The 57671-nt window shown below is 60.4% G+C and carries 48 protein-coding genes and 1 riboswitch (1 of these 49 only partly in view); of the genes, 31 read left to right on the forward strand and 17 right to left on the reverse strand.

Going from position 1 to position 57671, the window contains the following annotated elements:
• The 4 genes from JNB85_RS17195 to JNB85_RS17210 form a co-directional block, all read left to right on the forward strand.
• Positions 1–202 carry the 3' portion of an RNA-binding S4 domain-containing protein gene (locus tag JNB85_RS17195; RefSeq protein ID WP_220335553.1) on the forward strand. It extends 203 nt beyond the left edge of the window, so 202 of the gene's 405 nt are visible here — the last part of the coding sequence; the start codon falls outside the window, past its left edge; the stop codon is at positions 200–202.
• Positions 203–397: 195 nt separating this feature from the next.
• Positions 398–736, forward strand: coding sequence for a ferredoxin FdxA (gene fdxA / locus JNB85_RS17200; RefSeq protein ID WP_183749818.1), 339 nt, complete (start codon positions 398–400; stop codon positions 734–736).
• A gap of 398 nt (positions 737–1134) precedes the next feature.
• Entirely contained in the window at positions 1135–1707 is a 573-nt protein-coding gene (locus tag JNB85_RS17205; RefSeq protein ID WP_113299540.1) for a CarD family transcriptional regulator, read from the forward strand.
• 376 nt (positions 1708–2083) lie between these two features.
• Positions 2084–2947 carry an RNA polymerase factor sigma-32 gene (locus JNB85_RS17210; protein WP_007825441.1) on the forward strand — a complete coding sequence of 288 codons (864 nt, stop codon included), beginning with the start codon at positions 2084–2086 and terminating at the stop codon, positions 2945–2947.
• 50 nt (positions 2948–2997) lie between these two features.
• Here JNB85_RS17210 and JNB85_RS17215 read toward each other — a convergent pair whose 3' ends face one another.
• Together JNB85_RS17215 and JNB85_RS17220 are read right to left on the reverse strand one after the other, a co-directional pair.
• Positions 2998–4542, reverse strand: a complete 1545-nt coding sequence (locus JNB85_RS17215) for a M48 family metalloprotease (RefSeq protein ID WP_220335554.1) — start codon at positions 4540–4542, stop codon at positions 2998–3000.
• 379 nt (positions 4543–4921) lie between these two features.
• Positions 4922–6463 carry an MDR family MFS transporter gene (locus JNB85_RS17220; RefSeq protein ID WP_220335555.1) on the reverse strand — a complete coding sequence of 514 codons (1542 nt, stop codon included), beginning with the start codon at positions 6461–6463 and terminating at the stop codon, positions 4922–4924.
• A 116-nt stretch (positions 6464–6579) separates the two neighbouring features.
• Between JNB85_RS17220 and JNB85_RS17225 the strand changes: the two genes are divergently transcribed.
• From JNB85_RS17225 to JNB85_RS17250, 6 genes are all read left to right on the forward strand, one after another.
• Positions 6580–7104 carry a MarR family winged helix-turn-helix transcriptional regulator gene (locus JNB85_RS17225; protein ID WP_220335556.1) on the forward strand — a complete coding sequence of 175 codons (525 nt, stop codon included), beginning with the start codon at positions 6580–6582 and terminating at the stop codon, positions 7102–7104.
• Positions 7105–7196: 92 nt separating this feature from the next.
• Positions 7197–7871 (forward strand): OmpW/AlkL family protein, encoded by a 675-nt coding sequence (locus JNB85_RS17230; protein WP_220335557.1) that lies wholly within the window; start codon positions 7197–7199, stop codon positions 7869–7871.
• A gap of 123 nt (positions 7872–7994) precedes the next feature.
• Positions 7995–8651: a thiamine diphosphokinase gene (locus tag JNB85_RS17235; RefSeq protein WP_223216523.1), complete on the forward strand. Its 657-nt coding sequence runs from the start codon at positions 7995–7997 to the stop codon at positions 8649–8651.
• A 3-nt stretch (positions 8652–8654) separates the two neighbouring features.
• A complete protein-coding gene (locus JNB85_RS17240; RefSeq protein ID WP_220335559.1) occupies positions 8655–10478 on the forward strand; it encodes an ABC-F family ATP-binding cassette domain-containing protein in 1824 nt (607 codons plus the stop codon).
• Between the two features lie 105 nt (positions 10479–10583).
• Entirely contained in the window at positions 10584–10982 is a 399-nt protein-coding gene (locus tag JNB85_RS17245; protein WP_220335560.1) for a VOC family protein, read from the forward strand.
• A 163-nt stretch (positions 10983–11145) separates the two neighbouring features.
• On the forward strand, positions 11146–11775 hold the full coding sequence (locus JNB85_RS17250) for a hypothetical protein (protein WP_220335561.1): 630 nt from the start codon (positions 11146–11148) through the stop codon (positions 11773–11775).
• 41 nt (positions 11776–11816) lie between these two features.
• Here the strand turns inward: JNB85_RS17250 and JNB85_RS17255 are convergent, their stop codons facing one another.
• Positions 11817–13673: an ABC transporter ATP-binding protein/permease gene (locus tag JNB85_RS17255; protein ID WP_220335562.1), complete on the reverse strand. Its 1857-nt coding sequence runs from the start codon at positions 13671–13673 to the stop codon at positions 11817–11819.
• A 144-nt stretch (positions 13674–13817) separates the two neighbouring features.
• Positions 13818–13895: riboswitch (SAM riboswitch) on the forward strand.
• Positions 13896–13942: 47 nt separating this feature from the next.
• On the opposite strand from JNB85_RS17255, the gene metA reads away from it, so the two are divergent.
• The 6 genes from metA to JNB85_RS17285 all read left to right on the forward strand — a co-directional run bounded on the left by metA (position 13943) and on the right by JNB85_RS17285 (position 19838).
• Complete coding sequence (metA, locus tag JNB85_RS17260; RefSeq protein WP_220335563.1) at positions 13943–14866, forward strand: homoserine O-acetyltransferase MetA; 924 nt, start codon at positions 13943–13945, stop codon at positions 14864–14866.
• Between the two features lie 139 nt (positions 14867–15005).
• The gene (locus JNB85_RS17265) at positions 15006–16028 is read left to right on the forward strand and encodes an aldose epimerase family protein (protein ID WP_220335564.1); all 1023 of its coding nucleotides are present in this window, start codon (positions 15006–15008) and stop codon (positions 16026–16028) included.
• A gap of 115 nt (positions 16029–16143) precedes the next feature.
• Entirely contained in the window at positions 16144–16917 is a 774-nt protein-coding gene (locus JNB85_RS17270) for a GntR family transcriptional regulator (RefSeq protein WP_220335565.1), read from the forward strand.
• On the forward strand, positions 16914–17945 hold the full coding sequence (locus tag JNB85_RS17275; RefSeq protein ID WP_220335566.1) for an SIS domain-containing protein: 1032 nt from the start codon (positions 16914–16916) through the stop codon (positions 17943–17945). The genes JNB85_RS17270 and JNB85_RS17275 overlap by 4 nt, the downstream gene beginning before the upstream one ends.
• Positions 17945–19096 carry an N-acetylglucosamine-6-phosphate deacetylase gene (gene nagA, locus JNB85_RS17280; protein ID WP_220335567.1) on the forward strand — a complete coding sequence of 384 codons (1152 nt, stop codon included), beginning with the start codon at positions 17945–17947 and terminating at the stop codon, positions 19094–19096. Before JNB85_RS17275 ends, nagA begins: the two co-directional genes overlap by 1 nt.
• 13 nt (positions 19097–19109) lie before the next feature.
• Positions 19110–19838, forward strand: coding sequence for an SIS domain-containing protein (locus tag JNB85_RS17285; RefSeq protein ID WP_220335568.1), 729 nt, complete (start codon positions 19110–19112; stop codon positions 19836–19838).
• A 109-nt stretch (positions 19839–19947) separates the two neighbouring features.
• Here JNB85_RS17285 and efp read toward each other — a convergent pair whose 3' ends face one another.
• Positions 19948–20517: an elongation factor P gene (gene efp / locus JNB85_RS17290; RefSeq protein WP_220335569.1), complete on the reverse strand. Its 570-nt coding sequence runs from the start codon at positions 20515–20517 to the stop codon at positions 19948–19950.
• A 150-nt stretch (positions 20518–20667) separates the two neighbouring features.
• Here efp and epmA point away from each other — a divergent pair, with 150 nt between their 5' ends.
• The 9 genes from epmA to JNB85_RS17335 all read left to right on the forward strand — a co-directional run bounded on the left by epmA (position 20668) and on the right by JNB85_RS17335 (position 33472).
• Entirely contained in the window at positions 20668–21732 is a 1065-nt protein-coding gene (gene epmA / locus JNB85_RS17295) for an EF-P lysine aminoacylase EpmA (RefSeq protein WP_220335570.1), read from the forward strand.
• Entirely contained in the window at positions 21729–22781 is a 1053-nt protein-coding gene (locus tag JNB85_RS17300) for a lysine-2,3-aminomutase-like protein (protein ID WP_220335571.1), read from the forward strand. The genes epmA and JNB85_RS17300 overlap by 4 nt, the downstream gene beginning before the upstream one ends.
• A gap of 264 nt (positions 22782–23045) precedes the next feature.
• Positions 23046–23297, forward strand: coding sequence for an acyl carrier protein (locus JNB85_RS17305; protein WP_220335572.1), 252 nt, complete (start codon positions 23046–23048; stop codon positions 23295–23297).
• A complete protein-coding gene (locus tag JNB85_RS17310) occupies positions 23297–24478 on the forward strand; it encodes an acyl-CoA dehydrogenase family protein (RefSeq protein ID WP_220335573.1) in 1182 nt (393 codons plus the stop codon). Before JNB85_RS17305 ends, JNB85_RS17310 begins: the two co-directional genes overlap by 1 nt.
• A gap of 4 nt (positions 24479–24482) precedes the next feature.
• Positions 24483–25391: an amino acid--[acyl-carrier-protein] ligase gene (locus tag JNB85_RS17315; RefSeq protein ID WP_220335574.1), complete on the forward strand. Its 909-nt coding sequence runs from the start codon at positions 24483–24485 to the stop codon at positions 25389–25391.
• Between the two features lie 8 nt (positions 25392–25399).
• Positions 25400–26362, forward strand: a complete 963-nt coding sequence (locus JNB85_RS17320) for a DUF1839 family protein (protein WP_222858698.1) — start codon at positions 25400–25402, stop codon at positions 26360–26362.
• 16 nt (positions 26363–26378) lie between these two features.
• On the forward strand, positions 26379–28853 hold the full coding sequence (locus JNB85_RS17325) for a glycosyl hydrolase 2 galactose-binding domain-containing protein (protein WP_220335576.1): 2475 nt from the start codon (positions 26379–26381) through the stop codon (positions 28851–28853).
• 39 nt (positions 28854–28892) lie between these two features.
• Complete coding sequence (locus tag JNB85_RS17330; protein WP_220335782.1) at positions 28893–30071, forward strand: glycosyltransferase family 4 protein; 1179 nt, start codon at positions 28893–28895, stop codon at positions 30069–30071.
• Positions 30072–30160: 89 nt separating this feature from the next.
• Positions 30161–33472, forward strand: a complete 3312-nt coding sequence (locus JNB85_RS17335; RefSeq protein ID WP_220335577.1) for an oligosaccharide flippase family protein — start codon at positions 30161–30163, stop codon at positions 33470–33472.
• 15 nt (positions 33473–33487) lie between these two features.
• Here JNB85_RS17335 and JNB85_RS17340 read toward each other — a convergent pair whose 3' ends face one another.
• From JNB85_RS17340 to JNB85_RS17350, 3 genes are all read right to left on the reverse strand, one after another.
• Positions 33488–34642, reverse strand: a complete 1155-nt coding sequence (locus JNB85_RS17340; RefSeq protein ID WP_420852277.1) for a glycosyltransferase family 4 protein — start codon at positions 34640–34642, stop codon at positions 33488–33490.
• A gap of 114 nt (positions 34643–34756) precedes the next feature.
• On the reverse strand, positions 34757–34993 hold the full coding sequence (locus tag JNB85_RS17345) for an Lrp/AsnC ligand binding domain-containing protein (protein ID WP_007825394.1): 237 nt from the start codon (positions 34991–34993) through the stop codon (positions 34757–34759).
• 68 nt (positions 34994–35061) lie between these two features.
• Positions 35062–35970, reverse strand: coding sequence for a LysR family transcriptional regulator (locus JNB85_RS17350; RefSeq protein ID WP_220335579.1), 909 nt, complete (start codon positions 35968–35970; stop codon positions 35062–35064).
• Positions 35971–36071: 101 nt separating this feature from the next.
• Between JNB85_RS17350 and hglS the strand changes: the two genes are divergently transcribed.
• The 6 genes from hglS (at position 36072) to JNB85_RS17380 (ending at position 44392) form a co-directional block, all read left to right on the forward strand.
• Positions 36072–37478 (forward strand): 2-oxoadipate dioxygenase/decarboxylase HglS, encoded by a 1407-nt coding sequence (gene hglS, locus JNB85_RS17355; RefSeq protein ID WP_220335580.1) that lies wholly within the window; start codon positions 36072–36074, stop codon positions 37476–37478.
• Positions 37479–37547: 69 nt separating this feature from the next.
• Positions 37548–38831 (forward strand): NAD(P)/FAD-dependent oxidoreductase, encoded by a 1284-nt coding sequence (locus tag JNB85_RS17360; protein ID WP_220335581.1) that lies wholly within the window; start codon positions 37548–37550, stop codon positions 38829–38831.
• A 25-nt stretch (positions 38832–38856) separates the two neighbouring features.
• Positions 38857–40395 carry an L-piperidine-6-carboxylate dehydrogenase gene (gene amaB, locus JNB85_RS17365; protein ID WP_220335582.1) on the forward strand — a complete coding sequence of 513 codons (1539 nt, stop codon included), beginning with the start codon at positions 38857–38859 and terminating at the stop codon, positions 40393–40395.
• 206 nt (positions 40396–40601) lie between these two features.
• Positions 40602–41627, forward strand: coding sequence for an iron ABC transporter substrate-binding protein (locus JNB85_RS17370; RefSeq protein WP_220335583.1), 1026 nt, complete (start codon positions 40602–40604; stop codon positions 41625–41627).
• 63 nt (positions 41628–41690) lie between these two features.
• On the forward strand, positions 41691–43358 hold the full coding sequence (locus JNB85_RS17375; RefSeq protein ID WP_220335584.1) for an ABC transporter permease: 1668 nt from the start codon (positions 41691–41693) through the stop codon (positions 43356–43358).
• Positions 43355–44392, forward strand: coding sequence for an ABC transporter ATP-binding protein (locus JNB85_RS17380; protein ID WP_220335585.1), 1038 nt, complete (start codon positions 43355–43357; stop codon positions 44390–44392). The genes JNB85_RS17375 and JNB85_RS17380 overlap by 4 nt, the downstream gene beginning before the upstream one ends.
• Positions 44393–44394: 2 nt before the next feature.
• On the opposite strand, the gene JNB85_RS17385 is transcribed toward JNB85_RS17380, so the two are convergent.
• The 10 genes from JNB85_RS17385 to JNB85_RS17430 all read right to left on the reverse strand — a co-directional run bounded on the left by JNB85_RS17385 (position 44395) and on the right by JNB85_RS17430 (position 57422).
• On the reverse strand, positions 44395–45726 hold the full coding sequence (locus JNB85_RS17385) for a glucoamylase family protein (protein WP_220335586.1): 1332 nt from the start codon (positions 45724–45726) through the stop codon (positions 44395–44397).
• 256 nt (positions 45727–45982) lie between these two features.
• The gene (locus tag JNB85_RS17390) at positions 45983–47821 is read right to left on the reverse strand and encodes an ABC transporter ATP-binding protein (protein ID WP_220335587.1); all 1839 of its coding nucleotides are present in this window, start codon (positions 47819–47821) and stop codon (positions 45983–45985) included.
• Positions 47822–47860: 39 nt separating this feature from the next.
• A complete protein-coding gene (locus JNB85_RS17395; protein WP_220335588.1) occupies positions 47861–48616 on the reverse strand; it encodes a DUF1028 domain-containing protein in 756 nt (251 codons plus the stop codon).
• Positions 48617–48618: 2 nt separating this feature from the next.
• The gene (locus JNB85_RS17400) at positions 48619–50403 is read right to left on the reverse strand and encodes a gamma-glutamyltransferase family protein (RefSeq protein WP_220335589.1); all 1785 of its coding nucleotides are present in this window, start codon (positions 50401–50403) and stop codon (positions 48619–48621) included.
• 21 nt (positions 50404–50424) lie between these two features.
• Entirely contained in the window at positions 50425–51309 is an 885-nt protein-coding gene (locus tag JNB85_RS17405) for an ABC transporter permease (protein WP_220335590.1), read from the reverse strand.
• Entirely contained in the window at positions 51306–52253 is a 948-nt protein-coding gene (locus JNB85_RS17410; RefSeq protein ID WP_220335591.1) for an ABC transporter permease, read from the reverse strand. Before JNB85_RS17410 ends, JNB85_RS17405 begins: the two co-directional genes overlap by 4 nt.
• Positions 52254–52316: 63 nt before the next feature.
• Positions 52317–53825 (reverse strand): ABC transporter substrate-binding protein, encoded by a 1509-nt coding sequence (locus JNB85_RS17415; RefSeq protein WP_220335592.1) that lies wholly within the window; start codon positions 53823–53825, stop codon positions 52317–52319.
• 78 nt (positions 53826–53903) lie between these two features.
• Entirely contained in the window at positions 53904–54629 is a 726-nt protein-coding gene (locus JNB85_RS17420) for a FadR/GntR family transcriptional regulator (RefSeq protein ID WP_220335783.1), read from the reverse strand.
• Between the two features lie 208 nt (positions 54630–54837).
• A complete protein-coding gene (locus JNB85_RS17425) occupies positions 54838–56280 on the reverse strand; it encodes a M81 family metallopeptidase (protein WP_220335593.1) in 1443 nt (480 codons plus the stop codon).
• 8 nt (positions 56281–56288) lie between these two features.
• A complete protein-coding gene (locus JNB85_RS17430; protein ID WP_220335594.1) occupies positions 56289–57422 on the reverse strand; it encodes an ROK family transcriptional regulator in 1134 nt (377 codons plus the stop codon).
• Between the last annotated feature and the right edge of the window lie 249 nt (positions 57423–57671).

Consider the following 57671-nt stretch of genomic DNA (forward strand, 5'->3'; position numbering starts at 1 on the left):
CGTCATTCTCGTCGTCCGGCTGCCCGGCGAGCGGCGTGGGCCCTATGACGAGGCGAAGCTGCTCTATGAGGATCTGTCGCCGCCAGCCGATGAGGCAAAACGCCTCACCCCCTATGAGCAGGCTATCCGGGGTCAGGGCTCCGGAAGACCGACGAAAAAGGAACGGCGCGCAATCGACAGGCTCATGTCGGACGAGGATTAGAAAACTCTTCCCGCCGGCAGCTTTTCGAAGATCGTTTGTCCTTGAAATCCTGCCGTAAAGCCGATACGTCACACACAACCTGCCGGGTAGCGTGCTTGCCTCCCAAGCCTGTCTACGCTTTCTCTCCGGCTTAGGGGACAGGCGCGACGTTCCAGGTTGCCCGGCCCCGCCCGCATGGAAATCCTGGAGTTCTTCATGACCTATGTCGTGACCGACAATTGCATCCGCTGCAAATATACCGACTGTGTCGAAGTCTGCCCCGTCGACTGTTTCTATGAGGGCGAGAATTTCCTCGTCATTCATCCCGATGAGTGCATCGACTGCGGCGTTTGCGAGCCGGAATGTCCGGCCGAGGCGATCAAACCCGATACCGAGCCGGGTCTCGACAAGTGGCTGAAGATCAACGCCGAATATGCAGGCATCTGGCCGAACATCACAGTCAAGAAAGAGCCGATGGCCGGGGCAAAGGAATTGGACGGCGAGACGGGGAAATTCGAAAAATACTTCTCGGAAAAGCCCGGCAGCGGCGACTGAAATTCGGGCATGCAACGCTGTTGAAGCCGCGTTCAGCGACAGGTTAAACGTTTCAAATTGAGCGTGAGTCACATGGGGGCTATGTGTTGCCCACATGACTCACGTTAAGCAAATTATTGATTTCCTCATATTTTTGTGATAGGTTCACCACACTGTTCCATTTGTGGCATGACGCATGCCCGAAACCATCACGAAAGTAGAACAAATCCCGTACCGCGGTTTCCGTGACTTATCAATAAGTTGAGCTGTCGGATCCCAAGATCGCGCGCGGGGATATCTTTTGCTTCTGTCTGGTGGAACCAGAGTGAAGTCACCCGACGGATTTAACCGTCTCATCCGGGCCTGACTGACCCGGCTCCGGCCGCCGCCGGAAGCGTAACAGGGAGTTTTTGATTAGAATGACCATCCAGCAGAAAAAACCTTCTACCGCACGCCACGGCTTCAAGACTGGTGAATCGATCGTGTACCCCGCACACGGTGTCGGTACCATCACGGCTATCGAAGAGCAAGAAGTCGCCGGCATGAAGCTTGAACTTTTCGTCATCGATTTCGAAAAGGACAAGATGCGTCTGAAGGTTCCGGTGGCGAAGGCTATGAGCATCGGCATGCGCAAGCTTTCCGAGACCGACTTCGTTGAACGCGCCCTCAAGGTCGTGCAGGGCAAAGCCCGCGTCAAGCGCACCATGTGGTCCCGTCGCGCCCAGGAATATGATGCCAAGATCAATTCCGGCGACCTGATTTCCATCGCAGAAGTCGTTCGTGATCTTTACCGTGCGGAGAACCAGCCGGAGCAATCCTACTCCGAACGCCAGCTTTATGAAGCTGCGCTCGACCGCATGGCCCGCGAAATTGCTGCTGTCAACAAGATGTCTGAAACCGAAGCCGTTCGCCTCGTAGAAACCAACCTCAACAAGGGTCCGAAGCGCGGCAAGGCAATCGAGGAAGATGACTCGCAGGATGAAGCCGCTTAATAGCGCGTTGTTTATACTGATAAAAAACCCGGCCTTCGTGCCGGGTTTTTTATTGGAACTTTTTCGCCGTTACGACGTTGATAGGCAGTAATGTGGATTCTAGCCGGCGCTCACAGAGCTCGGTTTGACTTCGCCGAAGCTGTCAAATTTGATGAGGAGCGGATCATGTTTTCCAGAATTTGCCGTTCGGGCAATCTCAAGGAACAGATCCAGCTCTGCCGTCTTGCCGGCACACGATGAGAAATAGGGCCTCCTCCTGAAAAGTCCAGGAGGGGGCCTTCATGCATTCAAGATCCAGTTTGCTCCGGCGCAGTGGTGTCCGGAAACGGTGTTTGCTTGTTCATTTTCAGGGACGTGGCCCATTTAGGAGAGCAATATGAAGAACATGTCTGCAGATCGGCGCATGATCAAAATAGCAATGGCGGCTCCCTATCTAGCCCGTGAAGAAGAGCATAATCTGGCCATTCGCTGGAAGGATCATGAAGACCGAGGCGCCCGCAATCAGATCGCTATGGCGCATATGCGCCTCGTCATTTCCATGGCAGGCAAGTTCCGTAATTTCGGCCTGCCGATGAGCGATCTCGTACAGGAAGGTTATGTCGGGCTTCTGGAAGCCGCGGCTCGGTTCGAACCGGCGCGCGATGTGCGCTTTTCCACCTATGCAAGCTGGTGGATCCGCGCCTCGATCCAAGACTATATCCTGCGGAACTGGTCGATCGTACGCGGCGGTACGAGTTCGGCCCAGAAGGCACTATTCTTCAATCTGCGGCGCCTGCGCGCCAAGCTTGCAAAGGGCGATACGCAGTTAACACTGCAATCCATTCATCAGGAAATCGCCGCTGCCCTCGGTGTCAGCCTTGCCGACGTGCAGACCATGGATGCGCGCCTTTCCGGCAACGACGCCTCATTGCAGGCGCCCTCCGTCTCGGGTGATGCCGACAGTGCGGAAAAGATGGATTTCCTCGTCAGCGACGAACCGCTGCCGGATGAGCAAGTCTCCAACATGATCGACGGGGAGCGGCGCCGCGTCTGGCTTGCGTCTGCCCTCAAGCATCTCAACGAACGCGAGATGAAGATTATCAGCGCGCGGCGCCTCGCCGAAGACGGAGCGACGCTCGAAGAGCTCGGCGCCGACCTCGGCATTTCGAAAGAGCGCGTGCGCCAGATCGAAAGCCGGGCGATGGAAAAGCTTCGTACGGCGCTCGTCAGCGCTGATCCGCATATGGCAGCTTATGCCTGAGAGGAATTATCCAGCAGCACAGACTGGCCCGGCCTAAGCCGGGCCTTTTTTTACTCGGAAATAATCTTCACGCGGTCGCCGGGAGAAACGGCAGCACCCGTCGGCAAGGCGTTGATAAGCTTAAAGAGATCCAGCTTGCGATCGGTGCCCATCATGCGGGAGGCGAGCGTGGTGATGTTGTCGCCAGGGCGGACAATGACCACCCGCACACGCAACGGCTTCAGCGAAGCCGCTTCATCCGGCGTCATACGGCGGAAGCTTGCGCGCAGAACGTTTGCCGTCGGCTCCAGCGACGGGCTGCCTTTCGGCACCGCTGTCAGGAAGCGGAAGATCTGATTGTTGTTTCTGATGACCGTGACGTCGAAATCCCAGCGGTCGGCGGTAGCGCGCGCGGTCGCAGCCTCCATGCCATTGACGTTGATTGGCTGGATGGTCGCCGGATCGAGGCCGGTAACCCAGCCGCTGGAAATGTAGTTCGTGAGGCTTTGGTTTTGGTTATCGGCCACGCCATCGAAGCGGACGGCGATATCGTTCGGGCCGGTTGCCATGACGGCTTCGACCTTGTTGTCGATGCTGAAGTCGGGCGGCACGTCGAAGCGTATGCCGAGGCCGCCATGCAGGAAGGTCTGGCCGCGCACATAGCCCTCTTCCGGACTGTCGCCGTAGAGAAGGCCATCGATGCCATCGAGATAGTAGTCACGGCCCTTGTCGCCGACTGCGCCTTCCTGGCCGAAAGCGCGAGCGTGGCTGCGAGCAAGCTCGATGCGCTGAGCAGAATTCGGATGGCTCGACAGGAAGTCCAGGCTCTGGTCAGCCTCGGGATCGACCGACATGAAGCGGCTATAGGCAGCCATGGAATCAAGGAAACGGGCGGCGGCATAAGGATCATAGCCGGCTTCGCCGAGCATGCGCACGCCGATGACGTCGGCCTGCAGTTCCTGCTGCCGGGAGAAGGCGGCAAGACGCAGCTTACCGCGGGCAAGTGCTTGTTTGCCGGCTATATCGCTAGACAGCACTTCGGCGACGACGCGGCTGGCAATGACTTCCGCCTCTTCGCGCTTCTGCCGCTCGATGCCATGGTTTGCGGTGACGTGACCCATCTCGTGCGACAGCACGGCCGCAACTTCCGAGGCATCGTTGGCGAGCGCCAGCAGGCCGCGGGTGACATAGAGATAACCGCCCGGCAGTGCGAAGGCGTTGATGGCGGGCGAATTCAGGATGGTGATGCGGTAGGACTGGCTCGGATTTTCCGATACGGCTGTCAGCGCGCCGGCGATGCGGGCGACGAGGCGTTCGGTCTTGGCATCCTTGTATTCGCCGCCATAGCTTGCGACGATGCGCGGATGCTCACGGGCGCCCATGGCGGCGCGCGGGTCGTTCTTCTGTACTTCATCGACAATTTGCGGATTAGACGAAGGGCCGACGGTCGGCTGATAGGATTGTTGGATCAACGACTCGCAGCCGTTGAGCGCGACGGCGCAGGCCGACAGCAACAGGAGACGGCGCACCCAGCGGCGCGGCGCAAAAAAGGCATCACTGGAAAGCGCGGGCGATTTCCACGTCGTCATGCTGTCCAGTCTGTCTCTCCGCATCATTTTAAGTCGCCGGTCTGCCGCATCGTCGGGCCGGCCGTTGCCAGGAAAATTCAATAGGCTTCCGCCTCGGTTCTCGCGCTGCACAATCGGCCGATCCACGTCTTTGCTGTAGCCGATTTCCGCATGGGTTGCATAGCGAGACTCCATCTAAATGTGGCGCCGTTGCATTTCGGCAATGCCTCGCCTGTCGAGGCACTTTTCGCTCCGATGAAATTATGGCGAAAGTTCCATCGCAGGTACAGATTCCGACGGCACTGCGGAAAAAATCGGTCAGTACGGCGAGCGACGCGGGCAACTATGACGTCTGCGCGAAGAATACAATTAATGGTAGTGATATCGAGCGGCTTACATTAAGGAGGCGCAGGCCTCGCACCCGTACTTACTCCGCGGCCTCTGCGGCGACGTTGGTCTGGCCGGTCTTCTGTTCGCCCGCGCGGGGGAGCTGCACCGGCTTCAGCATGATGGCGGCGACCAGACCGATCAAAGCAATGCCGCAGGAAGTCAGGAACAGCGGCGAGAAGGCGGAGGCGTAAGCATTGGCCACCGCCTGGCGGCTGGCTTCGGGAAGTGCTGCCATCATTTTGGGCGTCAACTCCTCGATATTGGACACCCCCGGGATGGAGGAGCCGAGCCTGCCGAGCTGCGACGCAATGATCGCACCGTAGATGGAGATGGCAATCGAGGCGCCGCCCATACGCGACAGCGTAACCGAGCCGGTCGCGGCACCCACATCGCGGGCCGGTGCGGCGTTCTGAACGCCGATGACCGGAACCTGCTGGGCAAGGCCGATACCGATGCCGTGCAGCAGCATGATCGCGCCGATGAAGGCTATCGGTGTGCCGGCATGAACCTGCGAGATCAGTGCAAAAGCGATGGCGCTGCAAGTGAGGCTGGCGATGGCGAACGGCTTGTAGCGGCCGGTTTTCGAAATGATGCGGCCGGCATTCAGAGAGCCGCAGACGAGACCGCCTGTCAGCAGAATGAAGAGCAGACCGGCGCCCGACGGCGAAAGACCTGTCGTCGTCTGCAGGAAGAGCGCGAGATAATTGACCATGCCGATGGCGATCGCGCCGCTCATGATCGAGATCACAAGCAGCAGGCTGAAGGTGGAATTGCGGAAAAGCGGCAGCGGCACGATCGGCTCCGGTGCGCGACGCTCGACGATTACCCAGGCGATGGCGCAAACGACGCCGAAGGCGACGATTCCAATGCTTTGCGGCGAGATCAGCTCACCGAAAAGTTCGCTGCTGTCGGTTGCAAGCACGATGCTGGTTGTCGTCAGCGCCAGCAAGAATGCGCCGGCATAGTCGATCTTCGGCTGGCGATGCGGCTTGCGGTACGGCAGCATGAAGGCGAGGCCGGTAAGTACGATGAAACCGATCGGCACATTGACGAGGAAGATCGAGCGCCAGCCGAAGAGATCGCTCATCGTGCCGCCGAGTACCGGACCGATGGCGCCGGAGGCCATGAGGACGAGGCTGGAATAACTTTGATAGCGAGCTCGTTCGCGCGGCTCGAAGAGGTCGGCGTTGACGGCGAAGATCGAAACCATGATGCCGCCGCCGCCGAAGCCCTGCAGTACACGGGCGGCAATCAGCGTGTTCATGGAGACCGCAAGACCGCAGACGGTGGAACCGACCGTGAAAATCGCGATCGCCGTCATCATCACATATTTGCGGCCGAAGAGATCGCCGAGCTTGCCGTAAAGAGGCATAACGGCGCTCAGCGCCAACAGATAGGCAGAGCCGACCCAGCCGAAGCGATCCAGATGGCCGAACTCGCCGACAATGGTCGGCAGCGCGGTGGACACGATCTGATTATCCAGCGTCGCCATGAACATGGCCGTCATCAGGAAGAAGAAGAGGATAAGCCGCCGACGGGGATCCGTCACGAGCGGTGCGGGGGCAAGTTGCATATCCATGCGATGGCCATTTCTGTTATACGGGCGATTTATGTGCTGATGTCATGTATTTGTCAATGGCACATTACTGACGTTGGCATATTTTATTTTAAACTCCGGTCTGTTATGGTTTCGTCATGAACGAGACCTTGACCGAGACAAGAACGACCGAGCTTGATGATCCCTCGGACAGTGTGCCGCGCATCGGCCGCACGATGACGCGCATGCGAATGATGACAGGACGCCGGTTGATCGGCCGCCTGGCGATCCAGAGCGTGGCGCCGGATCTGGAACTCTCGCATCTCGACGTACTCGATGCCGTGCGCCGCGCGCAGGAAAACGGCGAGGTAACGGTCGGCGCCATTGCCGAGATGCTTCGAATCGACCCGTCGAGGGCAAGCCGCGTCGTGTCGGATATGGTGGGCCGCAACGTCCTGCGCCGTGAGGCTTCGCAGGCGGATGCGCGGCGCATCGTCGTCGTCATGACTTCGCTCGGGAAGAATCTGCTGGCAGAAATCCGGGCCCAGAAGCTCGCCTTCGTTTCCGAGGTCGTGCGGGACTGGCCACAGGAGGAGATCGACACTTTCTCGCGGCTGTTCGAGAAATTCATCGGCGGCTACGAGGCGATCTTCCTTTCCCGCGACAAGGACACGCCGGGCTAAGAAAATAGTCCGAGCGTTTGATCTCGCTCAAGCCGACCCGCCTAAGGCAAGCCTAAGTCTCTCCTCGTTCGACGACATCAGGAGAGATTCACATGAAACATCATCCGCTTCGGTTGAGGGGTATTTTTGCCGCTATCGTTTTCGCATCCTTCGGGCATGCGGCGCTTTCGGCCGATCTGGCGCCTTCGGCAGGCTCGCCAATGGCCACGCAAAGCCCATGGCAAGTACGCCTTCGTGCGCTTGGCGTGATCACGCGCGACAACGGTTCGGTCGACGGTATTTCCGGATCCGGTCTTTCCTATTCGGACACGGTGATTCCGGAAGCTGACATCTCCTATTTCTTCACCGACAATATTTCCGCGGAACTCATTCTCGGCACGACCTATGCCAATGTGCATGGCGAAGGCTCGATTGCCGGCCTTGGCGAAATCGGCAAGACATGGCTGCTACCCCCGACGCTGACGCTGCAGTATCATTTCACCGATTTCGGCGCCTTCCAGCCCTATCTCGGTGCCGGTGTGAACTATACAGTCTTCTACAATCAGTCCGGCAAGAGCGCCGACAGCCTCGATGTGAAGAATACATTCGGTGTCGCGCTGCAGGCCGGTTTCGACTACATGTTCGATGAGCATTGGGGTGCGAACTTGGATGTGAAGAAGATCTTCCTGCGTCCGGATTTCGATGCGACGGTCGGCGGTGCCGATGTCAGCGGCAAGGCGAAACTGGATCCCTGGCTGGTCGGTGCCGGTGTCACCTATCGCTTCTAAAGCATTTGATTGACGCAATTTCCGCCGCAAACCGCCGTACAGTTTTGCGGGAATTTGCTTTGAGGGAAAGGCGCCGGATCTGCGGCGCCTCTTCCCCTTCACCCCTCGTTTGCGCTATGGGCAATGCCCATGAGCCAATCCACCTTCACCATCCTGCTCGGCGGGGCACTCAGCCTGACGGATCGTCTGCGCGACGCCGTGCGGGAGAGCCGGTTCATCGCGGCTGATGGCGGCATGCGGCATGCGGCAGCACTTGGCGTGGTGCCGGAATTATGGGTTGGTGATTTCGACTCCACACCGCCCGATCTCGACGGTGCTTTTCCTGACGTGCCGCGCCAACCCTACCCAGCCGCAAAGGCTGCAACGGATGGTGAAATTGCCGTTGCCGAGGCGATCGAGCGTGGTGCGAAGCGCCTGATCCTTGCGGGTGCACTGGGCGGTGAACGGTCCGACCACGCGCTTCAACATCTGCTCTATGCCGTGGAGCTGGCGGAAGAAGGCTTCGACATACTCCTGACCTCGGGCAGTGAGGAGGCGGTGCCCTTGCTCCCTGGCTCGCTGGAGGTCGATCTTCCGCCGGGCAGTCTGTTTTCCGTGCCGGGCTTCAGCGAGTTGCGGGGCCTGTTCATCGAAAATGCCCGCTATCCGCTCGCCGACTTCCATTTGCCCTTCGGCTCGTCGCGCACCATTTCCAATGTGGCGGAAGGCGCCGTGCGCTTCTCGCTTGCCAGCGGCAGGGCCATCGTGTTCGCGCGGCCCTATGATCTTTCCGGAGTCTGATACTTGGCGCCACCCATTCTGAAACTCGACGACATCTTTCTGAGCTTCGGCGGCACGCCGCTCCTGGCAGGCGCTGCCCTGCAGGTCGAGCCCGGCGATAAGATCTGTCTTGTCGGCCGCAACGGCTCGGGCAAATCAACGCTTCTGAAGATCGCAGCCGGCCTCGTCGACGCGCAGTCGGGTGAGGTCTTCCGCCATCCAGCGTCCACGGTGCGCTATCTGGAGCAGGCGCCGGATTTTGCCGGCTTCGAGACCGTGCAGACCTATGCCGAAGCCGGGCTCGGACCGGGCGACGATCCCTATCGCGTCACTTACTTGCTCTCCCATCTCGGGCTCACCGGCGAAGAGAATCCGAATAACCTGTCCGGCGGGGAGGCGCGCCGCGCGGCACTTGCGCGCGTGCTGGCGCCGGAGCCTGACATATTACTGCTCGACGAGCCGACCAACCATCTCGACCTTCCGACGATCGAATGGCTGGAAGGCGAATTGCAGAAGACGCGCAGCGCGCTGGTGTTGATCTCGCACGACCGCCGCTTCCTCGAAAAGGTCTCGACGGCGACGGTCTGGCTCGACAGAGGCACGTCGCGCCGGCTCGACAAGGGCTTTGCGTTTTTCGAAGCGTGGCGCGATCAGGTGCTGGAGGCGGAAGAACTGGAGCAGCATAAGCTCGGCAAAGCGATCGAGCGTGAGGAGCACTGGCTGCGCTACGGCGTGACCGCGCGGCGCAAACGTAACATGCGCCGCCTCGGCGAGCTGCAGACGATGCGTTCGCAGTATCGTGGCCACAAAGGGCCGCAGGGAACCGTGCAGGCAAGCGCTTCCGATGCGCAGGAATCCGGCAAGCTGGTGATCGAGGCCAATAAAATTACCAAGAGCTATGACGACCGGCCGATCGTCGCGCCGTTCTCGATCCGTGTGCATCGTGGCGATTGCATCGGTCTCGTCGGCCCGAACGGCGCCGGTAAGACGACGCTCCTGAAGATGCTGACCGGCCAGCTTGCGCCCGACAGCGGAACGGTCAAACTCGGCACCAATCTTGATATCGCGACGCTCGACCAGAAGCGCGAGGATCTGAATCCCGAGGATACGCTCGCCAACTATCTGACGGATGGACGCGGTGAGAATCTCCTGGTCAATGGCGAGCAGCGGCATGTGACCGGATACATGAAGGAATTCCTGTTCCAGCCCGAGCAGGCGCGCACGCCGATCAAGAATCTCTCCGGTGGCGAACGTGCCCGGCTGATGCTGGCGCGCATCCTGTCGCGGCCGACGAACCTGCTCATTCTCGACGAACCGACCAACGATCTCGACATCGAGACGCTTGATCTCCTGCAAGAGATCGTCACCGGCTTTGCCGGCACCGTCATCCTCGTCAGCCACGATCGCGACTTCCTGGACCGGACGGTGACCTCCACGATCGCGCCGGCCAATCCGGAAACGCCCGATGGACGCTGGATCGAATATGCCGGCGGCTATTCCGACATGCTGGCTCAGCGCAAGGGCGCGGCCGAGGAGCGCCGCAGGGCCGAGAAGGCGGCGGAAAAGCCTAAGACGCCTGAGGCTGCGGCTGCCACTGCTTCCGCCTCGAAGGGCAAGCTCTCCTACAAGCAGAAATTCGCACTCGAAAACCTGCCGAAGGAAATGGCCAAGGCGGAAGCGGAGATCGGCAAGCGTGAGGAGAAGATGGCTGATCCGAACCTCTTCACTAGGGACCCTGCGAGCTTCAACCGGCTTGCATCCGAGATGGAAAAGCTGCGCGAAAGCCTGACGAAAATGGAAGAGGAATGGCTGGAACTAGAAATGCTGCGTGAGGAGCTGGAAGGCTGATCCGATAAAAAATCTTCCATTTGTCGGATCGGATGGTCTTTCTCCGTCCTTGGGCCGAACGTGATCAGCGGCATGGTGGCCGCTACGCCTTTGGAGAAGATTTTCATGCGCATGATTTTCGTAAACCTGCCCGTCAAAGACCTCGTCAAATCGAAGGAATTCTTCTCGGCGCTTGGCTTTTCCTACAATCCCGCCTTCACCAACGACGATGCCGCCTGCCTGATCGTCGAGGAAAATATCTGCGTGATGCTGCTATCCCACAGCCACTTCCAGCAGTTCATCGAGGGCGATATCGCCGATACGACGAAGGGCAAGGAAGTGCTGACCTGCCTTTCGGCCGGCAGCCGCGCCGAAGTGGACGACTATCTGAAGAAGGCGCTGGCAGCTGGCGGCAAACCCTGGAAGCCGACCCTCGATATGGGGCCGATGTATGGATGCAGCTTCCAGGACCTCGACGGCCATGTCTGGGAAATCATGTACATGGACATGTCTGCTGCCGGTTGAGCCAATTTCTGAAGGTCGTTCGCCGACTCCGGCGCTCGAAATCGGATTGTCGGGGTCCGTTTTTCTCACTTTTCCTTGATTCGCCCGTGCCGCGTCCTGCGGCTTAGAGTGCCGCTCCGGCAGCGCGGGATCGTGCCGATCAATGGCGATAAGGAAGAGTCACATGCCTCGCAAATCCCATATCGGAATCTTCATGGCGCTTACCGCCAGCAGCTTCGTCGTGCTCGGCCTTTCGCAGGCGGCGTGTGCGCAGGAAAACCAGCGCGTGCGGGTGCGTGGAACGATCGAGAGCCTCAATGGCGACACGCTAATCGTCAAGACCCGCGAGGGCAGCGATGCGACGGTGGCGCTCAAGTCCGGCTGGAAGGTCGCCGGTACCAGGAGTGCTTCCGTCGATGATATCAAGGCCGGCGATTTCGTCGGTGTCGCCTCCTTACCGAAAGGCACAGGTCCCGATGGCGCGATCGAGGTGCTGATCTTCACGGCCACAATGAAGGGCACCGGCGAAGGCAGCCGTCCATGGGACCTGCAGCCGAACAGTTCGATGACGAATGCGACCGTCAGCAATGCGGTCAAGGCTGTCGACGGCCACACGATCACGCTCACTTATCAGGGCAAGGAAAAGACCATCTCGATTGCAGAGGGTACGCCGATCGTCACTTTTGCGCCGGCAACGAAGGACGATCTGAAGCCGGGTGCCGGCGTGATCGTCATGGCGGAAAAGGCAGCCGACGGCAGCATCTCGGCCGCGCAGGTCGCCGTCGGCATCAACGGCGTGATGCCGCCGATGTAAGCTCTTCTGGAAAAATTCCAGTCGAACCGCTGTCCACTTTCTTATACCGGGATTGATCGGAGCGCCGGGGCAGGCGCTGCCGCCGCGCTCGACCCTGCAACGAATGCTACCGGTTCTTCTTCGGATTTTGAAGGCAGTGCCTGCAGATGAAGTATGCGCGGATGCAGTGCCTCTAAATAAGTCTCCGACCGGCCGATATAGATCATCGTGGTATCCGGCAGCGTCGCAAGCAGCTTCGTCATCGTGTGCTGCCATTCCGGCTCCATGCCTTCGAGCACTTCGTCGAAGACGACCCAGCGCGGCTTGACGAGGAGCAGGCGGGCAAAACCGATTGCCTTCTGTTCATCGGCATCGAGAAGCTTGTCCCAGCGCGCGCGGCTATCGAGGCGGCCGACCAGCGAATGCAAGCCGGCAGCCTCGAGCGCGGCTTCGACGGCCGCCGTGTCATAGGCTTCGGGTTTTTCGGGGAATGCAATCGCCTCGCGCAGCGTCCCGCCCGGCACATAGGCAACCTGGGGGATGAACAGCATGTCGTCAATCGGCGGCAGCCCTATTGTGCCTTTGCCGCAAGGCCAGAGGCCGGCCATGGCCTGAAAGAGCAGGCGGCGATTGACGCTATGATCGCCGTTGATCATGACTTTTTCGCCGACCCTGATCGTCACATCCGTTTCGCGCATCCGGAAGCCGCCGCAATCGTCGATATCCTCGCCGAGCTTCGCGGCGACTACGATATCCTTCAGCGTCAGCCTGTCGGGCGCAGCTTCTTCGTAGAGGATTGCATCCTTCAGATCGAAGCCATCATCCATCTCCTGAAGCGCCTGGCGGAAATCGGTGACGCGCATCAGCGTGGCGCGCCATTCGGCAATCGGGCCGAAGTTGGCGACGTACCAGCGCAACGCCGTATTGACCTGGTTGAAGGCCCCAACCGACATCATCAGCTGCCCGAACGTGAGGCCGCCGGAGAAGTAAGCGGGGGCCGCAACAATGATCGGGATAACGATGACCAGCCAGCCATAGCCCGCCGAGACCCAGGTCAGGTTGGTATTCGCCATGGCAAGCCGCTTGATGACCGTAAGGACATTGCTAATATCGCCGTTGATGCGCTTGCGCTCGTTCTCTTCGCCGCGCGCCACTGTTATCGCCGGCATGTTCTCGTTGGCATGCATCAGCGCAAACCGCAGTTCGGCTTCCTTCGAAAACCGGTCGGCATTGAGCTTGACAAGCTTACGGCCAACGACCTGGCTCAATAGCGAGGCCGATGCGGCGTAGAAGATCGCCGCCCAGACCATGTAGCCGGGGATGGTGAAACTGTGGCCGCTGATATGAAAGATGAAGCCGCTCGAAAGCTCCCACAAGACGCCGATGAAACTGACGAGCAGAATGGTCGATTGCAGGAGGCCGAGAGCGAGGTTGGTGGTGCTTTCGGCAAGATTGCGGGAATCCTCATGCAGGCGCTGATCGGGATTCACGCCCAGAATGCCGATGGTGGAGAGCTTGAGGGCACGCTTGCGCTCCAGCCACTGATCGACGAGATCGCGGGACAGGCCTTCGCGCATGTAAAGGGCCGTCATCTGGTTCAGCCATGCCTGCAGCACGTTGAGCAGCAACAGCGCGCCGGCAATCATCGCGAAGACTTCGAGCTGCCGGAAGAATTCGCCTAGGTCACGACGCTCGAGGGAATCGTAGAAGGGGGCGTTCCATTCGTTCAGGATCACCTGTCCGTAGGCGGTCGCCAGAATGATGACGACAAGCAGAATCGCAAGCCCCACGACCTTGCCGCGGACCTGCGAATTCCAAAATGCGGAGAACATCACTCCAAGCCGATATGTCAGGCTGAGATCATATCCCACCCGCTCCTGGCTCTGGATGCCCTTCCCCCCGTTGACGTCATTTTTCATTACTTTTTCCAAACTCGCCCATCACCATTAATAACATGGGGGCGTTACTGGTCCATCAACAGATTCCACCACCCATAAAGAAAGCGTGATGGCTTGTGCAGCTGTCTTTATTGACAGTTGATTCGCGGCGCGACTGGCGCTATCTAAGCGTCTCGTGGTGATTTGGCCGGCCGGCTTGCAGCCACGTTAAATAAGTCGCTAAAGGGCCGCGTGCGGACCGGTAGCGATTCTTTCGCCGCCGGTTTTTTATTTTGATCGAGTTGACCGCAATGCCCATCAAGATCCCCGATACGCTGCCCGCCTTCGAAACCCTCGTGAACGAAGGCGTGCGGGTGATGACAGAAACGGTGGCGATCCGTCAGGATATCCGCCCGCTGCAGATCGGGCTTCTCAACCTCATGCCGAACAAGATCAAGACCGAGGTACAGATGGCGCGCCTTGTGGGTGCTTCGCCGCTGCAGGTGGAATTGTCGCTGGTCCGCGTCGGCAATCACAAGGCCAAGAATACGTCTGAAGAACATCTCCTTGCCTTCTACCAGACCTGGGAGGAAGTGAAGCATCGCAAGTTTGACGGCTTCATCATCACGGGCGCGCCGATCGAGACGCTGCCCTACGAGGACGTTACCTATTGGAAGGAAATGCAGCAGATTTTCGACTGGACGCAGACAAACGTTCATTCGACCATGAATGTCTGCTGGGGCGCGATGGCGGGGATTTATCACTTCCACGGCGTGCCGAAGTATGAACTGAAGGAAAAGGCTTTCGGCGTTTACCGGCACAATAATCTCAAGCCCTCTTCCGTTTATCTCAACGGGTTCTCCGATAATTTCGAGGTCCCGGTGTCGCGCTGGACAGAGGTGCGCCGGGCCGACATCGAGAAGGTCGACGGCCTCGAGATCTTGATGGAATCGAGCGAGATGGGCGTCTGTCTCGTTCACGAGCCGAAGGGGCGGCGGCTTTATATTTTCAACCACGTCGAATATGATTCCACGTCCCTTTCGGACGAATATTTCCGCGACGTGAATGCCGGCGTGCCGATCAAGATGCCGCACAACTACTTCCCGCATAACGATCCGGCGCTCGCACCGCAGAATCGCTGGCGAAGCCACGCGCATCTGCTTTTCGGCAACTGGATCAACGAGATCTACCAGACGACGCCTTACGATATCGAAGAGATCGGTTCGGACATCTGAACGTCACCGGTCCGGTTTAGAAATGGCGCCGTCGCTTTTCTGCGGCGGCATTTGTTTTCCGGTCCTCCCCGGTTGCGGTTTGTGGCGAATGGGGGCAGGTTCCGGTTCCTGAATTCTAGGGATGGAGTGAGCGTCGATCATGGTGGGCAAGTTGGAACGGGAAGTTTTCGGACAGACGAACGACGGTCAGACCGTCCATCGCGTCGTCATCCGTGGCGGCGGACTGACGGTCAAGGTGTTGAGTTGGGGGGCGGTCATCCAGGATATTAGGCTCGAAGGGCATGATGCGCCGCTGGTACTCGGTTTTGAGGATTTCGCGAGCTACCTCGCTCATTCGCCTTTCTTCGGCGCGACGCCGGGACGCTGTGCCAACCGGATTGGCGCCGGCAAGTTCAGGCTCGACGGCAAGGATTATCAGCTCGAACTGAACGAGAAGGGCGTCACGCATCTTCACGGCGGCAGCAACAATATCGGTACGCTCGTCTGGACAATCGTCGAGCACGAGCCCGACCATGTCGTGTTGAAGATCGTCGATCCCGATGGCCGCGCCGGTTATCCCGGCAGTTGCACGATCCAGGCGACCTATCGTGTGCATGGCAATGGCGAGCTATCCGTCAACTACGAGACGACAACTGACCAGCCGACGATCGCCAATGTCTGCCAGCACTCCTATTTCAATCTCGATGGCCGTGAGGACGCGCTGGCGCATGACATCATGATCGCCGCCGACCACTACCTGCCGACGGATGAGAAACAGATACCGACCGGCGAGATCCGCTCTGTCGAGGGCACCGCGTTCGATTTCCGCGCGATGGCACCGATGAAGCGTTTCGCCGGGCAGGAGCAGGCGCTTTACGACCACAATTTCTGCTTTTCGAATGAGCGCACGGCCAAGCGATCCGTCGTACTTGCCCGCAGTCTGCATTCCGGTGTCTCGCTGGAAGTGCGTACGACCGAGCCAGGCGTACAGTTTTATGCCGGCTTCAAGCTCGGTGTGCCGGTGCCGGGTCTCGGCGGCCGCAAATATGGTCCATTCGCCGGCTTCTGCCTGGAAACGCAGATCTGGCCCGATGCTATCAATCACGCGGATTTTCCGAACGCGGTTCTGCGCCCCGGTGAAGTGCTGCGCCAGGAAACGGATTATATCTTCACGAAGAACTGAATTCGCCCCTCCAGTCAGGATCGATGAACCCTCGCGGTGCGACCGCGAGGGTTTTCCTTTTGGCGATACGAATCTGGCTTGTCGTCTGGTTCTAAATAGGTTCTATTATGGGTCCATGGATAGAACCAGTCTGATAGCGGAGCTGAATGCGCGTGGGCTGCGCGATGAAGCGGCAACGGGACCGCTTTACAAACGGCTGGCGCTGGCGCTGAGCGGCCTCATCCAGGAAGGCCTCCTGAAGCCCGGCGCGGCGCTGCCGGGCGAGCGCGATCTTGCCGAAGCCCTGAAGCTCGGGCGCGTGACCGTGCGCACAGCTTATCGCGATCTCTTGACATCCGGAGCACTGGAGTCGCGCCACGGCAGCGGCACCTTCGTTTCCAGCAAGGTAGAGCGCATGGAACAGTCACTCTGGCGGCTTTCCTCCTTCTCGGCGGACATGCGTTCGCGCGGGCGCTCGCCAGCGGCGAAGATCCTGTCGCGCACCATCAACAATCCCTCCCCGGAAGAATCCTTCCTGCTCGGCCTCGGTGTGGATGAGCCGGTTTTGCGGCTCGACCGCCTTCGTCTGGCCGACGGACTGCCCCTCGCCATCGAACGCGCCGTCGTGCCGGCCAAGTTTCTCGGCGAGGATGCCGGCGGCGAGGGCTCGCTCTATGACGCGCTTGCGCAGAACGGCCACAAGCCGGTGCGCGCTATGCAGCGGCTGACGGCCGTCACGCTCGATCCTTCATCGGCGGCTATCCTCGACGTCAAGGCCGGTGCGCCGGCGCTTCTGATCGAACGCGTTTCACGCCTGGAAGACCAGCGCGTCGTTGAATACACCCGCTCGCATTATCGTGGTGACGCCTATGATTTCGTCGCCGAACTGAGAATTGGAGATGACTTATGAGTGAGAACCAGTCGTTGATGCTGCAGGAGGCGGGCCAGTCGCCCGACGTGGTCGCTACCCTGCTTGAAAAGGAAAAGCCGGTCTTTACCGAAATCGCCAGGCTGTTCTCGTCCGCTCGTCCGTCCGTTGTGACGACGGCGGCGCGCGGTTCGTCCGATCATGCCGCGACCTTTTTCAAATATCTTTTCGAGATCACCTGCGGCGTGCCAGTCGCCTCGATCGGCCCGTCTATCGCTTCCGTCTATAATGCGCCCCTACATCTGAAGGGTGGCATCCATTTCACCGTTTCCCAGTCTGGTGCCAGCCCCGATATCGTGGCGCTGCAGGAAGCGGCCAAGAAGGGCGGGGCGACGACGATCGCCGTCGTCAACGTTGCCGACAGCCCGCTCGCCAAGCAGGCCGATATTGTTCTCGGCCTCAATGCCGGCGCTGAAAAAAGCGTCGCAGCGACCAAGTCTTTCATCGCGTCTGTTGCCGGCCTCGCCGGCGTGACGGCTGCGATCGGGGGCAGGGTCGATCTGCAGGCCGCGCTCGAGAAGCTGCCCGCCGCACTCGCTGCGACATCGGGCATCGATACGGCTGCCGCCGAAGACGTTCTGTTCAACGCCGCATCGCTCTATACCGGTGGTCGCGGCACGGCTTTCGCCATTGCTCTCGAAGCTGCGCTGAAGGCCAAGGAGACCGCCGGGCTTCACGCAGAGGCCTTCTCTCTTGCGGAACTGATGCATGGGCCGATGCGCCTCGTACAGCCGGGCTTCCCGATCGTCGGCTTCGTGCCCGAAGACGCCGCCTTCGACAACAATGTGAAGGCGCTGGAACGGCTGCAGAAGCTCGGCGCCACGACCGTACCCTTCTCGACGAAACCGCTTGCCGGCTTCAATCTGCAGGTTCCGACAACAGGCAACGGCCTTATCGATCCCCTGGTTTCGCTGCTCGTCTATTATCGCCTGATCGAGTCCGTCACTCGCCGCAAGGGTTTCGATCCGGACAAGCCGGCAAACCTGCTCAAGGTGACGGAGACTGTCTGATGACGCGCAAGATCTTCACCGGCGCACGGATTTTCGACGGCGAGCGCTTTCATGACGAGCGGGCGCTGATCGTCAAGGGCGGACATGTGGAGGCAATCGCCGGCACGAATGATCTGCCCGACGGCGAGGTCGTACCTCTTGCCGGCGGTGTGCTGTCAGCCGGCTTCATCGATGCGCAGGTCAATGGCGGCGGTGGCCGCATGCTGAACGACGAGCCGTCGCCGAACTCGATGTACATGATCGCGGACGGGCATCGGCCGTATGGAACGACGGCGCTGTTGCCGACGCTGATCACCGATACGGCAGAAGCGACGGCTGCCGCGATCGAGGCGGCAAAGATTGCAGTGAAGACGAACCGCGGGGTTGCCGGACTGCATCTCGAAGGTCCGCATCTGGCGCCGGCGCGCAAGGGTGCGCATCTCGCCGAGTTGATGCGTCCGGTCGAAGACAGGGATGTCAAAACCTTCATCGCCGCGCGCGAGGAAATCGGCACGCTGCTCGTCACCATGGCAGCGGAACAGGTGACGGTTTCTCAGGTGCGCGAACTCAGCGAAGCCGGCGTCATCGTCAGTATCGGCCATTCCGACAGCACGAGCGAGGCAGCCGAGGCGCGTTTCGATGCGGGTGCACGGGGTGTCACGCATCTTTTCAACGCCATGAGCCAGCTGGCGCACCGCGCGCCAGGCCTCGTTGGTGCGGCGATCGATCATCCGGCGGTCTGGTGCGGCATCATCGCCGACGGTCATCATGTCGATCCGAAGGCGTTGCGCACGGCGCTGCGTGCCAAGCGCGGCGAGGGCAAGCTTTTCTTTGTGACCGACGCCATGTCGCTGGTCGGCTCTGAGATGGATACGTTCACGCTGAACGGCCGCACCGTCCGGCGCGAAAGGGGCGGCTTCTGCTCCAAACTCGTGTTGTCAGACGGTACACTGGCAGGTTCGGATGTCGATATGGCTTCGACGATCCGCTACGGCGTCACCTATCTGGAGCTGACGCTTGCCGAAGCACTGAGGATGGCGACACTCTATCCGGCGCGTTTCCTGCGGCTTGCCGATCGCGGCCATCTTTCGCCGGGCGCGCGGGCCGATCTCGTGCATTTCACCGACGCAATCGAAGTGACGGCGACCTGGTTAAACGGCGAATCGGTTTGAGGGAGAGCGGTGGATGAGTGACATCACGGACGCCTATTTCTCCAACCTCATCGAGCGGCTTGAGGAGTTGAAGGGGACGCTTGCCGCGCCGATGGCGAAGGCTGCCGCTGTAATCCTCGAGGCCGCCCGTGGCGACAAGCGCGTTTATGTCTTTGGCACAGGCCATTCGCATATGCTGGCGGAAGAAGTGCACTATCGGGCAGGCGGGCTTGCTTTCACGGTGCCGGTTCTCGTCGGCTCGGCCATGCTGCATGAGGGGGCGGTCATCAGCTCGGTCTATGAGCGCACGCAGGGTCTGGTGCGGCCGATGCTGGAGCGTTACGGCATGCAGCCGGGCGATGTCATCATCATCGCCTCCAATTCGGGCGTGAATGCTGCACCGGTTGAGGCGGCCGACTACGCGCGCGAGATCGGCGCAAAAGTCATCGCCATCACCTCGATCGCCTATTCGACGGCAATTGCCAATGGCCGCCGGCGGCTTGCCGATGTGGCCGATGTGGTGCTTGATAACGGGTTGCCGCCGGGTGACGCCGTCCTTGATCTCGAGGGCACGGGTCTTCGTGTCGGTCCGGTGTCTACGGCCGTCGGGGTGACGGTCATCAACGCCATCTGCGCAGAAGTTGCTTCCCAGCTTTCGAAATCCGGTGATGCGCCTGTCTATCTCAGTGCCAACATGCCGGGTGCGGCCGAGATCAATCAGAAGCTGGTGAAGAAGTATCGGCCGCGTAATCCCCATCTCTGAGCAAATAGGCGGGCGTGTTGTCGGCCGATTCTCCGTCTCGCTATCAGGCAAAATAAAAACGGCCCGAAGCGTGTGCTTCGGACCGTTTGAACTCCGAAAACTGACGCAATCAGTCCTTGGCGCGTTCGACGTAGGAATTGTCCTCCGTTGCGATGACAACGCGGGTGCCGGCATCGATATGCGGCGGGACTGAGGTACGGATGCCGTTCGACAGCATCGCCGGCTTGTAAGAGGAGGAAGCCGTCTGGCCCTTGACGACCGGTTCGGTCTCGACGATTTCGAGGGTGACGTGGCGCGGCAGCTCGAGGGCCAGCGGAACGCCTTCGTGGATCGACAGGACGCAAGTCATGCCTTCCTGGAGGTAGGCCTTTTGGTCGCCCATGGTTTCGGCGCTGACGACCACCTGGTCGTAGGTGGCCGGATTCATGAAGTGGAAGCCTTCGCCGTCTTCATAGAGGTACTGGAAGTTCACGTCTTCGACGAAGGCGCGCTCGACCTGCTCGGTCGTGCGCCAGCGCTCGGAAACCTTTACACCATCGACGATGCGGCGCATATCGACCTGGGTAACAGGCGTGCCCTTGCCTGGGTGGAAATTCTGAGCCGTGAGAACGACGTAGAGCTTGCCGTCGACATCGAGAACGTTGCCCTTGCGGACCGAAGAGGCGATGACCTTGACCATAAGACTTCCTTGTAAGTCGGCTTTCGGCGTCGTAGAGGACAGTCAGAATAGTCCTGAAGACGCAAAATGTTTTTCTTCGGGGCGGCACTAACCTAAAATCGCGGAAATAGCCACCCCCAACACGGCTGAATCCGGCGAGGAACACGCTGAATGACCCTCACGAGCGCCAAAGCGTCTCCCTGGTGGATACCATCAGTGCATGCCGATCGCCGTCCGTTCCTTATCGGACGCAACGCGATCCAGGCGGCGCTGCGCGGCTACTTTGCGCGCGAGGATTTCATCGAGGTCGACACGGCCACGCTGCAGGTCTCTCCTGGCAACGAGGCTCACCTGCATGCCTTTGCCACCCAGGCGCTGACGACGGACGGACAGGCTGCGCCCTTTTACCTGCACACGTCGCCGGAATTTGCCTGCAAGAAGCTTTTGGCCGCCGGCGAAGAACGCATCTCCTGCTTTGCGCATGTCTATCGCAACCGCGAGCGGGGGCCCCTGCATCATCCTGAGTTCACTATGCTCGAATGGTATCGGGCAGGCGAAAGCTATGAGAGCCTGATGATGGATTGCGTGCGCATTCTGGCGCTCGCTGCCGAAACGGTGAAGACGGCCAAGCTTCTCTATCGCGGCGATGAGTGCGATCCTTTTGCTGGGCCGGAGCGGGTGAGCGTGGCGGAGGCTTTCAGCCGTCATGTCGGCATCGATCTTCTGGCTTCTGTATCTGCTGACGGCTCGACCGATCGCGAGCATCTTGCCGCCGAAGTGCGGCGGATCGGCATGCGCGTTTCCGATGACGACCATTGGGCCGATCTTTTCAGCCGCGTACTGGTGGAAAAGGTCGAGCCGCATCTCGGCTTCGGCCGTGTCACCATTCTCGACGAATATCCTGTTTCGGAAGCGGCACTTGCGCGGCCTTCGGCGCGCGATCCGCGGGTGGCGGAGCGCTTCGAGTTCTATGCTTGCGGCGTCGAGCTTGCCAACGGCTTTGGCGAACTGACCAATGCCGCCGAGCAGCGGCGGCGTTTCGAGATGGAGATGACCGAGAAGATGCGCGTCTATGGCGAGACCTATCCGCTCGACGAGGATTTTCTGGCAGCGCTGGCGATCATGCCGGAAGCGAGCGGCATCGCGCTCGGTTTCGACCGGCTTGTGATGCTGGCGACGGGAGCGTCGCGGATCGATCAGGTGCTCTGGGCCCCTGTGGCGGAGTACGGCCGATGAATGTCATGCGCCCGATCAAAAGTGTCGACGATCTCGTCAGGACAGGCCTGATCGAGGACGCTGAGCGACTGGCGCTCGACGAGGTTGCTGCCCGCTATGCCATTGCGCTGACGCCTGCCATGGCGAGGCTGATCGATCATGCCGATCCGGCCGATCCGATTGCCCGGCAGTTCGTGCCAGATGCGGCGGAACTCGTGACCACGCCGGAAGAACGGGCCGATCCCATCGGCGATCATGCGCACAGTCCGGTGGAAGGTATCGTACATCGCTATCCGGATCGTGTCCTATTGAAGGCCGTACATGTCTGCCCGGTCTATTGCCGTTTCTGCTTCCGGCGCGAGATGGTGGGACCGCAGGGGCTCGGCACTCTCGAGCCGGCCGCTCTGGCCTCAGCCTTTGACTATATTCGCAGCCACAGCGAGATCTGGGAGGTGATCCTGACCGGTGGCGATCCGCTGGTGCTTTCACCACGCCGTCTCGGCGACATTCTAAGAGAGCTTGCGGCAATCCAGCATGTGAAAATCGTGCGATTCCACACACGGGTGCCGGTTGTCGAGCCGCAGAAGATCGATGTGGAACTGATCGCCGCACTGAAGGCGAGCGGCAAGACAGTTTATGTCGCGCTCCACGCCAATCATCCGCGTGAGCTGATCGCGGAAGCGCGCGCCGCCTGTGCCCGTCTGGTGGATGCCGGCATCGTCATGGTCAGCCAGTCGGTGCTTCTGAAGGGGGTCAATGACGATGCCGATGTTCTGGCGGAACTGATGCGAGCCTTCGTCGAGGCACGCGTGAAGCCCTATTACCTGCACCATCCGGATCTTGCGCCCGGCACCAGCCATTTCCGGCTGTCGATAGAGGAGGGGCAGAAGATCGTCTCCTCGCTTCGCGGTCGCATCTCCGGCCTCTGCCAACCCACCTATATTCTCGATATTCCGGGCGGCCACGGCAAGGCCGTGATCGGCGAAAGCGCCGTGCAGGCGACCGCTGAGGGTTGTTATTCGATTTCGGATTATCGTGGCAACGAGCATTCCTATCCGCCAGCAGATTAACGCACCAGCGGGCTCGTGGCGTGCCATTTCTGTACTTCGCGCGACTGGAGCGACTTGCTGCCGGTTTTCTCGGGCTAAATCAAACTATTGATGGAAATGAAGTATTAGGCCCAAGCTAGGCATGATCTGTAAAAAGCAAAGTATGAGTCTTAGTCATATTTAACTAATTATATTAGCGGAATGTTCTGTTTTCCGTACTAAAAGCACTCCCATGAAAAGGCGATGAATGCCGGCTCAGGATCATGAAAATCTGGAGTGAATGGGATGAACAAGACAATCCGCGACCTTGTAGCCAAGTTCGGTAAGCTTCCTGTGCCAGTTGATCAGGTTACCGACGATGCGGATCTCTATGCTGCGGGTCTGACGTCCTTCGCCTCGGTGCAGCTCATGCTTGGCATCGAAGAGGCATTCGACATCGAATTTCCTGACAATCTCCTGAACCGCAAGTCCTTCGCGAGCATCTCGGCGATCGCCAAGACGGTCGATCTCATCCGGGATGGCCGAAAGGTTGCCTGATGAACGTCCCGGTCAAGATCACGGAAGACAGCTTGGTCGCAAGGGCTGCCCGCGTCGCTGAAATTGCGGCAGGACATGCGGATGCCGTCGATTTCGAAGGCCGGTTTCCGCAGGAGGCCGTCAACGCCATGAAGGCCGAGCGTCTGCTCGGTATCCAGATTCCCCGCCATCTCGGTGGCGAGGCCGCTTCCACCACCCAGATCGCCGAATTGTGCTCGATGCTCGGCCAGGCCTGCGCGGCAAGCGCGATGGTCTTTGCCATGCACCATATCAAGCTTTCGAGCCTCGTCGAACACGGCGTCGACAGCGAGTGGCATAGCGCCTTCATGCGCCGTATCGCGGCTGAACAGCTTCTGATCGCTTCCGCCACCACCGAAGGGGGGATCGGCGGCAATCTGCGCAACAGCATCTGCGCGATCGAAATCGACGGCGATATCTGCAGGCTGCAAAAGGATGCCACCGTCATTTCCTACGGCTCGCATGCCGATGCCATTCTCATCACCTCACGCAGCCATCCGCAGGCCGCCTCTTCCGATCAGGTCCTGACAGCATTCCTGAAAGATCAGTACACGCTCGAAAAGACGCATGCCTGGAACACGCTCGGCATGCGCGGGACCTGCTCCGACGGCTTTCTGTTCAAGGGTGAAGCACCGGCCGCACAGATCCTGCCGAAGCCATTCGCTGAGATTGCCGCGCAGTCGATGCTTGCCTCTTCGCACCTGCTCTGGAGCGGCGTGTGGTACGGCATCGCGGTTGATGCCGTTTCCCGCGCACAGGCTTTCGTGCGCGCCGCTGCCCGCAAGTCTCCTGATGCTACCCCGCCCGGCGCCCTTCGCCTCGCTGAGGTTTCCAACCTCCTGCAGATGGTGAAGTCGAATGTCGTTGCCGGCCTGAAGGCTTATGAGGACGCCAAGGCTGACGGCGACAAGCTCTCCTCGATGGGCTTTGCCGTGGCGATGAACAATGTGAAGATCGCCTCCTCCGAGACGATCCTGGAAATCGTCAATCATGCCATGCTGATCTGCGGCATCATGGGCTACAAGAATGGTACGCCCTTCAGCCTCGGACGCCATCTGCGCGATGCCCATTCCGCACAGCTCATGATCTCGAACGACCGCATCCTCGGCAATACGTCGAGCATGCTCCTTGTCCATAAGCAGGACACTAGCCTACTGGGGTAAAGCCATGGATATGCAGACTTCGTTTCTGGACCGGCTCTTCGAGTCCGGCCTGCTGATCGATACCGGCGTTGACGGTCTTTATGGCCGCAGCGGCCAGTTCGAAGACGTCATCGCCGCTTTCGAACGGCTGATCGACAGGTTCGGTGGCGCCGATGGCGCCGAAGCGATGCGCTTTCCGCCCGGCATGAATCGTGCGCTCTTCGAAAAGAGCGGCTACATGAAGAGCTTCCCGCAGCTTGCCGGCACGGTGCACAGCTTCTGCGGCAGTGAGCTCGACCATATGAGCCTGCTGCAATGCATGGAAGTCGGCGACGACTGGACCAAAGACCAGAAGGCAACCGATATCGTTCTGACGCCGGCTGCCTGCTACCCGCTCTACCCGACAGTTGCCAAACGCGGCAACCTGCCGGCCAACGGTGGCCTCTTCGATCTCCAGTCCTACTGCTTCCGCCATGAACCCTCGAAGGATCCTGCCCGCCAGCAGCTTTTCCGCATGCGCGAATATGTCTGCATGGGCACTGAGCAGCATGTGACCGATTTCCGCCAGAGCTGGATGGATCGCGGCGTCGAAATGATGAAGCAGGTCGGCCTCGATGTGACGATCGATGTTGCCAACGACCCGTTCTTCGGCCGCGCCGGCAAGATGATGGTCAATAACCAGCGTGACCAGAACCTGAAGTTCGAACTGCTGATCCCGATCACCTCGTCGGCGAACCCGACGGCCTGCATGAGCTTCAACTACCACCAGGACTCTTTCGGTGTGAAGTGGGGCCTGAACCTCGAAGACGGCAGTGTGGCCCATACGGCTTGCGTCGGCTTCGGCCTTGAGCGCATCGCACTCGCGCTCTTCCATCACCACGGCCTTGACGTTAAGGAATGGCCGGCCAGTGTCCGGAGAGTCCTGTGGGGCTGAGCGGTTCCATGACCTCGGTTTTTGCGGGTATCGATCCTGATGCCTACAAGCCGCATGCGCTGCATTCCGGCGAGCGCATGTGGCCGGAGACCAATTGCTATATCGATCTCTGGATCGAGGTTCTCTCCACCTTCGGCGTCGCACCCGAAGCGATGCTCGGCTTTACGCTGACGCAGGATTTCGAGGGCGACCAGTTCACCTTCTTCAAGGTACCGTTGGAAGATCTCGAGGCCCTCTATGGCATCCGCACTACCGAGCTTGCTATCTACGACCGCGTGGAACGGCATGTCGAGGTGCAGATCGCCCGCGGGCGACTCTGCCTCATCGAGATGGATTCCTTCTATATGCCGGATACGCGCGGCACCGCCTACCGGCAGGAGCACGGCAAGACCACGGTCGCGATCAACCGCCTGGACTTTGCCGGCAAGCGCGTCGACTATTTCCACAATGCCGGTTATTTCCGCATCGAGGGCGAGGATTTCGACGGGCTGTTCCAGTCGCATCTGACAGATGAGGATGCGCCGTTCCTGCCCTATACGGAATTCGCCAAGTTCCCGGAACGCCCTGTCGGCGAAGCGCATCTGCGCGAGGTTTCCCGGCGTCTCCTAACCTTCCACTTCCGTCGCCGCCCGAGCGCCAATCCGATCCGTGCTTTTGCCGAGGTCTTTCCGCTGCAGGTCGAGGGAGTAGCCGATCGGCCCTTCGGCTTCTTCCACAAATATGCCTTCAACACGCTGCGGCAGGTGGGAGCGAATTTCGAACTCGCAGCCGATCATCTGACCTGGCTTTCAGCCGGCGAGTTTGGTGTTGCGGCCGAAGAGGCGCGCCGGATCTCGGAAGCGGCGAAGTCGGTTCAGTTCCAGCTTGCCCGCGCAGTCACCCGCCGCAAGTTCGAACCCTTGAAAGCCGCACTTGATCCGGCAGCCGATGCATGGGATTCGATGATGGCATCGCTCGTGGAGCGAGTCTGAAGCCGGAGATCTGACCATGCGGGGGCGGTTGGCAAGCATCGGGGCTGAGGAAAGCTTGCTTTCCGAAGGGTGGAATCTGGTTCTGACCGAGCCCGACGCCTGCGCGACACCCCACGATATCCACCTTTCGGCGCAGTTCATTCCCGCACCTGTTCCGGGCACTGTCGCAGCGGCGCTCGAAAGAGCAGGGCTGTTTGACCGGGAAAATCCACAGCCTCTGAACACCAAGGACGCCTGGTACCTGACCCGCCTCTTCGATACGGAGCCAGGTGAGGCGATCCTGCGTTTTGAGGGGCTGGCGACGATCTGCCATGTTTTTCTCAACGGTCAGGAAATCCTCTCTTCCGAAAGCATGTTCACTACGCACGAAATGCCGGTGACGCTGACAGGCGGGGATGAACTGGCGCTGTGTTTCCGGGCGCTTGGCCCTCATCTGTCGGAGCCCGGGCCGCGTGCTCGCTGGCGACCGCAAATGATTGCGCCTCAGGGGCTGAAGAATGTCCGCAATACGCTGCTCGGGCATATGCCCGGCTGGTGCCCGGAGATCCATGCCGTTGGGCCGTGGCGACCGATTTCGCTCGTGCGCCGGGGCGCGGCTTCGGTCGATAATGTTTCGGTGCGCGCGGTGTTGGAGGAAAAAGGCGCGGGGCGACTCAGCGTTTCGCTTTATACCGCTGGCGAAGAGCCGGTAATGCTGTTGCGTTGCGCCGGCGCCGAGCAGGCTTTCGAGAAGATCGGCGATCGGCACTATTCGGCGATTCTCAAGCTTTCCGACATCGAGGCGTGGTGGCCGCATACGCATGGCGTGCCGCATCTCTATGAGGTGACGCTGGTTATCGATGGCGAAGAACATTCGCTGGGCAAAGCCGGTTTTCGCCGTATCGAGGCCGACCATGGCGCTGATGGCAACGATTTCGCGCTTGTGGTCAACGGCGAGCGGGTCTTCTGCCGCGGCGCGGTCTGGACAACGGCCGATATCGTGCGGCTGCCTGGCGAGCGGGCCGATTACGAGCCCTTCCTGCGGCTTGCTGCCGAGGCCGGCATGAACATGATCCGCATCGGCGGTACCATGGCCTATGAAACACCCGACTTTTTCGCGCTCTGCGATGCGCTTGGGCTGATGGTCTGGCAGGACTTCATGTTCGCCAATTTCGACTATCCCAAGAATGACAAGGCGTTTATCGGCCATGTGCATGCCGAAGTGGAAGCGTTTCTGCACGGCGTACAGCTCTCGCCCTCGCTAGCGATGCTCTGCGGCGGCAGCGAAATCCATCAGCAGGCGGCGATGTTCGGCCTGCCCCCGGATTTCTGGAGCGGGCCGATCACCGACGAGATCATTCCGGCGATCTGCCAGCGCATGCGGCCGGATGTGCCCTATGTGCCGAATTCGCCCTATGGCGGGGCGATGCCCTTTTCGCCCAACGCTGGCGTCACGCATTATTACGGCGTCGGTGCCTATATGCGGCCGCTCGAGGATGCCCGCCGCGCCGAGGTGCGCTTTGCGGCCGAAAGCCTCGCCTTTGCCCATGTGCCGCAGCAGCGGACCCTGCAGCGGCATCTCGACGTGCCTTCGGTTCACAGTCCGCTCTGGAAAGAGCGGGTGCCGCGTGACCGCGGTGCTTCCTGGGATTTCGAGGATATCAGAGATTTCTATCTCGGACTTCTCTACGATCTCGATCCGGCCAGACTCCGCCGCGAAGACCCCGAGCGCTATCTCGATCTTTCGCGCGCAGTGACGGGAGAAGTGCTGGAGGAGACCTTTGCCGAATGGCGAGGCAAGGGATCGTCCTGCAATGGCGCGCTCGTCTGGACGCTGCAGGATCTGTTGCCTGGCCCCGGCTGGGGCGTGATCGACTCTACCGGCGAGCCGAAGCCTGTCTGGCATGCAATGTGCCGCGCCTTCCGTCCGGTGCAGGCAGTTTTTACGGACGAGGGTACGAACGGCCTCCATGTCCACGTCATCAACGAAACGGATAGGGTGGTCGCTCTCGAGCTCGATGTGGCCTGCCTGCGCGATGGGCGCCAGCAGGTCGCGAGCGGCAGCAAGGCTTTCAATCTCGACCCGAGGAGCGTGGAGCGTATCGCTTGCACCGATCTCTTCGGCGGCTTCTTCGATGCGGCTTATGCCTTCCGTTTTGGCGCGCCATCGCATGACGTCAGCGTTGCCTGGCTGCGGTCGGCGATGGACGGCGCGCTGCTGGCGCAGGCTTTCCATTTCCCGCGCGGCCGAGCCAGAGCCTTCCACGACGCGACGATCGAGGCGTCCTTCATCCGTGAGGGCGATGATTGGTTCATCACGCTTGCGACCGACAGGCTGGCTCAATCCGTGCATATCGATGTCGAAGGCTACCGGGCTGAAGAGGACTGGTTCCATCTGGCGCCAGGTCCTGCCAAGCGAGTGAAGCTCATCGCTGCTGCGGGTACTGATGGCGATGCATTGCCGGCGGGCGAAATCAGAAGCGTCGGCGCCTTGCGCCGTTTCGCGCTTTAAGGAGCGGTCATGACGATCAGGGTGCAGGCGGAAGAGGCTTTGCGGGGCGTCTATCGGAGGGTGCGCGGGCATCTGCTGCAGCGGCTGATTGTCAAATCGCGGCTTGCCTTCAATCCGCGTCGACCGGTTGAGATCGTCGGCTACCTGTCGATGGCGGCGGGTGTAGGCGAATCCGCGCGCCTTTGCGCTGCTGCACTTTCGCAGGTGGGCCGTGAAATCGTGCTTGCGGATGTCAGCACACATCCGGACGAAGACGAGCTGGTCGAATGGACGTCCGAGCAAATCTCCGGCGGCCAGCCGGGAAGCCGCATATGGCATCTCAATCCGCCCATGCTGCCGCGCGCGATCCTGAAGAAAGGCCTCGGCAATTTCACCCGCGCCTTCAATATCGGTTACTGGGCATGGGAGCTGGAAGTGGTGCCGGCGGAATGGCGCAATGCCATGCACTATATGAACGCCGTCTTCGTTCCCTCGGAATTCACCAGGCGCGCAATCGCACCGCATACGACAGCACCTGTCATTGTCGTGCCGCACCCGGTGACCGAGCGGCCGGCCGCTGACGGCATCAGGCAGAAATTCGGAATTGCCGAGGACGCGTTTCTCGTATCCTTCATCTTCAGCGCCGGTTCCTCGATCAACCGCAAGAACCCGCAGGCAGCGATCGAAGCCTTTAGGCTCTTCAGCGCCGAATGCCGCAATGCCTTCCTGCTGATGAAGGCGAGCGGCAACCCGGCGAGGGACGAGGCGCTTAGGGCACTCATGCAGTCCGTGGAAGGCGACCGCAACATCAGGATCGTTATCGACAATCTGGCGAGTTCGGAGATCAACGGCATTATCCGTGATTCCAACGCCTATCTTTCGCTGCATCGTTCGGAGGGGTTCGGTCTGACGGTGGCTGAAGCGATCATGCACCGCACGCCTGTCGTCTCCACAGGATGGTCGGGTACTGCAGACTTTTGCGACCCTGATAATACCTGGCTGGTCGAGCCCTCACTTATTCCCGTCATCGATGATCATCCGGAATTTGCCGATCTCAAGGATGCCGTCTGGGCCGATCCGTCACCGCTAGCAGCAGCAGCGCATCTGAAGGGCATCTATTCCGATCCTGATGGTGCGAGGCGGAAGTCGGAGGGGGCTCGAGACTATCTGATGCGCCATCTTGCCAAGCACAGCTACGACAAGGCGCTTTCACGGCTTTCGGCGATGCAGGCAAGCTAAACTGAGCGCCTTACTCCCCTTTATTTTAACATTTCCAATTTAGAGATGGCTTGTTTTCGGCCGCGCTGCGGCTTCGGGCGGATGGACGGATGTCGAAGGGCATTATTGCAAATTCGGTGATGAATGCGGCGGCAGGCATGCTGCTTCTGGTGACGGGGTTTGTGTCCTCGATCATAACTGCACGCCTGCTCGGCCCCGAGGCCAACGGCATCGTCGCCTTCTCGCTCTGGCTCGTCGTCACAGGGGCCTCGATTGCCGAACTCGGCTCCAGCATCACGCTTCTGAAGACACTGCCGCAGCTTTCGGCACAGGGTTACAACTTCGAGCAACGCAGGGGATTTGCCTCGATCCTGGTCACCTTCACGGTCTGCTCCACGTTGGTGCTGCTGGGGCTTTATGCCCTGTTCTTCCTGACATCGGAGGAAATGCATTGGGCCGACACCGCGCCGTCGGTGGCGCTCGTGACAGGCATTCTCTTTTTCGTCCAGGCGATCGGCTCTTTCGTCAAATTTTACCTCATCGGCGAAAAGCGGCTCGGCACGTTCTTCCAGCTGACGCTGATCGTCTCGGTTTTCCAGCTTGTCGGCGTGGCGGTCGGTGCCGTCTTTTACGGTGTGCAGGGCGTGCTTGTCGGCTATGCACTCGGCCAGCTCGTGCTTTTCGTCGCTACCTTGCCGATCCTCTTTGCCCGTCGTGACCGCTGCGGTGTCTCCCTCAAATATCTGGCTTCGTCGTCGGTCATCCTGTCGATGCAGTTCATCATCGATTCGATCTTCCTCAACCGTATCGAACTGCTTTTCCTGCAGCAGTTCTGGTCGGTGGAAATGGTCGGCTTCTACGCTGCCGGCCTGTCGATCGCCAATATCGCGCTGCAGCTTCCGATCCAGATGAGCGGCAGCCTGCTCCCCTATTATTCGGAACGGCGGCATACCAGCGCCGACTCCAAGTTCCCGGTCGACGCCTTTGCCGCTGTCATCCGCAGCATGGCCTATATCGTGCTGCCTATGAGCCTGGGGCTTGCCGCGATCTCTACTGAACTTGTGCATGTGGTCTTTGGCGAAGCCTTCGACCGAAGCGCTGGAGTTGTCGCACTGCTTGCGCTCGTCGCGCCTGCCTACACTCTCATGCAGGTTCTCAGCCTGTACCTGCTTTCAATCGACAAAGCCAATGTACGGTTGAAAATCAGTGTGATAGGTGGCCTGCTGATGGTGGCAGGTTGTTTACTCATCGTACCTAGTCTGGCCGCCGAGGGCGCCGCGCTTGTGCGCATAGCCGTATTCGTTGCGATGTCGGTAATGATGGTCAGACAAACTGGCTTCGGAACGCAGCTTTCGGGCCTTTATCTCAGCCTTACGAAGATTACTCTTGCGGCGGTATTTTGCGCCTGCGGTGCCGTTACTGCACTTGAGCTCGTCCAGGGTCCTGTCGGTCTTGTCGCGGCGATCATCGCTGGCACATTCGCGTATTTTGCTGCGTTGAAAGTCCTCCGTGCCGTTCCTGCCGAAGATATCCGGGTGCTGCGCTCGATCCTCGACAAGATGCCCGCATTGCTGCAGGGATCGGCAAGGCGCGTGGTCGATTTCATCACCGCGCCGACCCAAGAAGGAGAAGAGAAGAAGCCGGTCAACGAAGAATTCTCGCGTGAACCGGCGGAAGGCGCCGGCCGCTCCGCTGCTCTTCCCGTTGTCTTTGACGGCACGATTGGTCTCTTCATGCCGGAAAAGGCTGACGTCGCAAAACGCTCGGCTGCTGTCCTCTTCGTCAGCCCCTGGGGTTTCGAGGAAATGTGCACACGGAAATTCTATCGTGTGGCAGCGGAGCATTTTTCCGACATCGGCGTGCCGAGCCTGCGTTTCGACTATACTGGCACCGGTGACGCGCTCGATTTCGGCAATCAGATGCCAAGCCTGGAAATCTGGAAGAACTCCATCCGCGCGGCCGCTGTAAAGCTGAAGGCGCTTAGCGGTTGCTCGCAGATAATCCTTATCGGCCAGGGTCTCGGCGGCACGCTTGCTCATTTGACCGGTCATTCGATCGAGGGCGTCGGCAGCGTCGTGCTGCTCGCGCCTGTTCTGAGCGGCAGGGGGCATCTGCGCGAAATCAACATGTGGTCGCGGATCATCCATGCCGACCTCGGCCTCGGTAAGGAACATGCGCCGAGCACGCAGGTCCAGATCGCCGGGTTGACCCTGCCGGACGCGATTGCCGCGGAAATCGGCAAGCTCAATATCAGTTCACCGCAGGACTTAGCGGCGCCGAATTACCTCATCCTCGAACGTCCGGTTCGGGTTGACGATACGGCCTTCGCCGACGCCCTGAAGGCACTCGGCGGCAATGTCGAGCAGCGTGTTTTCGAAGGTTATGACGAGCTGGTCACGAACCCGCTCTTTGCCAAAACGCCGATGGCAGTCATCGCGCTGCTCACCGAATGGCTTGTCGAGACAGCCGCGCCTGCCGCATCCGCGGTTCATTCTCCGCAGGAGGTCGAAAACCAGCCGCTCGCGGGTGATGGTTTCGAGGAAATTCCGGTTCGTTTCGGAGCCTTTCAGCATCTCATCGGTGTCGTCAGCCGGCCGCAGGGCGAGATCAAAGGTAATGCCGTACTCTTCATGTCGACGGCCTATGACCGACATGCCGGTTGGGGCCGTACGACGGTCGATATGGCACGTGAGCTCGCTCGCCAGGGCGTCGTTTCGCTGCGCTTCGATTCCGCCAATGTCGGCGACAGCGTTCCGCGCCCGGATGCGCCGGAACAGGTTCTCTATTCCGCGAAACAGACCGAAGACGCGCTCGCCTCGCTTGATCTTTTGGAAAGCTTCGTTGCCGGACCGATCATGGTCGCCGGTCGCTGCAGCGGCGGTTATGTGGCGCTGCGCGCCGGCATCGAGGATGAGCGGCTGAAGGCGATCGTTTCCATCAATCCCTTCGTCTATTACTGGGATCCCGAGATGCCGGTGCGACGCGAACATGTCGTCTCAGTTCCGCGCAGCGTCGACGACTACGGTCAGCGGATGATGCGGCTCGACACGGTCAAGCGGCTGTTCCGCGGCGAGGTCGATGTCTTTGCGGCCCTGCAGAACATCTTCATCGCGATCGGCCGCCGGCTTTCGCCGCGCATCGCGCCGCTCGTGGAACTCATTCCGGGCCGCCGCCATATCGCACGCCAGGTGCGTCAATCCTTTGCGGCACTCGGCAAACGCAAGGTGCCGCTGACTCTGATCTACAGCGAAGGCGATGTCGGTCTCGACCACATGTATTTCCACTTCGGTCCGCGCGGTCATAAGTTCGCGCGCCACCCGAACGTGCGTCTGGTGATGCTGCAGGATGCCGATCACAATCTGACGCCGCCGGAATCGCGCAAGCTGGTGCTGGACGAGATCGTCCGGCTGGCGAAAGCTTGAGAATTTTCTGACCTTTTAAGTGCCAATGCCAATTGAGCGGTAGAGGTCTATATACCGTTCCGCGACGGCATCCCACGAATAGGCATGGGCGGCCTGCATGAGGCTCTTCCGCAAGGACAAACCCTCGACGGTGACGTTGCGATAGGCTTTCTCGATCGCATCCGCTGCCAATTCCGGCCTCGTGAAGTCGGCGAGGATGATTTCCTCATGCCGCCGGGCGAGCACCCGATAGGCCTCGTTGGTGTTGAGGACCGGCTGCAGTCCAGCGCTCATGGCTTCCAGCGCAACGATGCCGAAACCTTCATATTCCGATGCCGAAGCCATGAGTGATGCCTTGGCAATGATGCCGCGGATCGCGTGATTGTCCGGCGAAACCGTCAGGGTTACGGATGCTTGCAACGATCTTGCGGCAATCTCCCGCCTGACGTCAGCGGCATCAAGATCGGATTCGGCGCCGATAATGTCGAGATGCCAATTGGGATGACGTTTTAGGAGTACGGCCGTCGCGTCCAGCAGAAGATCGAGCCGTTTGTTTACGGAGAAGCGCCCGATCGTGACGATGCGCCGCTCGGGTGTGCGCGAGGCGGCATCGGCGAATTTGCCGACATCGGCACCATTCTCGATGGTCATGCCATCGGGGACGATCTGGACGAACTGGCTGAGGTCCGACGCGCTGCAGCAAATGACGCGTCGATAGGCGATCGCCGAGAGCCGCGTCAGCGTTCTGAACCAGACTTTCTTGATGGCAAGGAATTTCTTCGTGTGAAAGAAACCGCCGTGGGTCGTGACGACCATGGGCTTGCGATGCAGGAACCTGCCCCAGGCGAGCGCATCGAAGAAGAAGTCGATCGCATGGACATGAATGAGATCTGCATCGCCGATATGGCGGAAGACCTGCGGCGCTACCGGATAGCGGCGGCTGCCGGACCAGGGGATGCGGACAACCTCGATGCCGTCGATGGTTTCGCGCGCCGGCAGCTTGTTTTCAGGTGCGGTAAAGAGAGAATCGAGCGTGACGACGCGAACGCGGTATCCGCGTTTCAGGGTCTGGCGGGCGAGATTGGCGACTACATCTTCCAGACCACCGCGGTTCGGCAGAAACTGGCGTACGACATGCACGATGAGAGGTGCAGCATCAAGCTGCGGCCTTTTCTCGACGGTCTCTTTCATGGGGACGGACATTTCCCACCTATTCTCTGTGGGAATGACCAGCCACGCCGGCCGTTAAGGTGCGGTATATGTAGGGGCGCCCGACCGGCTTTATTACCAAAAGGGTTAACCGGTTCAGAACGCCTTGAAGGTCAGTGTCGTCAGCGAACGGACGATGCCGGGGATGTTGGCAATGTTGTCGTTGATGAACTTGCCGATATCCTGGCCTTCTTCGATATAGACCTTGAGCAGCAGATCGTAATTGCCCGATGTCGAATAGAGCTCCGAGACCAATTCGGTCTTGTAGATGGCGTCGGCGACCTCGTAGGTCTTGCCGGGCGCGCATTGGAGCTGGACGAAGATCGGCTTCATGGGAGTTTCCTGCATCGAATTCTGATGGCGCATAATGGTCGAAACCGCTGCTGCGATGCAAGCCTTCCTTACGTTTCAGAACCCGAACGAGCTTCGGAGACGATCCAGTCTCGGAAGGCGGAAAGCGGCGCGTAATCGGCGCGTTCCGGGGGGAAAGCGAGATAATAGCGCTCGCGGCTTTCCATCTCGCGGTCGACGGCTGCGACGAGATCGCCGCGGTTCAGCTCTTCCTGGATCAGGAAAGTCGGCAGCAGGGCAACACCGAGGCCGGCGATCGCCGCTTGTGCTGCAGTGGCAAACTGGTCGAACAACATGCCGTGCACGCTTTGGAAGGCGACGCCGTTATCGGCAAACCAGCGCTCCCAGGCATCAGGCCGCGTCGTCAGATGCAAAAGGGGCATCGTCAGCAGGTCTTCCGCGCGGGAGATCGCATTGCGCTTAAGGAAATCCGGGCTGCAGGCGGGCAGCGTGCGTTCCGACATCAGAAGGGCGAGTTCCGCGCCCGGCCAGTGGGGATGACCGAAGTGGATGGCGGCATCGATGGAATCGAGCCGGAAATCGAAGGAGGAGAGCCGGGTCACGAGGTTGATCGTGACGCCCGGATTGGCGGCAAGGAAGCGGCCGAGGCGCGGCGCCAGCCAACGGGTGCCGAAGGTCGGCAGAATGGCGAGGTTCAAAGTACCGCCATGCGGATTAGCACGCAGGTTCAGCGAGGCGCTGGAGATACGGCGGAGTGCTTCGCGGATCTCCCGCGCGTAAGCGTCTCCGGCAAGAGTAAGTCGCACGGACTGGCGCTCGCGCAGGAAAAGCTCGACGCCGAGTTGCTCCTCCAGCGCCTTAATCTGGCGGCTGACGGCGCTCTGCGTCAGATCTAGTTCGCGTGCTGCTGCCGTCACGCTGCCGGTGCGCGCCACTGCCTCGAAGGCGGCGAGATGCGAAATCGACGGCAAAAAACGTCTTGGTAAAAGCATGGTCATTCCATTTCAGAATGAACTATTTCCGAAACGTCGATATTCACGGGTTCAGTGGGCTTGTAAAGAACTTCATCCTGCAAAATCGGAATGAACGGAGTTTCCTCATGCCCGGTGCTTTCGTCTCCACGGATCGCATCCGTTCGCTTTTCACCGACGCCATGTCGCAGATGTACCGGACGGAGGTGCCGCAATACGGGGCGCTGATCGAACTTGTGGGGGAGGTTAACGCCGAAGTCCTAGCGAAAGACCGTGGTCTGAGCGAGCGGCTTCGGCGTGCAGGCGAGCTCGAGCGCATCGATGTGGAGCGCCATGGTGCGATCCGTCTCGGAACGGAGGAAGAGCTTTTCACGATCCGCCGGCTCTTTGCCGTCATGGGAATGCAGCCGGTCGGTTATTATGATCTCTCGGTCGCCGGTGTTCCCGTGCATTCCACCTGCTTCCGGCCGATTGGTGAGGCAGCGCTGAACGTGAACCCGTTCCGTGTCTTCACCTCGCTCCTGCGGCTGGAATTGATCGAGGAAGAGGAATTGCGCGCCGAAGCCGCCGATATTCTCGCCAAGCGGCAGATCTACACCCCCCGCGCCATCAAACTCATCGAGCAGCATGAGAAGGCTGGTGGACTGACGGAAGCAGAAGCCGCAGAATTTGTTGCCGAGGCCCTGGAAACCTTCCGCTGGCACGGTGAGGCGACAGTCAGCGCCGAGACCTACAAACGTCTGCACGATGCGCATCGCCTCATTGCCGATGTCGTCAGTTTCAAGGGGCCGCATATCAACCACCTGACGCCGCGCACCCTTGATATTGATGAAGTGCAGCGGCGCATGCCGGAGCGCGGCATCACGCCCAAGGCCGTCATCGAAGGCCCGCCGCGACGCAATTGCGATATCCTGCTGCGGCAGACGAGCTTCAAGGCTCTGGAAGAGCCGATTGCTTTTACCGGCGAGGCCGGGACGAGATCAGGCACGCACACGGCGCGCTTCGGCGAGATCGAACAGCGCGGCGTGGCGCTGACGGCGAAGGGCCGGGCACTCTATGATCGGCTGCTTGCCTCGGTGCGGGGCGAAGTGCAGGTCGGCGCATCCGGCGCCAAGGCCGGCGACTATGATGCCGAACTTGCCGAGCGTTTTAAAGCGCTGCCGGACAGCTGGGAAGAGTTGCGGCGCGAGGGGCTTGCCTTCTTCCACTATTCGGCGACGCCCGAAGGTATTGCGGCCAGGGGAGAGCTGCCCTCCGATCCGGACGCGCTGATCGCCAAGGGCTATCTGCGGTTCGATCCCATTATCTACGAGGATTTCCTGCCCGTCAGCGCGGCCGGTATCTTTCAATCGAACCTCGGTACGGATCAGCAGCAGAATTATGCGACACGCTCGAACCGGGATGTCTTCGAGGAGGCGCTCGGCGCTGATGTACAGGACGAACTCGCGCTTTACGACGAGCGGCAGGCTGCCTCGCTCGACATGGCCATGGAAAAGCTCGGCCTTTCCAGCCTGAAGCTGAAGACGGTGGCCTGACAATCCGCCGCTTCCGCAGAGGCGGGAGCGGCGCTAGAGTACCGATTTCGATCCAGACTGGACTGTCCGATGCTCAATGATCCGCGCTCCCACGGCCTATGGGAAAAGACTGCTCCCCAGCCGCCCGCCACGTCTGCGCTGGAAGGCGCAACCGAGGCCGATGTCGTCATCGTCGGCGGCGGCTATACGGGCCTTTCCTCCGGCCTGCATCTGGCCGAGGCTGGGTCGCGGGTCGTACTCCTGGAGGCGAAGGAGATCGGTTTCGGCGGCGCAGGTCGCAATGTCGGCCTCATCAATGCCGGCATGTGGGTCATGCCTGATGACCTGCCCGGTGTGCTCGGCCCTGTTTATGGCGAGCGGCTGCTCGATCTGCTCGGCAATGCGCCGCAGCTGGTGATGGCGCTGATCGAAAAGCATGGTATCGCCTGCGAGCTCGAAAAGCAGGGCACGCTGCATTGCGCTGTCGGTCCCGATGGGCTGAAGGAAGTCGAGGAACGCTACAAACAATGGTCGGCGCGCGGTGCACCCGTCGCGTTGCTTAATGCGGATCAGACGGCAAAACGCATCGGTACGAATGCCTATGCCGGATCGCTGCTCGACATGCGGGCCGGCACGCTGCAGCCGCTTGCCTATGCGCGCGGGCTTGCCGATGCCGCGCAGAAGGCGGGTGTCGTGTTGCATACAGCAAGCCCTGTTATCGCAACCGACCGGCAGGGCAGCCGCTGGGTGGTCAAGACGGCACGCGGACAGGTGAGCGCCGATTGGATCATCGTGGCAACCGACGCCTACAGTACCGGCCCCTGGGAGCAGGTGCGCAGCGAACAGGTGTTTCTGCCCTATTTCAATTTCGCCACCGTACCGCTCGGCCACAACCTACGCCGGTCGATCCTGCCCAATCGCGAGGGTGTGTGGGATACAAAGGAAATCCTCTCCTCCTTCCGGATGGATCAGGCCGGCCGCCTGGTCTTCGGGAGTGTCGGGGCGCTGCGCAACACCGGCCTTTCCGTGCACAAAGGGTGGGCCAAGCGCTCGCTGAAGCGGCTCTTCCCCGAGATCGGCGATATCGAATTCGAATGTGAATGGTACGGACAGATCGGCATGACCGACAATGCGCTGCCACGCTTCCACAAATTCGCTCCCAATGTCATCGGTTTTTCAGGCTATAATGGCCGCGGGATCGCGCCGGGGACAGTGTTCGGCCGCACTTTGGCGGAGCATATTCTTGGCCGGATGGCTGAAGCGGATCTGCCTTTGCCGCTGACAGATCCTCGCGAGCCGAGCTTCCGCGCCCTTAAGGAATTATGGTACGAAGCCGGCGCTCAGGTCGCCCATTTCGCCGATGCCCGTTTCTGAGAACAACAAGACTGGAACCAAGACAATGACCATCGCCGTCCTCGATCTCGCCACCGAAACCGCGAAGCTGCTCGCCGATCTCAGCGTCGATGCCAACAGATACACCGGCGGTACGCTTTCGGTGACATCACCGATCACGGGCAAGGAAATCGGAAAGCTGAAGGAGCATTCTGTTACCGACGCCAAGGCGGCGATCGATGCGGCGCACGCGGCTTTCCTCGAATGGCGTGGCGTTCCGGCACCCAAGCGTGGCGAGCTGATCCGCCTGCTCGGCGAAGAGTTGCGCGCCTCCAAGGTAGCGCTTGGCCGCCTCGTCTCGATCGAAGTCGGCAAGATCACCTCCGAAGGCCTCGGTGAGGTGCAGGAAATGATCGATATCTGCGATTTCGCCGTTGGCCTTTCCCGCCAGCTCTACGGCCTGACGATCGCCACCGAACGTTCCGAGCACCGGATGATGGAAAGCTGGCATCCGCTCGGCGCTATCGGCATTATCTCGGCGTTCAATTTCCCTGTGGCCGTCTGGTCGTGGAATGCGGCACTCGCCATCGTCTGCGGAAATTCCACCGTCTGGAAGCCTTCCGAAAAGACGCCGCTGACGGCGCTTGCCGTGCAGGCGCTGTTCGAGAAGGCACTGAAGCGTTTTGTTGCTGAAGGTGGCAAGGCGCCGGCAAATCTCTCGACGCTGCTGATCGGCGGCCGCGAGGTAGGTGAAGTGCTGGTCGACCATCCGAAGATTCCGCTCGTTTCGGCCACTGGCTCAACGGCCATGGGTCGTGCCGTCGGTCCGCGCTTGTCTCAGCGTTTTGCCCGCGCGATCCTGGAACTCGGCGGCAACAATGCCGCAATCGTCTGCCCAACGGCCGATCTCGATCTGACGCTGCGGGGCGTTGCTTTCGCGGCGATGGGCACGGCCGGCCAGCGCTGCACGACGCTGCGCCGTCTCTTCGTGCATGAGAGCGTCTACGACCAGCTCGTTCCGCGGCTGAAGAAGGCTTATGGCTCGGTGACGATCGGCAATCCGCTGGACACGGGTACTCTGGTCGGCCCGCTGATCGACGGGCAGGCCTTTGGCAAGATGCAGACGGCGCTTGACCAGGCAAAGGCCGCTGGCGGCGCTGTCGTCGGTGGTGAGCGCGTCGAGAACGGTTCGGCAGAAGCCTTCTATGTTCGCCCAGCACTCGTCGAAATGCCCGAGCAGACCGGCCCGGTCGAGCAGGAAACCTTCGCTCCGATCCTCTACGTGATCAAGTACAGCGATTTCGACGCCGTGCTGGAGCTGCACAACGCCGTTCCGCAGGGCCTGTCGTCCTCGATCTTCACCAACAATATGCGCGAAGCGGAGACCTTCCTGTCCTCGCGGGGTTCGGATTGCGGCATTGCCAATGTCAATATTGGTCCATCCGGTGCTGAGATCGGCGGAGCTTTTGGCGGCGAGAAGGAGACCGGCGGCGGCCGTGAATCCGGTTCGGATGCCTGGAAGGCTTACATGCGACGCTCCACCAACACCGTCAATTACGGCAAGACCCTGCCGTTGGCGCAAGGCGTCAAGTTCGACGTGGAATAAGGCTAACGCATTGAATCCAAAAAGCGGCGCCTCAGTGGCGTCGCTTTTTTTTGAGGACATTCGGATTTATTTCCCGCGAAGATGAAAGATTGAGTCAAGATAATGTGATGTTATTTTTGACCCCGAAACTTGAAGTCATCAGTCAACAAAAATATACGCCTGCCATCATCCTTGGGAACTCGGGTGACATTGCCACGGAGGCCATCATGAAAATTGTTTTTAACCGTCTCTCCGGCGCGTTCGCGCTTGCCGCTTCACTTCTCGCCGCCACTGCGCTCGCAGGCAGCGTCAATGCGCAGGAGTCCGAAGGTATCGTCGTCTATAATGCCCAGCACGAAAGCCTCGGCCGCGAATGGATCGACGCCTTCACCAAGGAGACCGGCATCAAGGTCACTATGCGCCAGGGCAGCGACATGCAGTTCGCCAATCAGATCATCCAGGAAGGCGATGCTTCACCGGCCGACGTATTCCTGACCGAAAACTCGCCGGCGATGACGCTGGTCGACGGTGCCGGCTTGTTTGCGCCGATCGAGAAGGACACGCTGGATCAGGTTCCCGAGCAGTATCGCCCGGCTGACGGCATGTGGATCGGCATCGCCGCCCGCAGCACCGTTTTTGTCTATGACAAGACGAAGCTGACGGAAGACAAGCTGCCGAAGTCGATGGCCGAACTTCAGGATCCGGCCTGGAAGGGCCGCTGGGGTGCCGCACCCGCTGGTGCTGATTTCCAGGCAATCGTCGCGGCCTTCCTGCAGTTGAAGGGCGAAGATGCCACCAAGGCATGGCTGAAAGGCCTCAAGGACAACGCCACGCCCTACAAGGGCAACAGCGTTGCGATGAAGGCCGTGAACGCTGGTGAAGTCGAGGGCGCGATCATCTATCACTATTATTGGTTCGGCGATCAGGCGAAGACCGGCGAAAACAGCAAGAATGTCGGCCTGCACTATTTCAAGAATCAGGATCCGGGTGCTTTCGTTTCCGTTTCGGGCGGCGGTGTCCTGAAGTCCACGCAGCACATGAAGGAAGCTCAGGCTTTCCTGAAGTATCTCACCAGCAAGGCCGGCCAGGCAGTGCTCAAGGATGGAGATTCCTTTGAATATGCTGTCGGTAAGAACGCGGCCTCCAATGACAGGCTGGTGCCGCTTGCCGATCTCGACGCTCCAAAGGTCGAAGCCTCGACGCTGGACAGCAAGAAGGTCGTGGAGCTGATGACGGCCGCCGGCCTCATCTAACCTTTCTGCCGCAGGCTTCTTCCGGCCAAAACTATTGCTTTTGGCTCAAGAAAACCTTAGGGCATGACGAAATCCGGCAACCGCTCCTCAACGGCGGTTGCCTTCCTTTTTCAGCGTGTGAAGGCATCGGCCTTGCTGCAGGACAATAGATTGCTTGCATCCCGCAAGAAGGCGCCGGTGACGCCAGGGGCCGCGCGAATGAGTTTGCGGCGCGGGCGCATGCCACACGCTTCAGTCGTTCTCCTCGCCTCCATCGTCGCGGTCTTCAGCCTCGTGCCGCTCGGCTTCATTGCCTGGGTGACCTATGATGTCGGCTGGGAAACGGTGAAGACGCTGGTCTTCCGCCCGCGTGTCGGCCAGCTTCTCGTCAATACGGTTCTCCTGGAATCGATTACCATTCCGCTGTCGATCGTGCTTGCCGTCACCCTCGCCTGGTTGACAGAGCGGACGGACATCCCTTTCCCACGGTTCTGGGCATGGCTGGCGATCGCCCCGCTCGCCGTGCCGGCCTTCGTGCATTCCTATGCCTGGGTAAGCCTGCTTCCGGCCATGCGCGGGTTGCAGAGCGGCGTTTTCGTTTCGGTGCTGGCCTATTACCCTTTCCTCTACCTGCCGGTTGCAGCCGCCCTTCGCCGGCTCGATCCGGCAATCGAAGATGCTGCGGCCTCGCTTGGCCTCGATCCGTGGCGCGTATTCTTCCGCACGATCCTGCCGCAGCTGCGCCTTGCCATCTGCGGCGGCTCGCTGCTGATCGCGCTGCACCTGCTGTCGGAATACGGACTGTTCGTGATGATCCGCTTCGACACGTTTGCGACCGCGATCGTCGACCAGTTTCAGTCTTCCTATAATAGTCCGGCTTCCAATATGCTCGGCGGGGTGCTCGTCGCCTGCTGCCTATTCCTCCTCGGCCTCGAGATCCTGTCGCGCGGCAATGAGCGATATGCGCGCGTCGGCTCGGGTTCGGCGCGCCCGGCCGATCGCCGCCGGCTCGGCTGGTTCGTGGTGCCTGCCTTGGCACTACCGATTATCCTCGCAGTGCTGACGCTCGGCGTGCCGCTGATTACGCTCGGTCGTTGGCTTTATCTCGGTGGGCTCGGCATCTGGCGTCTCGAGGTCGTAAGCGCCTTTGTGCAGACGATCGTTCTCGCCATTGCCGGCGGCGTGCTGACGACAATCGCCGCTGCCCCCATGGCATGGCTCTCGGTGCGCGCGCCGGGCCGCCTTCAGCGCATGCTCGAAGCCTGCCACTATTATGTCGGTTCGCTGCCCGGTGTCGTCGTGGCGCTCGCGCTGGTTTCCATCACCGTTCGCCTTATTCCGCCGCTATACCAGACCTTTGCAACGCTGCTCGTTGCCTATGTGCTGCTGTTCCTGCCGCGCGCCATGGTGGGCTTGCGCGCCAGCATCGCGCAGGCGCCTGTCGAACTGGAGCGCGCAGCAATGGGGCTTGGCCGGACGCCGGGACAGGCAGTGCGCCAGATCACCATGCGCCTTGCAGCGCCGGGGGCTGCTGCCAGCATGGCACTTGCCGCGCTCGGCATCACCAATGAATTGACGGCGACGCTGATGCTGTCGCCGAACGGCGTCGATACGCTGGCGACGAAATTCTGGTCGTTGACCAGCGAGATCGATTATGTCTCTGCAGCACCCTATGCCTTCATGATGGTCGTGCTGTCGCTGCCGCTTACCCTCATGCTCTATACCCAATCGAAACGGACTGCCGGCCAATGACGCTGCTTACGATCGACACTATCAGCAAGCGTTACGGCCCGGTTCAGGCCCTGAAGGATATTTCGCTCGAAGTTCAGGCGGGCAGCCGCACGGCGGTCGTCGGTCCCTCCGGTTCCGGCAAGACGACGCTGCTGCGCATTATTGCCGGCTTCGAACAGCCTGATGTCGGTCGTGTGATGCTCGATGGTGAGGTGCTTGCCGATGGGCCGGCCTGCGTTCCCGCCCACAAGCGAGGTATCGGCATCGTCTCGCAGGATGGCGCACTTTTTCCGCATCTAAGTGTCGCGGAAAATATCGGTTTCGGTTTCGAGCGCGGCGCGCCGGATCGCGAAAAGCGAATTCGCGACCTTCTGGAAATGGTGGAGCTGGAAAACAGTATGCTGGATCGCCGTCCGCACCAGCTCTCGGGTGGCCAGCAGCAGCGTGTGGCGCTTGCCCGCGCGCTCGGTCGCCGTCCGCGCCTGATGTTGCTGGACGAACCGTTTTCCGCCCTGGATACAGGCCTTCGGGAAAACATGCGCAAGGCTGTTGCCCGCGTTCTGCAGACCGCTGGCATCACCGCCGTTCTTGTGACCCACGATCAGGGCGAGGCCCTCTCCTTTGCCGATCAGGTTGCGGTATTGCGCGAGGGGAAACTCGTGCAGGCCGGCACACCGCAGACAATTTATCTCAAGCCGCGCGACCGCGAGACGGCGCTTTTCCTCGGCGATGCCGTCATGCTGCCGGCCATCATCAAGAACGGTTTTGCCGATTGCGCGCTTGGCAGTGTGCCGGTTGAGGGGCCCCACCAGGGCAAGGCGGAAATCATGTTGCGGCCGGAGCAGATCCGCGTCGTCGTCGACGAGGCCAACGCGAAATATGGCGGACGTGTCGTCGATGTGGAATTCGGCGGCGCGACTTGCACGGTGGCGGTGTCGCTTGCGGCTGTCGCCCTGCCGCCGATCCTGATCAAGACATCAAGCGTGGCATTGCCGGCGCGAGGCGATCTCGTTCGCCTCGATATCGCCGGCAAGGCGCATGTGTTTGTGCGGTAAGTTCAGCCCGCCTTCAAAACCAGCTCTTCGGATTCCTCGCCTGCCAGCCAACCGCCGGTGAAGCCTGCGCGTTCGAGACCGAGGCGGATGACCGGATTCTTACGCATCAACTTCCAGATGAAGTCGGACCGTGCGTTCTCGACCGTCATGACGACGAGGCCTTGGTCGATGGCGACGGTGCGGTCATCGACCCAGCCCTCGGGCCGCTTGGTCTGGACTGTCGGATTGAAGCCGCCGGGGAAGCCGCCTTCCAGGAGCAGGTTCGGATAAGTCGTCAGCAGCGCCTTGGTGCCGTCCAGGGCAGCCTGGCGGTCGTAAGGCAGGCAGCCGAGCGCTGCCCAGGGCGCGATCGTGCCGTCATCAGGGCCGAGTGGAGCGCCGCGGGCTGCATATCCCAGGACCTTCGGGCTGCGGCCGCCGCGCATGCGCCGCGTCGGCGGGGGGCCATCGCAGGCGGTGAAGCCCCAGATATCCTTGCTGTAGCCGACGAACTGGCCGGGGTTGCGTTCCGCATAATCGCGCTGGACATTGATGACGACCTGCGTGTTGCGGAAGTAGTCCCAGTTCCGCTCGGCCATCGGCTTGTCCTGGATGCCACGGAAATCGATCCAGGCATGTGAGAAGAGATGGATGAAGAGCGGCCCGGCATAGAGATAGGGCTGCTCGTTGAAGATCATCCACGAATAGCTTGCCGTGAAGGCGTCGTAGCTCGATTGGGGGATCGAGTAGGTCGGTGATGCCAGCGCCAGCGTGTAGAGGATGATCGCTTCATCGAAGCCATGGTAGCGCCAACGCAGGAAACCCGAAGAGGGCTTCCAGCCCATCGAGATACAATCGCCCTTGTTCAGCGCCCAGCGCCAGTCAACGCGCTCGTAGATGAATTTTGCGAGTGCGCGGATTTCGGTTTCGGTTTCATCCTCGCCGTCGAAATATTGCGCGGCGGTCAGGATGCCGGCAACGAGCAGAGCGGTATCGATGGTCGAAAGCTCGCTGTTCCAGGCGCGGTTGCCCGTATCCACGTGCAGAAAATGGTAGAAGAAGCCGCGATGGCCGGTCGCGTGGCGTTCCGTACCTTGCTTGGCATTGGCGAAGAAATGCAGCGTATTGAAGACGCGCTCGGCAGCTTCCTCGCGGCTTATCCAGCCGCGCTCGACGCCAACCGGATACGAGGAAAGCCCGAAACCGACTGCGGCGATGCTCGCCGGCACGCCAGGGATGGACGTATCCGGCACGAGGCCGTTTTCAGGATTGGAATATTTCAGGAAATATTTGAACGCTGAATGCTGCAGCCTGTCGACTAGCGCGGCATCAATGTCTTCAATCCGTTGCAGCATGTGCTCCTGCCCAACTGTTCTATCGCCCCATGCTTCAACATGGCGGCTGCCCCACGCAAATCAAACCTTTTTGATTCGCAAGGATAAGAGAACACAAACGTCGGCGATTGGCGTTAATAATTTCCCCGTGAAATAATATCTGGAATAAATGATATAAGCGATGCAGCAAAAGGGAGTAAACCGCACCCCCGCGATGTAGTCCATCCCGTGCGCTATCTATCATCGTTAAACTTTCGGTTGAGCCTCCTGGATTAGCTCAGGCAGCTTCCTCCGTCCGCACCAGATGGCCTGCTACGACCTCACGGAACTGACGCTTCGGAGGCACGTAACCCACGGGGCGGACGGGGCTTTTCAGCTCGTCGGTGGCGAGGTTGCGGCGGATGCCGCGTCGGGCGGGATCGGGCACCGGAACAGCCGCCATAAGCTTCTTGGTGTAAGGGTGCTGCGGATTGCGGAAAAGCTCTTCGCGCGGGCCGATCTCGACGATCTCGCCGAGATACATGACCGCAACGCGATGGCTGACGCGTTCGACGACGGCCATGTCGTGGGAGATGAAAAGGAATGCAAGGTTGAGGCTCTGCTGCAGGTCCATCAGGAGATTGCAGACCTGGGCCTTAATCGAGACATCGAGGGCCGACACGCTTTCATCCGCAACGATTACCTTCGGATCGAGCGCAAGGGCGCGTGCGATGCAGATACGCTGGCGCTGGCCGCCGGAAAATTCATGTGGGTAACGCTTCATCATATCGGGCTTCAAGCCGACGCGTTCGAGCAGGTCGGCGGCCTTGTCGCGGGCCTGTGCACGGGTACCGAGGCCGTGTTCGACAATGGGTTCGGCAACGGCAGCCCCTATCGTCATTCGCGGATTGAGGCTCGCGAAGGGGTCCTGGAAGATCATCTGGATGCTGCGGCGCATCTGACGCAGGCTGATCGCGTCGAGATTCAGCACGTCATAGCCGTCAAGGCTGATAGAGCCGGCATTCGGCTGCACCAGACGCGTGATCGAGCGTCCGGTCGTGGATTTGCCGCAGCCGGATTCGCCGACGAGGGCCAGCGTCTCGCCCTGAAAGAGTTCGAAGGAAACGTCCTCGACAGCATGAATGGCGCCGGTCTTGCGGCCGAGGAGACCGCCGCGAATATCGAAGCGTGTGACGAGGTTCTTCACTTCGAGGATTGGCGTTTTGCGGCGGTCGACGGTTTCGGCCACTTCCACCGGTTCGCGGCGTTCGCCGGTCGCCGAGTCGATGACAGGGAAACGCAGCGGCCATTTGCGACCATCCATGGAGCCGAGCCGCGGCACGGCAGAGAGCAGGGCGCGCGTATAGGGATGTTTGCCGCGATTGAAGATATCGTCCGTCGTGCCCGTTTCGACCGCTTCGCCGCGATACATGACGATGGTGCGGTCAGCGATCTCGGCGACGACACCCATGTCATGGGTGATGAAGAGGACGGACATGCCTTCTTCTTCCTGCAGCACCTTGATGAGGTCGAGGATCTGGCCCTGGATCGTCACGTCGAGCGCGGTGGTCGGTTCGTCGGCGATCAAAAGCTTCGGCCTTGACGCGAGTGCCATGGCAATCATGACGCGCTGGCGCATGCCGCCGGAAAACTGGTGCGGATATTCATCGAAGCGGGATGCGGCGTTCGGAATGCGCACCTTCTCCAGAAGGCGGATCGTTTCGGCGCGCGCGTCGGCCTTGCTGATGTCGCCATGGCATGTCAGTGCTTCGGAAATCTGCCTGCCGACGGTGAAGATCGGATTCAGGCTGGTCATCGGTTCCTGAAAGATCATGGCGGCATCCTTGCCGCGCACGGAACGCATCTCCTTGTCGGAGAGGGAAAGGATATCGCGCCCATTGAGCGTGATGCTGCCTTCGACGCGGCTCGAGCCCCTGGCGAGCAGGCGCATGATGGAAAGCGAGGTGACGCTTTTGCCGGACCCGCTCTCTCCGACGATGGCGACCGTTTCCCCCGGCATGACATCGAAGGAGACATCGCGGACGACGGATCTCCATTCGCCATCTGCGAGAAAGGAAGTTGTCAAGTTCTTGACGGAAAGAACCGGAGAGACGGATGCTGCAGGCTGATCACTCATATCGTTCCCTTATTCTTTTTGTGCCGGAAGGCTGGGATTTCAGGTCTTCAAAGGCGTGGCAAGTGAGGCGGACGGCCGTCCTTCAGCAATACGCGCGGCCTCGAGCGCCGCGATCCTTTCATCGATCTCGCGCCTGTCGATCATTCCATTGGGATTGGCCTTCGTCGCCATCGTCTCGGCGACGTGCATGTAGCGTTCCTGCGCTACCGCATAGAGCCGGCGCAATTCCGCGAGCGGGTCGGGATGATCGTCCGCCCTGATGCTAAGCCAGGGATAATCCTGATCACGATGGACGAGGAGGGCGGCAGACTGTTTGCCACGCTTATCACCGCCGGCATCCTCGCCGGCCTGCATGGCTTCGAGCAGGCGCTCGACGAAGGACTTGTCCATCGCCTTCTTATAGGTGGCAAGCGTCTGTGCGATGACATCAGGGCCGGCCAGCATATTGCCGGCGACGGAAACACTATCGTCGAGCAGATGGCCGGCCCAATCGATGCATTTTGCGCCGGTGAAGGCGGCGTTGCGGCCGCGAGCATTGATCAGGTGAAGCTGGCGCTGGTCTCGGCCGGCATCACGGGCGGTCAGTTCGGCGATGATCTCATCCGGCGCCTTGCCGGTAGCAAGCAAAGCGAGCCCATCCGTACCGTAGAGCGGGCTTACGAAAGCCTGCGTCGCGACTGCGCCGATGCCGCCGCGGACATGCGGCACCAGGCCGCCGACCGCAAAGAAGCGGGTGGCGACGGCAATGCCGAGATAGCCTGTGTTGGGATCACGGGCGACGATGGACCATGTCATGCTTATCTCCCGACCGCATAGGCCTGCATGAGGCGCGGCGTGGCGGCGGCTCGCAACAGCCCATCGGCATCGCGGCGGGCTGCCGTCAAGCGGCCGATGGTCCAAGGATCGGAGACGGTGAGCTTGTGGCCGCGGGCACGCAGACTGTCGAGTACGGCCGCGCTGAAATTGCCTTCCACCATCAGGCCGCCCGGCTCGCGTGTGCGCGGATAGAAGGAGCCGGGGAAATGCGAGGTGTGGAAGAGCGGCTGGTCGATTGCCGCCTGCAGGTTCATCTTGTGATGGACATAACGCAGGAAGAAGGAGAGCTGCCATTGTTCCTGCTGGTCGCCTCCGGGCGTGCCGAACGCGAGCGTCGGGCGGCCTTCGTAAAGGGCGAGTGAGGGCGTCAGCGTCGTGCGCGGGCGCTTGCCGGGAGCGAGCGATGTCGGCAGGCCGGGTTTCAGCCAGAACATCTGGGCGCGCGAATTCAGGCAGAAGCCGAGGCCTGGAATGATCGGCGAGGACTGCAGCCAGCCGCCTGAGGGGGTGACCGAGACCATGTTGCCTTCGCGGTCGATGACGTCGATGTGGACCGTGTCGCCGCGCTTTTCCGTCAGATGTGCCATGGTCGGCTCGTAGACGGCGCCGGTCTTGGAATCGGCGCCGAGCATTTCCATCGTCACATCATATTGTTGCTCGAAGCCGGGCAGCTTACCGGGACGCAGGTCGAAGGAGGCTTCGTCCGTAATGAGTTTGCGGCGGACGGCGGCGTAGGTGTCTGACAGAAGCTGGTCGAGCGGCACTTCGGCGAATTTCGGATCACCGTAGTAGATCTCTCGATCGGCGAAGGCGAGTTTCATGGCTTCGGTCACGGTATGGACGAAGTCGGCGCCATCAGGCGCCATTGCAGCGATATCCATGCCCTTGAGGATCGACAGGGCCTGCAGGAAGACCGGACCCTGTCCCCAGGGGCCGATCTTGGCGACCGTCCAGCCGTGATAGTCGTAGGTCTGCGGTTCCTCGATCGTTGCCGACCAGTTCGCCATGTCGTCTGCCGTCAGCACCGCCTTGTGGCGGCTGCCGCTCGCATCCATCACTTCGGCGATCTTCAGATAGTTTGCGATCTTTTCGGCGACGAAGCCGCGATAGAAGGCGTCGCGGGCGGCTTCGATCTGTGCCTCGCGGCCCTGCTTTGCTTCGGCCTCGGAAATGATGCGCTTCCAGGTCTCGGCCAGAACCGGGTTCTTGAAGTTGGAATTCGGTTCTGGAACGGACCCTCCGGGTACCCAAGTTTCGAAGGAGGTCGGCCATTCCCTTTCAAAGAATTCGGCAAGACCCTTGATGGTCGCGGAGACGCGCGGCAGCAGCGGATGGCCGTTTTCGGCGTAATCGATCGCCGGCTCCAGCACGTCGCGCACGCTCAGCCGGCCGTAATCGCGCAACATCAGCATCCAGCCATCGAAGGAGCCGGGAATGACAGTTGCAAGAAGGCCGTCGCCGGGGATCAGTTTCAGGCCCTCGGACGTATAGTGTTCGATAGTGGCGCCTGCGGGCGCAGGGCCTTGGGCACAGATGACCTCGACCTTGTCCTTTTTCTTGGAATAGATGATTGCCGGCATGTCGCCGCCGGGGCCGACGAGGTGCGGCTCGAGAATCTGCAGGGTGAAGCCGGTGGCAACCGCCGCATCGAAGGCATTGCCGCCCTTTTCCAGGATGCTCATACCGGCGGCCGAGGCGATCCAGTGCGTTGAGGTGACGACGCCGAATGTGCCCAGAATTTCGGGGCGGGTCGTGAATGCGGTCATTTCATATGTCCTTTCGAAGAGTCATGCTTCGCGCGGATCAAGCGCATCGCGCAGACCGTCGCCCAAGAGATTGAAACCGATAACGACGAGGAAGATGGCCATGCCGGGCCACATCGCCATCCACGGTGCCTGGCTGAGGAAATTCTTGGCAACGTTCAGCATCGAGCCCCAGCTAGGTGCCGGTGGCTGTTGGCCGAGCCCGAGGAAAGAGAGGCTGGCTTCGGCGATGATGGCGGTTGCGATCGTCAACGTCGCCTGTACGAGGATCGGCGCGAACACATTCGGCAGGATGTAGCGGGTGATGATGCTGAAATGGCGAAGACCGATGGATCGCGCGCCTTCGATATACTCCTCAGTCTTGACCGCCAGCACCTGCCCGCGCGTCAGCCGCACGAAGATCGGCATGGCCGAAAGGCCGATCGCGATCATCGCATTGCTGAGGCTCGGGCCGAGGAAGGCGGCGAGCGCGATCGCGGTGATGAGGAAAGGCATCGCCAGAAAGGCTTCGGTAATGCGGGAGATGATCATGTCGATCCAGCCGCCGAAATAGCCTGAGATCAGGCCGAAGGGCACGCCGACGAGGACGGCGATCGCTACGGAGAAGACGCCAGCCATCAGCGAGGCCTGGGCGCCCCAGATCATTCGGGAGAGGATGTCGCGGCCGATATCGTCGGTGCCGAGCCAATGGGCGGCTGATGGCGCCTTGCGGATCGTCGACCAGCTCGTGGCGTTCGGGTCGGAGAGCGGCAGAAGCGGCGCGATGAGGGCAAGGATTGCGAAAAAGCCGATGATGGCGAGGCCGACGAGCGCGCCCTTGTTGGCTTTGAGCTTGCGCCAGGCGCGGCTCGGCGCACGCTGCTCGGTTGAGGCTATGGGTGCGGCTGCGACTTGATCGATAGCGGTCATAGCGAAGCTCTCATGCGCGGATTGAGAAGGACATAGAGCACGTCGGCCACGAGGTTCATCAGGATGAAGCCGATTGCCGTGCAGATGACGACGCCCTGGACGACGGCGTAATCGCGATTGAAGACGGCATCGACGATGAGCTTGCCGAAGCCTGGAATGGTGAAAATCTGTTCGGTGAGAACCGCGCCGGCGAGAAGTTCGCCGAAAAGCAGAGCGGTCAGTGTGACAATCGGCAGGACCGCGTTGCGGAAGCTGTGTTCCAGAACCACGGAGCTTTCCGGAAGCCCCTTGGCGCGGGCGGTACGGATATAGTCGGCGCTCAAGACGCTCAGCATCGCCGAACGGGTGTGGCGCATCAGCGTGGCGGCAAGTGCGTTGCCGAGCACGAAGGAGGGCATCAGCATGGTCTGGATCGAGCGTAGCGGATTGGAGAAGAAGGACTCATAGCCTGAAGCTGGCAACCAGCCGAGGTTCACCGAAATCAGCAGGATCAGCATAATGCCGAGCCAGAAGTTCGGGATCGACAGACCTGACAGAGCGATGATGTTGGCGAGATAATCGATGAAGGTGTTCTTCTTGACGGCCGCCAGAATGCCCATCGGCACGCCGATGACGAAGGCGAAGACCATCGACATGATCGCGAGCTGGATGGTGACCGGCAGTTTCTCGGCCACGAGCTCGAGAACCGGCTGGTTGGTGCGCAGCGAAATGCCGAGATCGCCCTGAAGCGCGGAGCCCAGCCAGTAGAAATACTGGTAGGGGACGGGATCGTTGAGATGATATTTTTCCCGTAGGAATTCCAGCACCTGCGGATCGCGCTCTTCGCCGGCCATCGCCAGAACCGGATCGCCCGGCAGAAGTTTCTGCAGCGAGAAGACGAACACCGAAATGATCAGTAGAGTTGGAATGGCGACCAGCAGCCGCTTGGCGATGAACCTGTACATGGGCGCTCCGATACCATCAGCGGAACGCGGCGAGGGTCGCCGCATTCCTGAAGCGTGCGGCTGTCAGCCTTCCTTTTTCACGCCGACGAGGCGGATCATGCCGTCGGGCGAAGCAACGAAGCCGGTGATGTTCTTGTGCAGCGCCCAGATCCAGGACTGGTGGCCGAGGAAGATGATCGGCAAGTCGTCATTGAGGATCGCAGTTGCGGCATCGTATTTCTGCTTGCGCACGGAATCGTCAGGAGACTGGCGAGCCTCGTTCAGCAGCTTATCGACATCAGCATTGCAATATTTGCTGTCGTTCAGGCCGGCGCCACAGGTGACGAACTGCTGGATGTTGCCGTCAGGATCGACGCGGCCGGACCAGTCGGAGCGGCTGAGCTGGTAATTGCCGGCGGTCTGCTCATTGAGCAGGGTCGCAAATTCCGTTGTCTTCAGGGTCAGGTCGAAGCCGGCTTCGGCGACCATGGACTGGACGATCTGCATCATCTGCATGACCACGGGGCTGTTAGAAACCTGCATTTCGACCGGAATGCGGTCGAAGCCTGCCGCCTCGACGAGGGCCTTGGCCTTTTCGACGTCGCGGGCCGGAACCGGAACATTCTTGTCGAACCACGGGCTGCTCGGCGGGAAGGGCTGGTTGCCGGCAACGCCGGTGCCTTCGAAGACGATCTGCATGGCGGCATCGCGGTCGATTGCCAACGAGAAGGCCTGGCGCAGGCGCTTGTCCTTGCCGATCGGGTTATCGGCGCGCGCGCCATTGCCGACATTGGCGTAGATGCCGAGCCAGCCGGTGTTGACGACATCCTTGTAGACGAGGTTCGGATCGCTCTTGACCGTCTCGGCGTCGGTTGCGGCCACGCGTTCGATCATGTCGAGATCGCCGGAGCGCAGGTTGGCGAGGCGTACGGTCGAATCCGGGATCGGCAGGTAGGTGATCTTGTCGATGAAGACATTATCCTTGTTCCAGTAGTCCTGGAACTTTTCGAGCACGATGCGGTCCTGCTGGACGCGTTCGACGAACTTGAAGGGGCCGGCGCAGACCGGATGATCGCCGAACTTCGCGCCGAGTTCCTTTGCAGCCTTCGGGGAGACGATCATGCCCGCGCGGTCGGAAAGCTGGGCGAGCAGGGTGACATCCGGGCTCTTCAGCGTGAACCTGACTTCATATTCGCCTGTCGCCTCGACCTTCTGGACGGAGCTCAGCTCGCTCTTGCGACGCGATTCCGGCAGGGTCATGTTGCGCTCGATGGTGGCGACGACGGCTTCCGCGTTGAAGGGCGTCTCGTCCTGGAACTTCACACCTTGGCGAAGCTTCATGGTGAGCTCCTTGCCGTCGGCAGACCAGTTCCATTCCGTCGCAAGCTGTGGCACGATCTTCAGGTCCGGCGAGACATCGACGAGCTTGTCGCACATCGCGGTATAGACGATACGACCGACGAAGGTGCGCGACTGCGCGGGATCAAGCACGTCGGCATCGTCCTGTAATCCGATCTTCAGTTCGATCGCGAATGCGGGAAGCGCAAAGAGCGCTGCCGCTGCGGCAGTCGTCAGCAATCTGGCGAATTTCATTTCATTCTCCTCTGGTATGTTTTTGTCACTTTTGTCCTATCGAGCCGGCGGTTATCTCCGCCGTGCCGGCTTCCCCGCTCACGAGGGCTCCTTTTCGGCCACCGCTTCGCCATGGTCGAGAGAGGTGATGCGGATGAGGCTTTCCTGCAGCGTCAGCAGGTGTTGGCGCATGGCTTCACCGGCCTTTGCTGGATCGCGGGCGGCGATAGCGTCGACGATGGCTCTGTGCTGCCCATAGGTGACTTCGCGCGTGCGGCTTATGCTGCGGGCGCGCTCGCGGATCGTCTGCCAGGCGGGATCTTGCCGGACGCGATTGATGACATCGAAAATCGTCAGGAAGAACTGGTTCCCGGCGCATTGAGCAATCTGGCGATGCAGCGCCCCATCCCAGAGTTCGCGGCCGTCGGCATCGGTGCTGCCGTAGATTTTCTCCACCAGATCGTACATGCGTTCGATCTCGCGCGCCTTGGCCCGCATGGCTGCCAGCTGGACAAGCTGTGGCTCGATGCGCAGGCGCACCTCCATGATTTCCATGAGATCGGTGTCGGCGACGATGGAATCGACTTGGCTGCTCCATTCGTCCGGCCGCTTGCCGGCAAAGGTGCCGGAACCCTGCCGGCGCCAGATACGACCTTCGGCCTCCAGCACTTCCAGCGCGCGGCGGATGGAGCGGCGGCTGACGCCGAGCATTTCGGAGAGCGTGCGTTCAGTCGGCAGCTTGCCATCGGCATCGAGACTATCCGACTGCAGGAGAGTCCTCAGCTTCTCCAGCGCATAGTTCGAATTACCTTGCGTGTCGTCCATGAGGGCTGAACCAATTTGATATTGGTTCAATGCAAACCAAATCCTGCGGATCGTCAAGCGCTTTTTTTATGCAAATAAGTATCTGCCTGTTTATTGGTCGAATCGCACGGATTTACGGCAAAATCCAAAACTAGGCGCACGTTTTGACGAGAGCCGTACGCTAGGCAAGGGTGCGGTACCAAAAATCAATTGGTTCGCCTTTTAAGCCTCAGCGGTTCGCGGAGCGCGCCGAAAGGAAAGCCTGCGGCTCGAAGCTGAAATCCTTGTCGAAAGGATAGGTCGGGTGCTCTTTGCGCAGGCGCGGCAAGCGCTCGACGAACTGGTCGACGACACCGGCCGAGAGCGCCATGAGGTTGGGATTGGCGATCGGTGCCAGTTCCGGCGAGAGATAACCCGATTTGACGACGACGATCTTTGCCGTGCGCGGATCAAGACCGAGGCGGATAAAATCGACGATGTTGTGATAGGGGCGGCGTTTGGCGGACAGCACCAGATCGATGCCGCCGATGGAAACGACGGCCTGGCGATCGGCGGCGTCAGCGGTTTCGTGCAGGAATTTCACCAGGAAGCGTCCCGTCACCGGCTTGCTGCCCTTGGTATCGAGCGAGGCGCCGACCGTCAGCTTCAGAGTGGCGCCGACGCCCGCAGCATAGCAGGTCTCGGTGGCCGCCTGATCGGCGATGCCGGCGAAGACGACGCCGGTGGCGCCTTTTGCAATCAGTTCGGCCAATAGGTCGGCACGATCGCCCACACCGCCGCCGGTCGGATTGTCGCCAGATTCGGCAAGCACCACGGGGCCGGTCGGGCTCGTGATCGCCTTGGAGACGCATTCCTCGATCGAGCCGGTCTCGCAGCCGAAAACGAATTCTTCGCGTACGTCCCAATAGGCCTTTGCCAAACGCTTTGCCTCACGCTCCAGCACGGTGCGGTCGGTACCGGTCATGATGGCGGCGGCGGTTGTGCGGGGTTCGTCGGCCCAGACGTAGCCGACCATCAGCGAAGCATCCCAGACGCCATCGAGCGCGTCGATACCGGGCAGTTCGGCGTAAAGGCTCTTTGCCGGTTCATCGACGGTGCTGGTGCGTTCCCCCGGCAGAACGACCGGGATCGGCGCCCAGAGCAGGACGGGCTTCACGCCCGTCTTCAGGCTTTTCACGAGCATGGAGACCGAGCGGCGCATCGTCTCTTCGACGTCGATATGCGGCGCCGTGCGATAGGTGGAGTACATGTCCAGCGCATCGAGGATGCGCTGGGTGACGTTGCCATGCAGGTCGTAACTGGCCGAGATCATGCAGTGATCGCCGACAAGCGCGCGGGTTGCACCGATCCAGTCGCCTTCCGCATCTTCCATGCCTTCGACATACATGGCTCCGTGCATGGCGAGATAGAGGCCGTCGAGCGGCAGCAGTGGCTTCAGGCGTTCCAGGAACTCCGCCTTGAAGGCCTCATAGGTATGGCGTGCGACCGGGCCGCCGGCAATGGCGCGGGCATGGATCGTCGGCAGGAATTCGGCGTCGTAATCTCCAAGGAACGCAAAATAGGGGTTTGCCAGCAATTCCTCGCCACGTACCACCCGGAAGTCCTTCTCCTCGTTCAGGATGGGATTGTACGTGCTGCATTCGATGTGAATGCCACCGACGGCGATGCGCATGGGAAACCTCAGCTTATATTAGGACCGATCAGAAAATTATGGGCGGCGATACTGGCGGCACCCCGCGCCCAGACGTCGCTATCGACGCGGCGGGTGCGGATCGGCGTTTGGCCGGCATAACGCGGAAGAACATTGGCTTCGACCGCCTGTTGCACGACCGTGCCGAACAGGCCTTCGAAGGAACCTTCGACATGAGTGACAAGGATCATGCCGGGGTCGTTCATTTGGATCAGGTGCGAGATGGCGAGACCGATGGCTGCGCCGGCCTTGTGGATGATGGCGATCGCCTCGGCTGTGCCGAGCGAGGCTTCCTCTTCCAGCTCGGACAGCGAGGTACATTTCAAGCCGGCGGCTCGCGCCATCTCCTTGATCGCCGTCATGGAGGCGATGGTATCCAGGCAACCGCGCTTGCCGCAGCGGCAGGGTGCGCCACCCGGCTCGATCGTTGCGTGGGCGATTTCGCCCGCACCGCCATGATTGCCGCGATAGAGCCTGCCGTCGATGACATGGGCGCAGCCGATACCGTCTCCCAACGAAACGATCGAGAAATTGGGCACGTCGCGGGCTATGCCGAACAGCTTCTCGCTGACGGCCACGGCCTTGGCGTCGTTTTCGATGAAGGTATCGACGCCGCTTGCCTGACGGATAAATTCGGCGAGCGGCACATCCTGCCAGCCAAGCAGAGTGGACTGCACGCAGGTCGCCTGTTTTTCGTCGACGAAGCCGGACAGTGCCACGCCGATGCCGGCAAGCTTGGAGCTTGCCTGCGGGTGGCCCTTCAGGATTTCCGGCAGGCCGTAGGCGATGGCGTTGGCAATGACCTTGGGATCGCGGGAATGGGGCAATTGCTGACGGGCGATGATATTGCCGTTCAGATCGCTGAGGATCATCGGCGCCGGATCTTCCAGAAGCGAAATACCTATGAAGAAGGCGCATTCCGGCTTCAGGTCGAGCAGCACGGAGGGCCGGCCCTGGCCATAGACGGTCTCTGTCTCGTGCAGCACGCCGCGATCGATCAGCTCGCGAGCAATGCCACTCATCGCCGCTTTGCTGAGCCCGATCGCGGCAGCAAGATCGGTCCGGCTTAAGGGGCCGGACTCGCTTATGACGCGCAGGAGCTCGCGCTGCGACGTATTGAACATACAAAATTCCTGATCCGCCGACGTGCCGTCCTGACAATAAGTTCACAAAATGAACCAATCAATCGAAATAAATTACAACAACTGGCCAAAGTCGACCCGAAAGCCACTTCAAGAGTCACAAGAGGGTGAACCAATCGAAATCATTCGCAAGAGATTTATCAGACTTGCATGTTCGCATTGATCTACGCCGTCTCCGGAACGCTGTTTGCGCCGTTTTCGGCTCCCGCTTCCTCGCTGACCGTCATGTTC

The organism is Rhizobium mesosinicum (assembly GCF_019511345.1).
Lineage (GTDB): Bacteria > Pseudomonadota > Alphaproteobacteria > Rhizobiales > Rhizobiaceae > Rhizobium > Rhizobium mesosinicum.

Excerpts from the sequence above, each read along its gene's own strand:
- JNB85_RS17215 (WP_220335554.1), bottom strand. The coding sequence starts at position 4,542 with ATGATGCGGAGAGACAGACTGGACAGCATGACGACGTGGAAATCGCCC.
- JNB85_RS17285 (WP_220335568.1), top strand. The coding sequence starts at position 19,110 with ATGAGTGACATCACGGACGCCTATTTCTCCAACCTCATCGAGCGGCTT.
- JNB85_RS17270 (WP_220335565.1), top strand. The coding sequence starts at position 16,144 with ATGGATAGAACCAGTCTGATAGCGGAGCTGAATGCGCGTGGGCTGCGC.
- JNB85_RS17305 (WP_220335572.1), top strand. The coding sequence starts at position 23,046 with ATGAACAAGACAATCCGCGACCTTGTAGCCAAGTTCGGTAAGCTTCCT.
- JNB85_RS17405 (WP_220335590.1), bottom strand. The coding sequence starts at position 51,309 with ATGACCGCTATCGATCAAGTCGCAGCCGCACCCATAGCCTCAACCGAG.
- JNB85_RS17430 (WP_220335594.1), bottom strand. The coding sequence starts at position 57,422 with ATGTTCAATACGTCGCAGCGCGAGCTCCTGCGCGTCATAAGCGAGTCC.
- JNB85_RS17210 (WP_007825441.1), top strand. The coding sequence starts at position 2,084 with ATGAAGAACATGTCTGCAGATCGGCGCATGATCAAAATAGCAATGGCG.
- JNB85_RS17385 (WP_220335586.1), bottom strand. The coding sequence starts at position 45,726 with ATGCTGCAACGGATTGAAGACATTGATGCCGCGCTAGTCGACAGGCTG.
- JNB85_RS17205 (WP_113299540.1), top strand. The coding sequence starts at position 1,135 with ATGACCATCCAGCAGAAAAAACCTTCTACCGCACGCCACGGCTTCAAG.
- amaB (WP_220335582.1), top strand. The coding sequence starts at position 38,857 with ATGACCATCGCCGTCCTCGATCTCGCCACCGAAACCGCGAAGCTGCTC.
- JNB85_RS17425 (WP_220335593.1), bottom strand. The coding sequence starts at position 56,280 with ATGCGCATCGCCGTCGGTGGCATTCACATCGAATGCAGCACGTACAAT.
- JNB85_RS17340 (WP_420852277.1), bottom strand. The coding sequence starts at position 34,642 with ATGAAAGAGACCGTCGAGAAAAGGCCGCAGCTTGATGCTGCACCTCTC.
- efp (WP_220335569.1), bottom strand. The coding sequence starts at position 20,517 with ATGGTCAAGGTCATCGCCTCTTCGGTCCGCAAGGGCAACGTTCTCGAT.
- JNB85_RS17345 (WP_007825394.1), bottom strand. The coding sequence starts at position 34,993 with ATGAAGCCGATCTTCGTCCAGCTCCAATGCGCGCCCGGCAAGACCTAC.
- JNB85_RS17390 (WP_220335587.1), bottom strand. The coding sequence starts at position 47,821 with ATGAGTGATCAGCCTGCAGCATCCGTCTCTCCGGTTCTTTCCGTCAAG.
- JNB85_RS17265 (WP_220335564.1), top strand. The coding sequence starts at position 15,006 with ATGGTGGGCAAGTTGGAACGGGAAGTTTTCGGACAGACGAACGACGGT.
- JNB85_RS17395 (WP_220335588.1), bottom strand. The coding sequence starts at position 48,616 with ATGACATGGTCCATCGTCGCCCGTGATCCCAACACAGGCTATCTCGGC.
- JNB85_RS17400 (WP_220335589.1), bottom strand. The coding sequence starts at position 50,403 with ATGACCGCATTCACGACCCGCCCCGAAATTCTGGGCACATTCGGCGTC.
- JNB85_RS17225 (WP_220335556.1), top strand. The coding sequence starts at position 6,580 with ATGAACGAGACCTTGACCGAGACAAGAACGACCGAGCTTGATGATCCC.
- JNB85_RS17350 (WP_220335579.1), bottom strand. The coding sequence starts at position 35,970 with ATGACCATGCTTTTACCAAGACGTTTTTTGCCGTCGATTTCGCATCTC.
- JNB85_RS17420 (WP_220335783.1), bottom strand. The coding sequence starts at position 54,629 with ATGGACGACACGCAAGGTAATTCGAACTATGCGCTGGAGAAGCTGAGG.
- JNB85_RS17230 (WP_220335557.1), top strand. The coding sequence starts at position 7,197 with ATGAAACATCATCCGCTTCGGTTGAGGGGTATTTTTGCCGCTATCGTT.
- epmA (WP_220335570.1), top strand. The coding sequence starts at position 20,668 with ATGACCCTCACGAGCGCCAAAGCGTCTCCCTGGTGGATACCATCAGTG.
- hglS (WP_220335580.1), top strand. The coding sequence starts at position 36,072 with ATGCCCGGTGCTTTCGTCTCCACGGATCGCATCCGTTCGCTTTTCACC.
- JNB85_RS17335 (WP_220335577.1), top strand. The coding sequence starts at position 30,161 with ATGTCGAAGGGCATTATTGCAAATTCGGTGATGAATGCGGCGGCAGGC.
- JNB85_RS17315 (WP_220335574.1), top strand. The coding sequence starts at position 24,483 with ATGGATATGCAGACTTCGTTTCTGGACCGGCTCTTCGAGTCCGGCCTG.
- nagA (WP_220335567.1), top strand. The coding sequence starts at position 17,945 with ATGACGCGCAAGATCTTCACCGGCGCACGGATTTTCGACGGCGAGCGC.
- JNB85_RS17320 (WP_222858698.1), top strand. The coding sequence starts at position 25,400 with ATGACCTCGGTTTTTGCGGGTATCGATCCTGATGCCTACAAGCCGCAT.
- JNB85_RS17410 (WP_220335591.1), bottom strand. The coding sequence starts at position 52,253 with ATGTACAGGTTCATCGCCAAGCGGCTGCTGGTCGCCATTCCAACTCTA.
- fdxA (WP_183749818.1), top strand. The coding sequence starts at position 398 with ATGACCTATGTCGTGACCGACAATTGCATCCGCTGCAAATATACCGAC.
- JNB85_RS17415 (WP_220335592.1), bottom strand. The coding sequence starts at position 53,825 with ATGAAATTCGCCAGATTGCTGACGACTGCCGCAGCGGCAGCGCTCTTT.
- JNB85_RS17245 (WP_220335560.1), top strand. The coding sequence starts at position 10,584 with ATGCGCATGATTTTCGTAAACCTGCCCGTCAAAGACCTCGTCAAATCG.
- JNB85_RS17375 (WP_220335584.1), top strand. The coding sequence starts at position 41,691 with ATGACGAAATCCGGCAACCGCTCCTCAACGGCGGTTGCCTTCCTTTTT.
- JNB85_RS17310 (WP_220335573.1), top strand. The coding sequence starts at position 23,297 with ATGAACGTCCCGGTCAAGATCACGGAAGACAGCTTGGTCGCAAGGGCT.
- JNB85_RS17250 (WP_220335561.1), top strand. The coding sequence starts at position 11,146 with ATGCCTCGCAAATCCCATATCGGAATCTTCATGGCGCTTACCGCCAGC.
- JNB85_RS17380 (WP_220335585.1), top strand. The coding sequence starts at position 43,355 with ATGACGCTGCTTACGATCGACACTATCAGCAAGCGTTACGGCCCGGTT.
- JNB85_RS17360 (WP_220335581.1), top strand. The coding sequence starts at position 37,548 with ATGCTCAATGATCCGCGCTCCCACGGCCTATGGGAAAAGACTGCTCCC.
- JNB85_RS17370 (WP_220335583.1), top strand. The coding sequence starts at position 40,602 with ATGAAAATTGTTTTTAACCGTCTCTCCGGCGCGTTCGCGCTTGCCGCT.
- JNB85_RS17275 (WP_220335566.1), top strand. The coding sequence starts at position 16,914 with ATGAGTGAGAACCAGTCGTTGATGCTGCAGGAGGCGGGCCAGTCGCCC.
- JNB85_RS17255 (WP_220335562.1), bottom strand. The coding sequence starts at position 13,673 with ATGAAAAATGACGTCAACGGGGGGAAGGGCATCCAGAGCCAGGAGCGG.
- JNB85_RS17300 (WP_220335571.1), top strand. The coding sequence starts at position 21,729 with ATGAATGTCATGCGCCCGATCAAAAGTGTCGACGATCTCGTCAGGACA.
- JNB85_RS17325 (WP_220335576.1), top strand. The coding sequence starts at position 26,379 with ATGCGGGGGCGGTTGGCAAGCATCGGGGCTGAGGAAAGCTTGCTTTCC.
- metA (WP_220335563.1), top strand. The coding sequence starts at position 13,943 with ATGCCCATCAAGATCCCCGATACGCTGCCCGCCTTCGAAACCCTCGTG.
- JNB85_RS17220 (WP_220335555.1), bottom strand. The coding sequence starts at position 6,463 with ATGGATATGCAACTTGCCCCCGCACCGCTCGTGACGGATCCCCGTCGG.
- JNB85_RS17235 (WP_223216523.1), top strand. The coding sequence starts at position 7,995 with ATGCCCATGAGCCAATCCACCTTCACCATCCTGCTCGGCGGGGCACTC.